We start from the raw sequence: 56198 nt of genomic DNA on the forward strand, positions 1-56198 counted from the left end.
CCCTGCCCCCCGCGCAGCCGGTTGCGGCGGCCGCTGCCGATCAGCACGGTCTCGCGTGCGTAGGCCGTCGCGTGCTCCACACCGCGGACGTCGGCCACGCCGCCCATCGCCAGCGTGCCGGCCCGCAGGGACAGCGAGAGGTAGCCGTCGCGCTCGAGCCGGACCTGGTCGCTGCCGCGGCCGAGGTCGAGCCCGCTGGTGTCCTCGAGGCCGCCGATGACCTGGACGACGTCGTCCCCGCCACCCATGTCGAGGTCCACCAGCGGGATGCTGCCGCGACGCGTGAGGACGGTGACCTCGTCGGGTCCGGGGGTCCCGGTGAGGATGAGGTGGCCGTCCGCCCGGGTCGCCGTCAGCTTCTCGATCGAGGACCACGTGTGGGTCCGGACGTCGTCGCGGGTCGCCCCCGTTGCCAGGTCGATCTGCCAGGTGGCGCGGCCGAGGTCGAGGACCACCGCGTCCCGAGCCGCTCCACCGTCGATCACCCCGCCGAGGGGCATGGTGTCGGGGGCGTCGATGAAGTCGCCGCCGGCGTCGCCGTACACCTCGTCGGGGCCGCCGTGGCTGATGAGCGTGTCGCGACCGCCGCCGCCGTGGAGGACGTCACGGTCGGTCTCACCCCGAGGGCCGGCGGAGACGGTGTCGTGGTCGGAGACCGGGCTGCCGTGGAACTCGTCGGCGCCGGGACCGAGGTTGGCCTCGACCGGCCAGCCGCGCGGCGCGAGCGTCGCGTCCACGACGTCGTCGCCGTCACCGGCGTTGACGGTCAGGCCCCGCGTGACGCGGGCACCCATCCCCTTGCCGGTGACGCAGACGAGGTCGTCGCCGCCGCGGGGGAAGACCGACTGCGAGTTGTTGGTGACGATCACGTCGCGACCGTCGGTGCCCCTGATCGGACTGCCGTCTCCGACGATGGTCGCCCCCTCACCGCGACACGTCTCCCCGGCGGCCGCGGCCGGGGCGGTGGGTACGGCGAGCGAGGCGCCGAGCAGCAGCGCGGCCAGCGACGTGGTGCGTGCGGTGCTCATCGCTCGCAGGACTTGCGGACCTCGGTGCGGCACAGGTCGCGGCCCTTGCTGCCGATGCCGATGTCGCGGCCGGCGTCGCCGAAGATGCGGTCGTTGCCGCTGCTGGCATCGAGCCGGTCCCGGCCGGGACCGCCCCGCAGCAGGTCGTCGCCGCCCCTGGCATCGAGCTTGTCCCTGCCGGGACCGCCGAACAGCCGGTCGTCGTTGTTGGAGGCCCGCAGGAAGTCCTTGCCCGCGCCGCCCTTGAGGCGGACGGGCTCGTCGACGCAGTCGGGCGGGGTGCCCTCGAAGGGGAACCGGTACAGCATGTCGTTGCCTCCGCGCCCGTCGAGCTTCACCGAGCACGGCCCGCCGATGAGGCGGTTGTCCCCGTCGTCGCCGGTGAGGTCGGCCTCGCGGCCTTCGGCGAAGACGTCCTCCACCCCGGTGAGGGAGGACGGTGCTGACCCGTCCAGGGAGAAGACGCCCTCGGACAGGTCGACGACAGCGCGCTCGGTGTGGGTCGTCAGCCTGTCGTGCCCGTCGCCCAGCGCGACGCTGCTGCCGGTCGAGGGTGCGACCGAGAGCTCCAGCAGGTCGTCCCCGGCGGCCAGGTCGACGGCATAGGTCGCCGCGGCGGCGCCGTAGATCGAGACGGCGTCCTCGCCCGAGCCGCCGACGACGGTGAGGCGCGCGCCCGGCTGGACGCTGCGGATGCCGACGCTCTCGAGCCCGGTCCAGCGGGAGTGGGCGACCCCGTCGCGGGTGGCTCCCGTGGCCGTCGAGACCTGCCAGGTCGCGGCGTCGACCTCGAGGCCGGCGTTGTCCCGCCCGCCGCCGCCGTCGATGCGTCCCTCGGCCGTGAGTGGCCCGTGGACGCCGAGGGAGTCATCTCCCTCGCCGCCGACGACCACGTCGGGATTCGGGGTGGTCGTGACCTGGCCTGCCGGGGCGGGCGTCCCGCTGGTGATGGCGTCGATGTCACCCGCCGTGTCGATCACGTCGCGCTCGATGTCGATGCCGCCGGCATAGCCGTCGGCTGCCAGCAGGCCGCCGTAGACGACGTCGTAGGAGGGGCCGCCGAGGAACTCGTCGGCGCCCGCACCGAGGACGGCCTTGAGCCGGGTGCTCCCGGCCCCCGAGGCATCGACCACGTCGTTGCCCGGCCCGGCATCGACGGCGGCGTCGATGTAGGCACCTTCCGACATGGAGGGCGCCGTGACGCAGATCAGGTCGTCACCTGCCCCCGCGTCGACCTTGGCGGCCGCGTTGGTGACGATCACGTCGCGACCGTCGGTGCCGGTGACCGTCTGGTTCTTCGCGCCGACGATGGTCGCGGCCTCGCCGCGACAGGTCTCGCCGACGGCGTTGGCGCCGCCGGTGGGGGCGAGGAGCGTGGCTCCCAGCAGAAGTGCGGTGAGTGTCGTCGTACGACGCATGAGATTCCCCCGGGACAGTGGAGCTGCCTAGCGGAAGTCGATCAGCAGCATGTCGGTGTCAGTGCCGTCCGAAACGATCGGACCTTCCTGTGATGCGCCCGATCCCGGTTCGGTTGCGACCTCGGTCGCCTCGTCGCGCTGGTCGATGACCTTCGCGCGGAAGCACTCGACGACATAGGGCAGTTGCATGCCGTCGTGGCCGCGGCCGTAGTCGTCGTAGAGCGCACGCACCGCGTCGAGCTTGGCCTCGCGCTCCTCCGCGGGCAGCGAGGCGATGTAGGACCGGGACGCGACGATGTCGACGAGGGTGTCGCGGGTGACGTCCTGCCAGAAGGCGAAGGTCTTGGCCTCGACGCCCTCGAAGAGGTCGCTGTCCGCCAGGACCTCCTGCGAGCCCGACGTGTGCATCTGCTCGCCCATCACGTCGAGCAGCTTGCGCACCCAGGGGATCCGCTTGTCGAAGAAGTTCCAGACGAGCGCGACGTGGCCCCCGGGCCTGAGCACCCGCGCCATCTCCGGCACGGCCAGGTCGTGGTCGAACCAGTGGAAGGCCTGGGCCGCGACCACGACGTCGACACTGCGGTCGTTGGCCGGGATCTGCTCGGCGTCGGCGACCTTGGCGCTCACCTCGGGGACCTGCTCCCGCAGCACCGCGAGCATCGCCGGGTCCTTCTCGGTCGCGAAGACGGCGTGGCCCTGGTCGACGAGCTGTCGGGTCAGCTTGCCGGTGCCCGCGCCGAGCTCCAGCACGATCTTGGCGTCGCCGTCGAGCAGCCACGCGACCGCGTCGGCGGGGTAGGAGGGGCGGCCGCGGTCATAGGCCTCGGCCACGGGTCCGAAGGCCCCGGAGAGCCGCTTCATGTCGGGCTGCTCGTCAGTCATCCGGCTCAGGCTACTAGCGTCCTCCTCCATGACCGACCCCGTCGCTTGGCTCGTGGACCTCGAAGGCGTGCCATCGGCGTACGCCGCTGCGCGCGACGGCATCGACGTGATGCTGCGCGACCGCGGACTGCGCCGCACCTCACCCGAGATGACGGCCGAGTCGCTGCTGCGCGGCGCCCACGCCACGGCCGTGCTCGAGGGGTCGGCCTCGTCGCTGGCCGAGATCCGCGCCGGCGACGGCGACGCGATCGCCCAGGACGCGCTGCGGCTCTCGTCCTCCCAGCTGGCGCTGGCCCCGCTGCTCCGGACTGCCCCGCTGCAGGCGATCGCCCGCCTGCACGCGGTCGTCGCGGGCGGCTCGCTGCCGTCCGAGTCGCTGGGACGCCCGCGGGACGCGGCCTCCGCCGACCGCCTGCGCGGGGTCGCCGAGCTGCTGCTGTCCGACACCGCCGCCCCGGCGCTGCTCGTGGCAGCCATCGTGCACGCGGACGTCGCGACCGCCGCGCCCTTCGCCTCGCACAACGGCATCGTCGCCCGCGCGCTCGAGCGGCTGGTGCTCGTGGCGCGCGGCGTCGATGCGAAGTCGCTGGTCGTCCCCGAGGCGGGACACCTGGCCCTGCGCGCGCAGTACGAGTCCAACCTGCGGGCCTACGCCGAGGGCGGGCCGCGGGGCGTGCACGCGTGGGTGATCTACGCCGCCGAGGCGTTCGCCGCGGGTGCTGAGGCGTCCCCGCTGCGCCGTACGGCCGAATAGGCCAGCTCTCGGCCGGGAAATGCGAACGGCATCCGACCACGGGGATCGGATGCCGTCGCTGACACGTGAAGACTCGGCTATCAGGCGTGCATGTTCTAACTGCGGTCCCGGGCAATTCCCGGTGACACGCGACCTCTTCGAGAGGCTAGATCGCCGCGTGGGTACCCGGCTCACGTGCAAACTCTTGAGTTGTTGTCTTCGTTTGTACGCCGTCCGGAGCCCACTCACAAGGGTTGACATCGCGCGCCGATGATGTGTGCCCGCTATTCGTCGACGCGCCGCTTGCGGGCGTTCGCCCACATGACACCGCCCGCGGCGAGGGCGCCCCCGACGGCCAGGGCGGCCAGAGTCTGCCTGGCCGGCGGGAACGGCACCCGGCTGCGCAGCTCGACCGGCTTGTTGAAGACGAGCACCGGCCAGCCGCGCTCGACGGCGATCTTGCGGAGTTCCTTGTCGGGGTTGACCGCGTGGGCGTGGCCGACGGCCTCCAGCATCGTCACGTCGGTGACGGAATCGCTGTAGGCATAGCTGTTCTCGAGGTCGTAGCCGACGACACGAGCCAGCTCCTCGATGGCGCGGGCCTTCTCCTCGGCGTAGGCGTAGTACTCGATCTCGCCGGAGTACTTCCCGTCGACGATCTCCATCCGGGTCGCCACGACCCGGTCGGCGCCGAGCATCTCGCCGATCGGCCCGACGACCTCCGAGCCGCTGGTGGAGACGATCACGACGTCCCGGCCGGCGAGGTGGTGCTCCTCGATCAGGCTGACCGCCTCGTCGTAGACGAGCGGATCGACGATGTTGTGCAGCGTGTCGGCGACGATCTCGCGCACGGTGGCGACGTCCCAGCCCGCGCACATCGCCGACATGAAGCGGCGCATCTTCTCCATCTGGTCGTGGTCGGCGCCGCCGACGAGGTAGACGAACTGGGCGTAGGTGCTGCGCAGCATCGCTCGCCGGCTGATCAGCCCGCCGGCCTGGAAGGGCTTGCTGAAGGCAAGCGTGCTCGACTTCGCGATGATCGTCTTGTCGAGATCGAAGAAAGCCGCGGTGGGACGGGGCATGGCGCCATCGTAGGCGGGCGCGTGGTCGCTCGTGCGCACATCGTGGTCTTCCGTACGCCGCGGCGTCGGCCGTCGACCGGGTCGCGAACCGTCCACAGACGGGGTGCGTGCAGCCCTGTCCACAGGGGCGGTGCCGGTGGTCGGCGCGCTGTCCCCGGTGTGGGTCAGGGTCGAGGACATGCAGCCCCTCGTCCTCACCCGTGACCCGTCGCTCCTCGACGACCTGGCCCGGCTCGCCGCCGGGGCCGGCGTGCGGCTCGACGTGCGCGGCGACCCGGTCGCCGCCCTCGCGTCGTGGTCGGTGGCGCCGCTCGTGGTCGTCGGCGACGACCTGGTGGGTGAGGTGGCGGCCGTCGCGCCACCGCAGCGGGCGGGTGTCGTCATCGTCTCCACGGCGCCCGCGACCGAGGTGTTCCGCCTGGCGCTCGAGCTGGGTGCTGCCTGCGTCGTCGAGCTGCCGGCGGCCGAGGCACACCTGGGCGCGCTGTTCGCGGACGTGGAGGAGGTGCCGGGTCGCGGCCTCGTCCTCGGGGTCGTCGGCGGGTCCGGAGGTGCGGGTGCCTCGACGCTGGCGTGCGCGCTCGGGCAGGTGGGCGGGCGTGACGGCCCCTCGCTGGTGATCGACACCGATCCGGTCGGCCCGGGGCTGGACCGCCTGCTGGGCCTGGACGAGACGGCCGGGGTGCGCTGGCACGACCTGGCCACCTCCGCCGGCCGGCTCGGGTCCCGCTCCCTGCGCGAGGCGGTGCCGCGCCGCGACGGCGTCGGGGTGCTGACCTGGGCAGCGGGGGCGGCGACACCAGCGCCGCTCGCGCGGGTGCGAGACGTGCTGGCCGCGGGGCAGCGCGGTCATGCGCTGGTCGTGCTCGACCTCGCCCGTCAGGCGGGTGCCCTGTCGGCCGAGCTGATGGCGCGGTGCGACCTCGTGCTCGCGGTGACGCCGGCGACGGTCAGCGGGGTGGCGTCGACGATGCGGTTGATCGAGCCGATGGCCGACACTTCGCGGTGGCGGCTGGCGGCCCGGCGAGGTCCCGTTCCGGTGCGTGACCTCGCTGCCGCGACGGGCGTCCCACTGGCCTTCGAGGTGCCCGAGCAACGAGGGCTCGCCGAGGCCGTCGACCTGGGCCTCGGGCCTGTCCGCCATCGCCGCGCGCCCCTGGGCAGGGCGGTCGCCCGCTTCCTCGCCGAGGTCGCGTGATGGCAGACCTGGATGTCGGACTGGTCGACGACGTGCGCGAGCGGCTGGCCGCGACGCCCGGCGACCTGTCGCCGCACCGCGTCGCCGAGGCGATGCGCGCGGCCGGTCGACCGGTCGGTGACGCCACCGTGCTGGCCGTCCACGACGCGCTGCGTCGCGACGTCCTCGGCTCTGGTCCGCTCGAGCCGCTGCTGCGCCGGACCGGCGTCACCGACGTGCTGGTCAACGGGCCCGACCAGGTGTGGATCGACGACGGCGAGGGACTGCGGCTGACGTCGGTGCGCTTCCGTGACGACGCTGCCGTGCGGCGGCTCGCGCAGCGCCTCGCCTCGACCGGGGGCCGCCGGCTCGACGACGCCACCCCCTATGCCGACGTGCGGCTGCCCGACGGCACCCGCTTCCACGCGGTGTTGGCGCCGACGGCTCGCCCCGGCACGACGATCTCGCTGCGCGTCCCCTCGGCGCGGGCCTTCTCGCTGGACGACCTGGCGGCAGCAGGGTCGGTCAGCCCCGAGTGCGGCGAGGTGCTGCGCGCGATCGTCGGGTCCCGGCTGGCCTTCCTGATCAGCGGCGGGACCGGATCGGGCAAGACCACCCTCCTCGCGGCCCTGTTGGGACTGGTGGACCCGACCGAGCGGTTGGTGCTCGTCGAGGACGCCAGCGAGCTGCGCCCCGCCCACCCGCACGTGCTCGGCCTGGAGGCGCGCCCACCCAACATCGAGGGCGCGGGCGAGATCACCATGCACACGCTGGTCCGGCAGGCGCTGCGGATGAGGCCGGACCGGCTCGTGGTGGGGGAGGTGCGCGGTGCCGAGGTGGTGGACATGCTGGCCGCCCTCAACACCGGTCACGCCGGTGGCTGCGGCACCCTGCACGCCAACTCCGCGAGCGACGTGCCGGCCCGGATCGAGGCGCTCGCCGCGGCCGCCGGTCTGCCCCGCGCGGCGGCCCACAGCCAGCTCGCCTCCGCGCTCGATGCGGTCATCCACGTCGCCAGGGCGTCCGACGGGCGGCGCCACGTCAGCCAGGTCGGAGTGCCGGTGCGCACCGAGTCCGGGACGGTGACCATCGCCACGGCGGTCGCCTTCGGTAGCGACGGCCGGACGACCCGCGGGCCGGCGTCGGTGCTGCTGGCCGAGCGGATCGGCTGATGACGGGCCTGGCCGCGGCGCTCGCCGGGATCGCGGCGTGGCTGCTGCTCCCGCCGGCCCCGGCACTCAGCCCGGCGTGGTCGTGGCGACCGGTGCTGCTCGCAGGGGCCGCGCTCGGCGGCTGGGGGCTGGCGAGCGGCGGGGTGCCGATGCGTGCGGCGGTGGTCGCAGGGGCCGGTGCGGTCGCGACCGCAGGCGGTCGGCTGGTCTGGCAGCGCCGCCGGGAGCGACGCGAGCGCGGTGTGGCGGCGGCCGGGGTGCTCGACGCGTGCGAGGTGCTGGCCGCCGAGCTGGCCGCGGGCCGGCCTCCCGGGCACGCGCTGGCCGAGGCCGCCCGCCGCTGGTCAGGCCTCTCGCCGGTCGTCGACGCGTGGTCGCTGGGCTCCGACGTGCCGGCCGCCCTGCGCCGCGTCGCCGGCGTGCCGGGTGCGGGCGACCTCCGCGTGGTCGCCGCGGCCTGGCAGGTCGCCCACCACTCCGGCAACGGCCTGGCCCACGCCGTCTCGCGGGTCGCGACGCGGATCCGCGCCCAGCGCCAGACCCAGCGGGTGGTCACCTCCGAGCTCGCGTCTGCCCGTGCCACCGCGCGGCTGGTCGCGGCCCTGCCCGTCGTCGCGCTCGGGATGGGGTCGGGAGCGGGCGGCGACCCCTGGCAGTTCCTCCTCGACACCCCGGTGGGGTGGGGCTGCCTGGTGGGCGGGCTCACCTTCGCGGTCGCCGGACTGTGGTGGATCGAGGCCATCGCCGACCAGGCAGATCCACGATGAGCGTGCTGGCGGCGGTCGCCGCCGCGATGGCAGCCCTGCTCGCGTTCCCGCCCGGTCCGCGGCTGCGGCCTGCGCGGATCCCGTCGCCGGAGACGGGTGCCCGCCCCGGCCGCTGGCGCCCGGTGCTCTGCCTGTTCGCCGGCGTGGGTGCCGGCCTGTTCGTCGGAGGACCGGTCGGTGTCGCGGTCGCCCCTCTCGCTGCCGCCGGGGCGTGGATCGCGCTCGGACGCGCGGAGCCGGTCGCCGTACGCCGGGAGCGCGAGGTGGCAGCCCGCGAGCTGCCGCACGTCGTCGACCTGTTCGCGTGCGCACTGCGCTCCGGAGCGTCCCCGCAGGGCGCCCTGGCCGCCGTCCTGGGTGCGTCCCCCGGCCCGACCGCGAAGCGCCTGGACGGCTCGCTCGCGCGCCTCCGGATGGGGGTCGACCCGGTGCTCGTCTGGGGTGGGCTGGCGGACGACGACGTCCTCGCTCCACTCGGACGCACCCTCGCCCGGGCGGAGACCAGCGGCAGCTCGGTTGCCGACGCGGTCGAGCGCCTCGCCGACGAGCTCGAGCGGTCGGCGTCGGCCGCGGTCGAGGACCGGGCGCGCGCCGTCGGGGTGAAGGCAGCGGTGCCGCTGGGGCTGTGCCTGCTGCCGGCCTTCCTGCTGATCGGCATCGTGCCGACCGTGGCCGGGCTGCTCACGTCCTTGGCTCCCTGAGCGTTGTCGAGATCACTTTGACAGTGGCGGGGACGACGACGTCAATGTGTGGATCAACCGCATGCCCAGCGGCACCCACGTGATGTGCGGCGTCCCCGACACGGTGACGGCCGTCGGCAACGTCCGAGGGTTCTTCGAGCACGTGCGGGCCACGCTGCACGCCCACCTCCCCGAGTCGCGGTCCGCGGAGGCGCTCGCGGGCGTGTAGTCGCGGCCCGGTCGGGTCCCGACCGTCCCGACCGTCCCGATCGCGGGCCACCTTCCGTGCACAGGCCGGGCGCGGGGCGGGTCGTCCACAGGGGCCGGGGTCGTCGCCGACGCGATGGGGGTGGTCCGTCGCAGAGTCGGGGCGAGGGCCCGCATCGGGCGGGCCAGGACCGAGAGGCATCCCATGACCGACCACGCTCCCACCCTGCGCGCGCTGCCGAGTCGCGCGAGTTCGACCGCCGACGAGCGCGGCATCACCACGGCCGAGTACGCCGTCGGCACGGCCGCCGGTGCCGGCTTCGCCGGCCTGCTCTACAAGCTCCTCAGCGGTGGCTTCGGCGACCAGCTCCTCAAGACCCTGTTCGACCACGTCCTGGGACTCCTGGGGATCAAGTGACCCCACGTCCGCGAGGGCGCGCAGGCGAGCGCGGCGCGGTGACTGCCGAGCTCGCGCTCGGACTGCCGCTGTTGCTGGCTGTCACGGTCGGGCTGGTCTGGCTGCTGGCAGCCGCCTCCGCCCAGGTCCGGGTCGTCGATGCGGCGCGCGAGTCGGCGCGATCCATTGCGCGCGGCGACTCCGAGTCGGCGGCCCGGGCCGTGGCGACGCGGATCGCGCCGACCGGCGCGGCCATCGACGTGGCGCTCGAGGGCGGCCGCGTGTCCGTCACGGCCAGTGCGGAAGTGGATGGCCCCGGCGGACTGTTCGACTTCCTGCCCGGCGTGACGGTCAGCTCGCGTGCCGTCGCCGTGCTGGAGGAGACATGAACGGTCCAGCCCGGTCACGGCCCGGGGACGAGCGCGGAGCGGCGACCGTGCTCGTGCTGGCCGTCAGCGGGTTGCTGATGTTCGTCGGGCTCGGCCTGTCCGGGGTGGCGGCCATCGTCGTCACCCAGCGGTCGGCGCAGGGAGCAGCCGATCTGGCCGCACTGGCCGGGGCGTCGGCCGCGGTCGCGGGTGCGGACGCCTGCGCGGCAGCCGGTCGCATCGCTGCCGCCAACGGGGCCGCGCTCGCGGCGTGCCGGCTGACCGGGAGGGTCGTGACCGTCGCTGTGCGCGTCGACGGGCCACGACTCGTCGATCGCCGCTACGACGTCACGGCCGAGGCCCGCGCGGGGCCTGCGGTGTCGGGGTGAGGGGTCTCAGATCCGCTCGTCGGGGGTGGTGTCGTCCGAGCGCCGCTCGGCCTCCGCGCGGTCGAGCCGCTCGCTGAGCTTGTTCAGCTCCTTGCGCTCCTTGCGCTGGGCGATGCTGCGCTGGGTGCCCCACTTGAGGATCGACAGCCCCAGCAGGATGGCGGCCCCCGAGGCGACGCCGACGAAGAAGCTCTCCAAGGTGTTGACCTCGAAGCCGAGCAGCTCACCGCCCGCTCCGGGCTCGCTGACGAACAGCGCTGCCAGGATCGCGCCCGCGCCGACGATGATGAGGAGGATTCCGAGAATGACCATGGCGGCAGGCTACTCGGCGCGGGCGCCGGCGAGGAGCAGGTCGAGCAGCGCGATGGCGCCGGCCTTGTCGAGCGGGTTGTTCTGGTTGCCACACTTCGGCGACTGGATGCACGACGGACAACCCGACTCGCACTCACAGCTGGCGATGGTCTCGCGCGTGGCCGTGAGCCACTCGAAGGCCGCGTGGAACCCGCGCTCGGCGAAGCCTGCACCACCCGGGTGGCCGTCGTAGACGAACACCGTGAGGCGACCCGTGTCGGGGTGCATCGCGGTGGAGACGCCGCCGATGTCCCACCGGTCGCAGGTGGCGAAGAGTGGCAGCAGCCCGATCGAGCAGTGCTCCGCGGCGTGCGCCGCACCCGGGACGTCGGCCGCGACCAGGTCACTCTCGAGGAGCGCGTCGCCCGGCACCGTCCACCACACGGCGGTCGTCCGCAGCGACCGCTCGGGCAGGTCCAGCGGCTCCTCGCTGATGACCTCGCCGCTCGGTTGCCGTCGCTTGAGGAAGGAGACGACCTGGTGCGTGACGTCGACCTCGCCCATCGACAGGCGGCAGTCGTGCCAGTCGCGGTGCTCACGCTCGGCGACGATCGAGATGTCGGTGACCTCCCGGGCCGACGTCGAGTAGGGCAGGTCGGCGGGGTGCATCACCGCGACGTGCTCCTCGAGGTCGAGCGACTCGACGAGCCAGGTCTCGCCGCGGTGGACATAGACGGCGCCGGGGTGGGCCGTGCCGTGCGAGCTCGACCCGTCGACGGTGCCGACCACGCGCCCGGTCTCCGACTCGATCAGCTGGACCTGGGCGCCTCCGCTCGACCGGATGTCGGCGAGGTCGCTGGCCCGGCGACGGTCGGTCCAGAACCAGCCCTGCGGGCGCTTGCGCAACAGCCCACCCTCGGTGAGCCGGTCGACGACGGCCCGGGCGCCGTCGCCGAACAGGGGCAGGTCGCTGAGTGCCAGCGGGTGTTCCTGGGCCGCGGCGCACAGGTGTGGTCCGAGCACATAGGGGTTGCCGGGATCGAAGACTGTGGCCTCGACAGGCTGGCCGAGCAGCGCCTCGGGATGGTTGACGAGATAGGTGTCCAGCGGGTCCGCGCCGGCCACCAGCACGCCGAGCGCGTCCTGGGCGCCGCGGCCCGCGCGCCCGACCTGCTGCCACAGCGCCGCCCTGGTCCCGGGGAAGCCCGCGATCAGCACGGCGTCGAGCCCACTGATGTCGATGCCCAGCTCGAGGGCGTTCGTGGCAGCCAGCCCGGTCAGGTCACCGCGACGCAGCGCCGCCTCCAGCTCGCGGCGTTCCTCGGGGAGGTAGCCGCCGCGGTAGGACGCCACCCGGGCCGGCAACGACGGGTCGACGTCGGCGAGGAGCTCGGCGGCCGTCGCGGCCACCTGCTCGGCTCCCCGGCGGGAGCGGACGAAGGCCAGCGTGCGGATGTCCTCGGCGACGAGGTCGGCGAGCAGGTCGGCGACCTCGGAGGAGGCCGCGCGCCGCACGGGCGCACCGTTCTCCCCGGCGTAGCTCGTGAACGGTGGCTCCCACAGCAGCAGCGAGACCTGCCCGCGCGGCGAGTGGTCGGCGGTGATGGCGAGCACGTCGTGCCCGGTGAGCCGACCGGCGGCGACCTCCGGGTCGGCGACGGTGGCGGAGGCGAGGATGAAGGTGGGGTGGGCGCCGTACATCGCGCAGATGCGCCGCAGCCGCCGCAGGATGTGGGCGACGTGGGCGCCGAAGACGCCGCGGTAGTGGTGGCACTCGTCGACCACGACGTAGCGCAACGACCCGAGGAAGGCCGCCCAGTGGGCGTGCCGGGGGAGCAGCGAGTGGTGCAGCATGTCGGGGTTGGTCAGGACGTATTCGCCGAAGTCGCGGGTCCAGTCGCGCTGCTCGCGGGTGCTGTCGCCGTCGTGGGTGCAGGCGCGCACGTCGAGGCCCAGGGCGGCGATGTTGGTCAGCTGGTCGTTGGCGAGTGCCTTGGTCGGCGCGAGGTAGAGGACACCCGCCCCGCGCTCGCCGCGTCGGCCCCGCCCCTCGCGGATGGCCGTGAGGGCCGGCAGCTGGTAGGCCATCGACTTGCCCGAGGCGGTGCCGGTGGAGAGCACGACGTGCTGGCCGGAGTGGGCGGCGTCCGCGGCGACGGCCTGGTGCTGCCAGGGGGTCGTCGCACCGGCCCGCTCGAAGGCGGCCCGCACGTCGTCGGCGACCCAGTCCGGCCACGGCGCGAACACGGCCGGCCGGGGCGCCACCACCTCGAGATGACGCAGCCTGCCCTCGCGGCCCGGCACCGCCGTCAGGCGCGCCACGACCTCGTCCACCCGGCGATGCTGGGGTCCGTCGAGGGTGCTCACGTTGCGCAGTGTCGCAAACGGCACCGACACCGGAGCGCCGCGGCTCATCCCCAGGTCATGGGTGGGCCTGCGTGGATGCCGTGAGTCATGGTTTGATGACTCTCGGCAGCATTCGGGGCGTCCTGCTTCGAGTGGAGTTCTTCCGAATCGGAGCAGTCGTGGATCTGACCCTTGCGACCCGCGAGGAAGACGGTCGCGCCATCGTCGCGGTCGGCGGTGAGATCGATGTCTACACCGCGCCCAAGCTGCGCGACCAGATCACCGAGCTCGTCAGTGGCGGCTCCTACCACATCGTGATCGACCTCGAGGCCGTCGAGTTCCTCGACTCCACCGGCCTCGGTGTGCTCGTCGGCGGCCTGAAGAAGGTCCGCGCCCACGACGGCTCGCTCGAGCTGATCTGCTCCCAGGAGCGACTGCTCAAGATCTTCCGCATCACCGGGCTGGCGAAGGTGTTCGTGATCCACGACTCCGTCGACCCGTCCGTCGCTCGCTGACGCTCGCACGTCGCCGTACGGCGGTGCGGTCGTTCCGGCATGCCCGGAACACGCATGTGATGTGTGACACAGCCGTCCGCGTGATCCGGGTCACAGGTGCGTAGACTCCCGCGCGTTCGTACTTAGACGTTCCACTCCCAGGAGGACGCACATGACCGGGATCGATCCCGCTGTCGTGACGCTCACGGGCACCAACCAGCTTCTGGTCATCGTCGTCCTCGCGATCGCGCTCGGCGCGCTCGCGATGGCGGTGGTGTTCCGCAAGCAGGTGTTGGCCGCCGGTGAAGGCACCGACAACATGAAGACCATCGCCCTAGCTGTCCAGGAAGGCGCCAACGCCTACTTGACCCGGCAGTTCCGCACCCTCGGCATCTTCGCGGTGATCGCGTTCTTCGCGTTGCTCGTGCTGCCGGCGGACGACATGACCGTGCGCATCTTCCGCTCCGTGTTCTTCCTGGTCGGCGCCGGCTTCTCGTCCGCGGTCGGTTATCTCGGCATGAACCTCGCCGTCCGCGCCAACCTCCGGGTCGCGGCCGCTGCCGACAGCGTCGGACGCGAGCCCGCCATGACGATCGGTCTGCGCACCGGCGCCATGGTCGGCATGCTCACCGTCGGCCTGGGCCTGCTCGGTGCCAGCCTCGTCGTGCTCGTCTTCCAGGACACGGCCCCCGACGTGCTCGAGGGCTTCGGCTTCGGCGCCGCGCTGCTCGCCATGTTCATGCGAGTCGGCGGTGGCATCTTCACCAAGGCTGCCGACGTCGGTGCGGACCTGGTCGGCAAGGTCGAGCAGGGCATCCCCGAGGACGACCCGCGCAACGCCGCCACCATCGCCGACAACGTCGGCGACAACGTCGGTGACTGTGCCGGCATGGCTGCAGACCTCTTCGAGTCGTACGCCGTGACGCTGGTCGCCGCCCTGATCCTCGGTTCGCAGGCCTTCGGCGACAAGGGTCTCGTGTTCCCGCTGCTGATCCCGGCCATCGGCGCCCTCACCGCGGTGGCGGGTGTCTACCTCACCAGGCCCAAGGCGGGGGAGAACGGCCTGAAGACGATCAACCGTTCGTTCTACCTCTCCTCGGGCATCGCGGCGGTGGCCAGCGTCGTGCTGGCCTACGTCTACCTGCCCAGCAGCTTCGCCGAGTTCACGAACATCTCCGATGCGCTCATCGACGCCGAGGGCGATCCGCGGTTCATCGCTGCGTCCGCCGTCGTCATCGGCATCGTGATGTCCGCAGGGATCCTGGCGCTCACCGGCTACTACACCGGCACGGAGCACCGCCCCGTCAAGGACGTCGGCAAGACCTCGCTCACCGGTGCGGCCACGGTGATCCTCGCGGGTCTCTCGGTCGGCTTCGAGTCCGCCGTCTACACCACGTTGGTCATCGGAGCGGCCGTGTTCGGCGCCTACCTCCTCGGCGGCGCCGCGCTCACCGTGTCGCTGTTCGCGGTGGCGCTCGCCGGCTGTGGCCTGCTGACCACGGTCGGCGTGATCGTGGCGATGGACACCTTCGGTCCGGTCTCCGACAACGCACAGGGCATCGCCGAGATGTCGGGTGACGTCAGCCCGGAGGGCGCGCAGATCCTGACCGAGCTCGACGCGGTCGGCAACACCACCAAGGCGATCACCAAGGGCATCGCGATCGCGACGGCCGTGCTCGCCGCGACCGCCTTGTTCGGCTCCTACGCCACCTCGGTGTTCGATGCCTTGGTCGAGGCCAACCCGGCGCAGGACGAGTTCTTGCAGTTCGACGTCTTCAACCCGGCCGTCCTGGTCGGCGTCCTGCTCGGCGCCTGCGTCGTCTTCCTCTTCTCCGGCCTGGCGATCAACGCTGTCGCACGAGCCGCGGGAGCGGTCGTCTACGAGGTCCGCCGCCAGTTCCGGGAGATCCCCGGGATCATGGAGGGCACCGGTCGCCCGGAGTACGGCAAGGTCGTCGACATCGTCACCAAGGACTCGCTGCGCGAGCTCGTGACGCCCGGCATCCTGGCAGTGCTGGCTCCCATCGCGGTCGGCTTCGGCCTCGGCGCCACCGCGCTGGCGGGCTTCCTCGCCGGCGCGATCGGCACCGGCACCCTGATGGCCGTCTTCCTGGCCAACGCGGGCGGCGCCTGGGACAACGCGAAGAAGCTCGTCGAGGACGGTCACCACGGCGGCAAGGGCTCGCTCGCCCACGAGGCCACCATCATCGGTGACACCGTCGGCGACCCGTTCAAGGACACCGCCGGCCCGGCCATCAACCCGCTGATCAAGGTGATGAACCTCGTCTCGCTGCTCATCGCGAGCGCGGTTGTCTCCATGAGCGTGGGCGATGACCAGAACGACGTGCTGCGGATCATCATCGCCGTCGTCGCGGTCGGCATCATCGCCGCCGCGATCTACGTCTCCAAGCAGCGCGAGGTGTCGATCAGCGACGACGGTGACAACACTGGCTCCTCGTCGATGGCACCGCACGCCACCACCTGATCCACCCCAGCACGACGACGGCCCGCCGGGAGACCGGCGGGCCGTTGCCGTTCCACGGTGGCGCGGCGGTCACCGCAGGCGCCCGCGTACTCAACCTCGTGCACGCTGGAAGACTGTCGTCATGACCGCCGCCCCTGAGCTCACCCTGGCCACCGATCTGCGAGCAGCGCTCGTCGCGGCCGACTTCACCTACGACGCCGTGGCCGAGGTGCTGGGCGACCAGGGCCACCGCGCGCTGAGCCGCAACGAGACCACGCCGGGCGTACGCCGCACGGCGGACGGCTCCGCACTGAGCACGCTCACCCGGCTGTTCCTGCTCCAGACGCCGACCACGCACGCGGAGGCGGAGCGTGCGCTGCCCGGACTCGTGGACCGGCTCTGCAACGCCGGCCTGCTCGAGCAGAGCGTCGGCGAGGTCGCGGCTCGGATGGACGTCCGCCCCTACTCCACCGACGACGTCGACCTGTGGGTCGTCTCCGACCTGACCCCCGGCCTCGACGGCGCGCCGACCCGGGTCGGCGCCGACCACGTGCTCGGCATCTCCAGTGCCTCGACGAGCCTGGCCCAGCTGACGGTCCGCGACGAGGTCGGCCGCGCGCTGGACCTCGGGACCGGGTGCGGGGTGCAGGCCCTCCACCTCGCGACCCATGCGGCGAGCGTCGTCGCGACCGACGTCAACCAGCGCGCGCTGTGGATGACCCGCTTCAACGCGGTGCTCAACGGCGTTGAGGTCGACGTGCGCGACGGCTCCTTCTTCGAGCCGGTGGCCGACGAGAGGTTCGACCTGATCGCCACCAACCCGCCGTTCGTGATCAGCCCCGCGACCGGCGAGCGGCTCGTCTACCGTGACTCCGGGCTGCCCGGAGACCGCGTCGTCGAGGACATCGTCCGCGCGGCGCCGGCCCACCTCACCGAGCGCGGCCTGTGCCAGATCCTGGCGAACTGGTCGATCCTGCGCGGCACCGAGTGGGACGAGCGCCTCGCCTCCTGGCTGCGCGACGACTGCGACGCGCTGGTCATCCAGCGCGAGGTCATCGACCCGAGCGAGTACGTCGAGCTGTGGCTCAAGGACGAAGGCGTGCACGGCACCCCCGACTACCCGCGCCGCTACGACACCTGGCTGTCGTGGTTCGACGAGCAGGGCATCGAGGGCGTCGGTTTCGGCTGGATCAACCTCCAGGCAGGCGGCAGCGGACAGCACCGGCTCGAGGAGTGGCGCTACGACGTCGAGCAGCCGATCGGGCCGGCGATCGCCGACCACTTCACCGCGACCCGGAGCCAGATCGACGTGACCACGCACCTCGTCGCCCGGCCCGACGTGCTGCAGGAGACGCAGGGCCCGCCCGGCGCCGAGGACCCGGCCACCATCGTCGTCCGCCAGCAGCGCGGCTTCCGGCGAGCCCGCCAGGTCGACACCGTGGAGGCTGCCCTGATCGGCGCCAGCGACGGCGACCTGTCGGTGGCACAGATCCTCGATGCCGTTGCCGAGCTCACCGACCAGGACGGCGAGGAGCTGCGCGCGACCTACCTGCCGGTCGTGCGCGAGCTGGTCGACGAAGGCTTCCTGACCACGCCGTGACCCGGGTCGCCGCGCGCGGTCACGACGCCTCGTCGAGCTCGCCCGGCTCGGCGATCCGCGCGCTCGCCAGGGCCTGCTCGCGCAAGCGGAGGAGGGTACGGCGAGTGCGGGCCGTGAGCAGGTCGGGCCGGCCGAGCGCCTCGAGCTCGGGCGTGATCGGCCGTCGCCAGCCCGAAGATGCGGTCGCGGTCGGCCAGGTGACGCGCAGGGCCGCCTGCACGGACTTGCCGTAGGCACTGGGATAGGCCGTCAGCCCGAAGTGGTCCCGCAGCTGCGACTGGGTGCAGATCGCATGGCCGCTGCCGGGGAACCAGCCGTTGGCCTTGCCGACCGCCCACACGATCCCGGCGGCGACGTGGGAGGCGGTCGGCGCCAAGGAGACCGCCTCGCGGTCGACCTCCCACAGCGTCACCAGGGCGCGCCGGCACGCGTTGCCCCACTCCTCCACGTGCAGGAGCACGTTGGCACAACCGTCGAGAAGCTCCGCGACGGCCAGCAAGCGCTGCTGGTCGGACGCGCGCTCCGCGGTGGGCACGTCGGTGTCGTCGTCACCGAGGGGCTCGCCGCCCAGCGCCAGGAGGGAGTCGCGGCCGCCGGCCTGTTCGTCCAGCCACTCCAGCAGCCGGACGTGGACGGGGACCGCGGGTGACGGCGCGGGCTCCACCGGCTGCCGCTCGCGAGCCAGCGACCGCGCGAACTCGGCGTACGGGCCATCGGCTGCTTGTTCCGACCAGGTCTCGGCCAGACGGCCGCCGACGAAGACGAGGTGCGTGACGACGTCGCTCTGTGGGTGGACGGAGGGGTAGGACGGGGTGGACCAGGGGTCGTCATAGTGGTCGTGCACGGGTGCTCCTTCGGGTGGTTGTGGTGACGTGTCACGCTGGCACCACCGACCGACAATCGAGCTCGGTTATCCACAGACCCGGCCCCGGCCGCCCGTTGCACCGTCCATCCACAGGGACGCGCAGGAGTGGACGTCTCGATTTCACGCGCTACGGTTGCGGCGCAATCGGGTCGGCACTGGGGACGGACACCGGGATCTTGCGTCGCGGACTCACTGGGAGTCGCCCGACGATTCATTGGCAGGGAGCAGGAGAAACACGTGGCACACAAGCTGGTCATCGTCGAGTCGCCCAAGAAGGCGCAGATGATCGGCGGCTACCTCGGCAGCGGGTATGTCGTCGAGTCGTCCATCGGTCACATCCGCGACCTGCCCAACAACGCCGCTGACACGCCGGCCAAGATCAAGGACAAGCCGTGGGGCCGGCTCGCCGTCGACGTCGACAACGGCTTCGAGCCCTACTACGTCGTGCCGCGCGACAAGAAGAGCCACATCGCGAAGCTGAAGAAGCTGCTCAAGGACGCCGACGAGCTCTATCTCGCCACCGATGAGGACCGCGAGGGTGAGGCCATTGCCTGGCACCTCCTCGACGAGCTCGCCCCCAAGGGCATCCCGGTCAAGCGGATGGTCTTCCACGAGATCACCAAGTCGGCCATCCTCGCGGCGGCCGACAGCCCGCGTGAGCTCGACATGGACCTCGTCGAGGCCCAGGAGACGCGCCGCATCCTCGACCGCCTCTACGGCTACGAGGTCTCACCCGTCCTGTGGCGCAAGGTCATGTCCGGCCTGTCCGCGGGTCGCGTGCAGTCCGTGGCCACCCGGCTCGTGGTCGACAAGGAGCGCGAGCGGATGAAGTTCCGCGTCGCGTCCTACTGGGACCTCGAGGGCACCTTCGACGCCGGCAGCTCCCACGACCAGCGGATGTTCCCGGCCAAGCTCCACTCCCTCGACGGCGCCCGCGTCGCCCGCGGCAGCGACTTCGGCCAGGACGGCGTCCTGAAGAAGGACGGCATCGTCCACCTCGACCGCGCCCGCGCCGAGGCCCTGGCTGCCGCGCTCGAGGACACGACGTACGACGTCCGGTCGGTCGAGTCCAAGCCCTACCGCCGCTCGCCCTATGCGCCCTTCCGCACCACCACGCTCCAGCAGGAGGCCGGCCGCAAGCTCGGCATGAGCTCCAGCGTCACGATGTCGGTCGCGCAGCGCCTCTACGAGGGCGGCTACATCACCTACATGCGAACCGACTCCACGACGCTGTCGGGCACGGCCATCAACGCCGCCCGGGAGCAGGTTCTCGAGCTGTACGGCGCCGAGTACGTCCCCGACGCCCCGCGCACCTACGCCTCCAAGGTCAAGAACGCGCAGGAGGCCCACGAGGCGATCCGCCCGGCCGGCGACTCCTTCCGCACGCCCGCGCAGAGCGGCCTCACCGGCGACCAGTTCCGGCTCTACGAGCTGATCTGGATGCGCACGGTCGCGTCGCAGATGAAGGACGCCACCGGCCAGTCCGTCTCGATCCGCATCGGCGGGACCTCCTCGACGGGTGAGGACGCAGTCTTCTCCGCGAGCGGTCGCGTCATCACCTTCCACGGCTTCCTCAAGGCCTACGTCGAGGGCACCGATGACTCGTCGCAGCGCGACGACCAGGAGACCCGCCTGCCCAACCTGACCCAGGGCGAGGCCGTCTCGGCCGCGTCGGTCCAGGCCGCCGGGCACGAGACGAAGCCGCCGGCGCGCTACACCGAGCCGACGCTGATCAAGGAGCTCGAAGAGCGCGAGATCGGGCGCCCGTCGACGTACGCCTCAATCATGGGCACCATCGTCAACCGCGGCTACGTCTACAAGAAGGGCTCGGCGCTCGTGCCGGCCTGGCTGGCGTTCTCCGTCGTGCGACTGCTGGAGAACCACTTCCCGCGGCAGATCTCCTACGAGTTCACCGCCCGCATGGAAGACGTCCTCGACGACATTGCCGGCGGTCGCCGCGACCGCAAGACCGAGCTGGCCGAGTTCTACTTCGGCGGCGGCGAGATCGAGGGCCTGCACACGCTGGTCAACGAGCTCGGCGACATCGACGCCAAGGAGCTCGCGACCTTCCCGATCGGCGAGGGCATCGACCTGCGCGTCGGTCGCTACGGCCCGTACGTCGAGGGCCCCGGCCCCGAAGGCGACGAGGGCGCGCTCGTGCGGGCCAACGTGCCGGACGACCTGCCGCCCGACGAGCTGACGCTGGTCAAGGCGCGCGAGCTGCTCGCCAACCCGGCCGGCGAGGAGGCCGTGCTCGGCATCCACCCGGAGACCGGGCTGGAGGTCGTCGCCAAGAACGGCCGCTTCGGCCCCTACGTCACCGAGGTCCTGCCCGAGGACGCGCCCAAGTCGGCCAAGGCGCGCACCGGCTCGCTGTTCAAGTCGATGTCGCTCGACACCGTGTCGCTCGAGGAGGCCGTCAAGCTGCTCGAGCTGCCGCGCGTCGTCGGCGCAGGCGAGGACGGCGAGGAGATCACCGCGCAGAACGGGCGCTACGGCCCCTACCTCAAGCGCGGCACCGACTCCCGCTCGCTGACCAGCGAGGACCAGATCTTCGACATCACCCTCGACCAGGCGCTCGCGATCTACGCCCAGCCCAAGCAGCGCGGTCGCGGTGCCGCGGTCGCTCCGCTCAAGGAGCTCGGCAACGACCCGGTCTCGGGTCAGCCGGTGGTCGTCAAGGCCGGCCGCTTCGGGGAGTACGTCACCGACGGCGAGTACAACGCCACCCTGCGCAAGGACGACACCGTCGAGTCGATCACCCTCGAGCGCGCGGCCGAGCTGCTCCAGGAACGGCGCGACAAGGGCCCGGCGAAGAAGGCGGCCAAGAAGGGCGCCAAGAAGGCGCCGGCCAAGAAGGCCGTGAAGAAGACCGCCGCGAAGAAGACGACGGTCAAGAAGGCCACGACCAAGAAGGCTCCCGCCGCGAAGAAGACGGCGACCAAGAAGACGCCGGCGAAGAAGGCCTGATCGACCCCGCGATGAACTTCTACTCCTACGGGTGGAAGTTCATCGTCGCCCGAGCGTGGCCGGTCGGTTTCCGGCCTGAACTTCCACTCGCTCGGGTGGAAGTTCAGGGGCGGACAACCCGACCGGCCGGCTCAGCGGGAGGCCGCGCCGCCACCGAGCAGCAACGCGAGCAGGAAGGCCCAGCCGCCGGTGAGCCACACCCGCGCGGGCGGGCGGGGCCGGAACAGGCCGGTGGCTCCGCCGAGCAGGAAGTACGCCGGCACCCCGACGAGGGGCGCGAGCAGCACCAGCCAGGCCCAGGCCCACCGCGTCGCCCGCCAGGGGCGCGGACCGGAGATCAGGGCGAGGGTGGCTACGAGGAGCACGAGGTGGGCCAGCGCGTGCCACCCGCTGGCATTCCAGCCGGAGATCGTCATGGACGCCAGCAGCCGCTCACCCCGGGTGACGCGGAGGTCCGGGTCCAGCGCCGTCAGGTGGTCCGCGACGGAGCCGACCACGACGGGCAGGGCTGTGCCACCCTTGCGGGCCTCGGCTGCGGAGCGCTCGTCCGAGGCATGGGTCAGCGTCGCCGTACGACGGACGAGGCCGTCCCGCCAGCGGATGTCGACGGTCTCGTAGCCGGTCGTGCCGGCGCCGAAGTCCGATCTCGACTCCTGCACCTCGGAGATCTCGCCTGCGCGGATGCCGGCCTCGAGGTCGGCGTAGGAGGACTCCCGCTCGGCGGAGGTCAGCAGGGACGCGAACAGGCAGACCCAGCCGAGCGCGAGGGACCAGGCGACGATCCGCACCTGGCGGGTCGCGTGCTCGATCGGTGAGCCAAGGTCACCTGTCGGCTGCTCCTCGATGATCGGCATGCTTCCCCCTTGCCGCGCGTGGACGAAGCCTAGGGCTCCCGCCCCTAGCGGTGTGGCGGAGCGGTGGGCGAGCGTGTGATCGTCGAGACCGTGAGCGACCAACCCGCACCCGAGCACCGCCGTCCCGAAGGTGTCTCCGACGCCACGATCGAGGCCCTGGGCAAGCTGTCCGCTGCCGTCGACCACGTCGAGCACGCCCGTGGCCACCTCTATGCGTTCCACCGCCTCATCGGCAGTGCGGAGCGGACATTGGAGGAGGCGACCGACCTGCTCCGCGACGCGGGCCACGACGCCATCGCCGCCGACCTCGACCGCAAGGTGCTGGGGCGCAACCCGCTACCAGGGATGTGGACCTTCCAGATGGTCGAGGCCTTTGACGACGGCTACTACGCCGAGGCGACCGGGCTCCAGCAGCGTGCGATCGACGAGCTGGTGGAGGGCCGGAGGCACATCTTCGAGGCGGAGATGAAGGAGCTGCGCCGTACGCGTGGGATCGAGGGCCACGAGGCGACGCCGGACGATGCGGACGGCCAGATCTGACGGAGCGCACTGGGCGTCGGTGCTCGCCCGTAGGGTGTGCGCGTGAGCGAGAAGGTCTATGCAGACAGCGGGCTGTTCGTCTGCTTCGAGGGCGGCGAGGGTGCGGGCAAGTCGACCCAGTCGCGCCTGCTCGCCGACTGGCTCGAGGGGGCCGGTCACACCGTGCTCCTGACCTTCGAGCCCGGTGACACCGAGGTCGGCAAGGCCCTGCGCCAGATCGTCCTCGACCCCGCGACGGGGGAGCTCTCGCACCGCACCGAGGTCCTGTTGTACGCCGCCGACAAGGCCGAGCACGTCGACACGGTCGTCCTCCCGGCGCTGGCGCGGGGCGAGGTGGTCATCACCGACCGCTACGTCGACTCCGCGCTGGCCTACCAAGGCGCCGGCCGCGACCTGGTCGTCGCCGAGGTCGAGCGCGTCAACCGCTGGGCGACGGGCGACCTGCGACCCCACCTGACCGTGGTCCTCGACCTCGAGCCCCAGACCGGCCTGGGCCGGTTCGAGGAGCGCGATCGGATCGAGGGCCAGTCCCTGGAGTTCCACCAGCGCGTGCGCCAGGGCTTCCTCGGCCTCGCCGACGCCGACCCCGACCACTACCTCGTCCTCGACGCCCGGGCTCCGATCGACGAGATCGCCGGATCCATCCGCACGCGGGTCGAGGCGATGCTGCCGTGAGCGACACCCGGGAGGCCCGCCCGGTCTGGGACGACCTTGTCGGCCAGCAGCCCGTCATCGAGAGCCTGCAGCGCGCTGCGACCGGTGACGGGATGACCCACGCGTGGCTGTTCACCGGCCCGCCCGGCTCCGGCCGGTCCAACGCCGCGGTCGCCTTCGCCGCCGCCCTCCAGTGCGAGAGCGGCAGCGGCTGCGGACACTGCAAGTCGTGCCACACGGTGATGACCGGCTCCCACGCCGACGTGCGCATCGTCCGCACCGAGAAGCTCTCCATCGGCGTCGACGAGGTGCGCGACCTCGTGCGCCGCGCCGGCCTGGCCCCGTCCGGTGACCGCTGGCAGGTCATGGTCGTCGAGGACTCCGACCGGCTGACCGAGCAGGCCTGCAACGCCCTGCTCAAGGCGATCGAGGAGCCGACCGCCCGCACCGTGTGGCTGCTGTGCGCGCCGACCGTCGAGGACGTCCTGCCCACGATCCGCTCGCGCTGCCGCCTCGTCACGCTGACCACCCCGCCGGCCGACGACGTCGCCGACTTCCTCGTGCGCACCCTCGGGATCGGGCCCGAGCTGGCGGCCAGCGCCGCCCGCGCCAGCCAGGGCCACATCGGCCGCGCCCGGGCGCTGGCCCGCGACGAGGAGACCCGGCTGCGGCGCCGCCAGGTCGTGCAGATCCCGGCCCGGCTGACCTCGATCGGCGCCTGCATGCAGGCCGCGACCAACGTCGCCGAGATCGCCAAGGACGAGGCCGAGGCGATCACCACCGAGCTCGATGCGCGCGAGAAGAAGGACCTCGACGCGGCGTACGGCGTCGTGGAGCGCGGCAGGCGACCGCGCGAATATTCCCCGGCGCTGGGTGCGCTGGAGAAGGACCAGAAGACGCGGGCCAAGCGGCGCATCCTCGATGTCGCCGACCGCTGCCTGATGGACCTGACGTCGGTCTATCGCGACGCGATCGCGCTCGCCGTGGGTGCGCCGGGCGCGCTCGTCAACGAGGAGATGCGTGCCGAGATCGAGCAGCTGACGCGGGTGACCACGCCCGAGCAGCTGCTGCGGATGATCGATGCGATCTTCACCGCGCGTGAGCAGATGCTGGAGTTCAACGTGCCGCCGCTCCTGGCGCTCGAGTCGATGATGGTGGCGCTGCGGCTGCCGGGGGGAACTGGTCGATGAAGAAGCTCGTGGTGGTGCTGCTGGTCTTCGCGCTGGTCGTGACGACGTTCTATGCCTTCGCGTCCGCGTTCATCCGCTCGGACGACGGCGGGCCCCGGTCCGACCGGCCGGGATCGCGGTCCTCGTCGCCGGCCGCCGAGCCCGACGAGGCGTCCGCGCCCTCGCCGGAGCTGCGCGACTTCTATGGTCAGGCGCTCGACTGGGAGTCCTGCGAGTCCGACGTCGAGTGCGCCACGCTCGAGGTGCCGCTCGACTACGCCGAGCCGACCGGCGAGACGATCGAGATCGCGCTGCTCAAGGTGCCGGCGCGTGGCGACAGCCAGGGTGCGCTCGTGGTCAATCCCGGCGGGCCGGGTGCGCCCGGCACCGACTACGCCGCTGCCGCCAACCGGGTGTTCCGCGAACCCCTGCTGCGTGCCTTCGACATCGTCGGCTTCGACCCCCGGGGCACCGGCGAGTCGGCCCCGGTCGACTGCCTCACCGACGACCAGCTCGACACCTATCTCTCCTCCGACCCGAGCCCTGACGACGCGGCGGAGGAGCAGGAGTTCGCCTCCCTGATCCGCGGGTTCGGTCGCGGTTGCGCCGAGCTCAGCGGCGACGCGGTCAACCACGTCTCGACCATCGAGGCCGCCCGCGACATGGACGTCCTGCGCGCCGCGCTCGGCGAGGAGACCCTGACCTACCTCGGCGCCTCCTACGGCACCAAGCTCGGCGCGACCTATGCCGAGCTCTTCCCCGACCGGGTCGGACGGCTCGTGCTCGACGGTGCCGTGGACGTCTCGCTCGACAACCGCCAGCTCGGCCTCGAGCAGGCGGCCGGCTTCGAGACCGCGCTGCGCGCCTACATCCAGAACTGCGTCGACACGACGGACAGCTGCTTCCTCGGTGAGTCGGTGGACGCGGGGCTGGCCACGATCAGCGGCCTGCTCGCCGACGTCGAGGCCTCGCCCCTGCCCACCGGCGACGACCGAGAGCTCCAGATCGGCAACGCCTTCTACGGCATCGTCACCCCGCTCTACAACCGCGACTACTGGTTCCTGCTCAGCGCCGCGCTCCGCTCGGCGCTCGACGGCAGCGGCACCGCGCTGATGGAGCTGGCCGACCTCTATGCCTCGCGCGGCCCGGAGGGCTACACCGACAACTCCTCCGAGGCGATCTTCGCGATCAACTGCCTCGACGACCCGTCCTCGGTCCCCTTCCGCAAGGTCGCGGCCGAGCTGCCGGCCTACGAGGAGGCCTCGCCGACGTTCGGCTCGATCTTCGCGTGGTCGCTGACGTCGTGCCGCGCGTCGAAGGCCAGGACCACCGAGGCACCGATCGAGATCCGCGGCGAGGGCGCCGCGCCGATCCTCGTGGTCGGCACCACCCGCGACCCCGCCACGCCGATGAAGTGGGCCGAGGCGCTGGCCGAGCAGCTCGACTCGGGGGTCCTGCTCCGCCGCGACGGTGACGGCCACACGGCCTACAACTCCGGCAACGAGTGCATCGACACTGCGATCGAGTCCTACCTCCTCGACGGGGACGTGCCGAAGGACCAGACCGACTGCTGAGGCGCCGTGTGGTTGTCTGGTGGCTCACTGCAATGGAGGGGGATTCCAATGCTCAAGAAATTCGTCCTGCCGCTCGCCGGCGCACTCGCTGCCGCCGTGCTCGCCGCCCCGGCGCCCACGTCGGCACACCAGGGCGCCGATGCCGGTGACGTGAGGATCGCGCCCGGGCGATTCGACACCGTGCGCATCGGCGACAGCCTCGAGTCGGCCGCGGAGTCGGGCTACTTCGCGCTCGACGTGAAGACCGCCGCCTGCGGCACGCGCGACATCTGGCCGACGAGGCCGTGGCGCACGTCGATCGACGTCTATCCCGGCTTCGTGGAGGGCACCGAGGGCACGGTCGGCACGATCGGCGTCTTCGGCGACGGCATCAGCACCAAGGAGGGCATCGAGGTCGGCAGCACCCTGGCCGACCTGAGGACGGCGTACGGCGACCGCCTGCTCGGGCCCCGCACCAACGACTACGACCAGTGGGGCTTCTTCATCCGCACCCAGCGCCGCTGGCTCGGCTTCTCGATGGATGCGAGTGCCGACGACGGACGGCCGACGGCCGACGCCGAGGTCGCGTTCATCGAGCTCACGAAGGGACGCCGTCCGGGCCTGCTCCGCGACGGGTGCTGACCTGATTTTCACGCTGGCGGCGCGGGCGTTATCCTTCTCGAGTTGCCCGGCTGGTCTCGACCGCGCCGGGCAGCACGCCGCCTTAGCTCAGTCGGTAGAGCATCTCACTCGTAATGAGAAGGTCGTCAGTTCGATTCTGACAGGCGGCTCCACCGCAAGGCCCCTGCTCCGCAGCGATGCGGACCGGGGGCCTTCGCGCTTTCCGTCGAGGGTGCCCCGGCCCGCCTCCTCAGGCGCCGTTCAGCAGCCGCTCAGGGTCGGTGGGTACGGTCGGTCCGGATGACTTCTTCACAGCGACTCCGCCCTGCCCTCGGCCTCTCCCTGGCCGCCGCCATGCTCGCCCTCGCCGCCTGCGGCGGCGGTGACGACGCCTCCGACAGTGCTGCGACGTCGGAGGAGTCGACGTCGCAGGAGGAGTCCGCGGGGGCCGATGACTCGACCGCCTCGGGCGACATTCCCGACGTGGTGGCCGAGGTGAACGGCGAGGAGGTGACGAAGGACGAGTTCGTCCCCGTCTTCGAGGCCCAGCTCCAGCAGGCCACCGCCCAGGCGCAGAGCACCGGCCAGGCGCCGGACGAGGACGCCATCAAGCAGCAGACGGCCGACCAGCTCGTGGACAACGAGCTCCTGGCCCAGGAGGCGGAATCCCGCGGCATCAGCGTCAGTGAGCAGGACGTCGAGGACGAGCTCGCCACGCTGGCGAAGGAGAACCAGCTCGCCTCGACCGACGAGCTCATCGCCGCGCTCGAGAAGCAGGGCACCACCGAGGAGCAGGCCCGCGTCCAGCTCGAGACGCAGATGGTGATCGAGCAGCTCGTCGCCGACGAGGCCGGATCGGTCGAGCCGACCGAGCAGGACCTCCGCAAGATCTATGCCGATGCCAAGAAGCAGCAGGCGCAGATGGGCAAGCAGGGACAGAAGATCCCGCCCTACGCCCAGGTCAAGTCGCAGATCGCCGAGCAGGCGAAGTCGGAGAAGCTCTCCGAGGTCGCCCAGTCGCTGGTCGAGACCCTGCGCGAGGACGCGGACATCCAGGTCAACCTCTGACCGACGGCCGCCCCGTCGCGGCGGTACGTTCCTCCCGTGAACCCCGGGCCGCGATCGTCGACCGGCACCGACACGGTGCTCGGCAAGGTGGTCGCGGTGCTCGGGGCCTTCACGATGGACGACCGCGGCGTGACCCTGGCCGAGCTCGGGCGCAGGACCGGCCTCGCGAAGGGCACGTTGCACCGTGTGTGCGGTGACCTGGTCGCCTCCGGCCTGCTGGAGCGACGTGATGACCTCTACCGGTTGGGCCGGCTGATGTTCGAGCTCGGCATGCGCGCGTCGGTGGAGCGCGACCTGCTCGAGGTGGCCACCCCGTTCCTCGAGGAGCTCCGGGCTGAGGTGAACGAGACGGTCCACCTCGGCGTACGCGACGGCATCGACGTCGTCTACATCGCCAAGCTCGGCGGTCGCCGCCAGGCCGCCGTACCATCGCGCACCGGCGGGCGGCTCGGGCTCTACTGCACCGCCGTCGGCAAGGCGCTGCTCGCGCACGCGCCCAAGGACGTGCTCGAGTCCGTGGTGGCTGCGGGCCTGGCCCGGCACACCGCGCGGACCGTCACCGCGCCCGGCATCCTGGCCCGCCAGCTCGCCCAGGTGCGGACGACCGGCGTCGCCTACGAGTTCGAGGAGTCCCGCCTCGGACTCGTCTGCGTCGGCGCGCCGGTCTTCGACCTCGACGGGGAGGCCGTCGCCGCCGTCAGCGTCGCCGGCCCGGTGACCCGCTTCAACCCGCAGGCCAACGCCGATCGGGTGCGCGTCACCGCCCGCGGCATCTCGGCCACCCTCGCCCGCCGCTGAAAGTCGTGTTCCGCTGACCGGAACCCGGCGCGAGGTTCCACGGGCGTGCGACGGCACAGTGTGCACGTGACCACGACCAACGTGCAGCCTGCGACCGAGCGGCTCGCCCTCGCTCAGCAGACCCTGACTCCCTGTCCACCCGTCCGCGACCTGATCGGCGCCGATGCCGACGCGGCGTACGCCGTGCAGCGCGCCGGCATCGCGAAGAGGGTCGCCGCCGGGGCGACGATCGTCGGGCGCAAGGTCGGCCTGACGTCAGCGGCCGTGCAGGCCCAGATCGGCGTCGACCAGCCGGACTTCGGGGTGCTCCTCGACGACATGGGCTTCCCCGACGGCGCCAGCGTCTCCACCCACGGGTTGCTGCAGGGCAAGGTGGAGGCCGAGGTGGCGTTCGTGCTCGGTGCCGACCTGGCCGACGGCGATCTCGACGACGCCCAGGTCCGGGCCGCGATCGCGCACGTCGTGCCCGCCATCGAGATCGTCGACAGCCGCATCGCAGCCTGGGACATCACCTTCGCCGACACCGTCGCCGACAACGGCTCGAGCGCGCTCTACGTGCTGGGCAGTGCCTCGAAGACGCTCGACGAGGTCGAGCCCGTCGACGTCGAGATGAGCATGACCCGCAACGGCGAGGTCGTCTCCACCGGCAACGGCGCCGCCTGCCTCGGCGACCCTCTGAACGCGCTGGCCTGGCTGGCGCGCACCGCCCGCGACTTCGGTGAGCCGCTCCGAGCCGGGCAGGTCATCCTCTCCGGCGCCCTCGGCCCGATGGTGCCCGTCACCGCCGGTGACACGTTCGAGGCGCAGATCTCCGGACTCGGCTCCGTGTCCGTCACGTTCCACGAAGGGAACCAAGCATGAAGACCAAGGTGGCCGTGATCGGCTCCGGCAACATCGGCACCGACCTGATGATCAAGGTGCTCCGCCTCTCCGAGACGCTCGAGATGGGCGCCATGGTCGGCATCGACCCCGACTCCGACGGCCTGGCCCGCGCGGCCCGCTTCGGCGTACCCATCACCTCCGACGGCGTCGACGGGCTGATCGCGATGGCCGGCTTCGACGAGATCGAGATCGTCTTCGACGCCACCTCGGCGAAGGCGCACGTCGCGAACGCGGCCAAGCTGGCGCCGTACGGGAAGAAGCTGGTCGATCTGACGCCGGCCGCCATCGGCCCGATGGTCATCCCCGCGGTCAACCTGGCGGACCACGTGGACGCCGACAACGTCAACATGGTCACCTGCGGCGGCCAGGCCACGATCCCGATCGTCGCGGCCATCGCGCAGGTCGTGCCGGTGCCCTATGCCGAGATCGTCGCGTCGATCTCCTCGAGGAGCGCCGGGCCCGGCACCCGCGCCAACATCGACGAGTTCACCGAGACGACCAGCCACGCCATCGAGGCCGTCGGTGGCGCCGGGCGCGGCAAGGCGATCATCATCCTCAACCCGGCCGAGCCGCCGCTGATCATGCGCGACACGGTGCTGGCGCTGGTGAACGCGCCCGACGAGGCGACCCACGACGAGATCCGCGCGTCGGTCGAGCGGATGGTCGGGCAGGTGTCGGAGTACGTCCCCGGCTACCGCCTCAAGCAGCTGGTGCAGGTCGTGCCGGTCCCCGCCGACCAGCCCGTGCACACGCTCACCGAGCAGCCGGTCACGCACCAGGTGAGCGTCTTCCTCGAGGTCGAGGGCGCCGCGCACTACCTCCCGGCGTACGCCGGCAACCTGGACATCATGACCAGTGCGGCCCTTCGTATGGCCGAGGCGATGGCCGCAACCAAGAAGAAGGTGTCGGCATGAAGCTCTTCATCCAGGACGTCACGCTGCGTGACGGCATGCACGCCATCCGGCACCGCATCCAGCCCGGCCGGGTGGGCGAGATCGTCGCCGCCCTCGACGCGGCCGGCGTCGGCGGCATCGAGGTCACCCACGGCGACGGCCTCTCCGGCGGCTCGCTCAACTACGGCCCGGGCTCGCACACCGACTGGGCGTGGATCGAGGCTGCCGCCGAGAACATCACCAACGCGCGGCTCACCACCCTGTTGCTGCCCGGCATCGGCACCATCGAGGACCTCAAGCGGGCGCACGCCATGGGCGTCCGGTCGGTCCGGGTCGCCACCCACTGCACCGAGGCCGACGTCTCCGCGCAGCACATCGCGACCGCGCGCGAGCTGGGCATGGACGTCTCAGGCTTCTTGATGATGAGCCACATGGCCGACGCGGCGACGCTGGCCGGACAGGCGAAGCTGATGGAGTCCTACGGCGCGCACTGCGTCTACGTCACCGACTCGGGCGGTCGCCTGATGATGGACGGGGTACGCGAGCGGATGCGCGCCTACCGCGACGTGCTCGACCCGGCGACCGAGATCGGCATCCACGCGCACGAGAACCTCTCGCTCTCGGTGGCCAACTCGATGGTCGCCGTCGAGGAGGGCGTGACCCGCGTCGACGCCTCGCTCACGGGCCTCGGAGCCGGCGCGGGCAACTGCCCGATCGAGCCCTTCATCGCCGTCGCCGACCTGAACGGCTGGGACCACGGCTGTGACCTGTTCGCGCTGCAGGACGCGGCCGAGGACTTGGTCCGCCCGCTGCAGGACCGCCCGGTCCGGGTCGACCGGGAGACGCTCACGCTCGGGTATGCCGGTGTCTACGGCTCGTTCCTGAGGCACACCGAGACCGCGGCCGAGCGCTACGGCGTCGACTCGCGCGAGCTGCTGCTCGAGGTCGGCCGCCGCGGGCTCGTCGGCGGCCAGGAGGACATGATCGTGGACATCGCGCTCAACCTCGTCGCCGCTCGTCAGGAGGAGCCAGCGCCCGCCTCGTGACACCCCGCCTCCGGGCCCGGCATGGACAAATGACCCGCGATCGACCGAGCAGCGCTAGATTCGGTCTGCTGGGGATCGACTGAGTTGCCATCCGGGGAGAGCACGATGACGGAGTCGTACGAGCAGGGACGCGAGCGGGTGCGTTTCGACGTGTTGCCCGACGGCACGGTCGAGGGCGATGACAGGGCCGCGGGCAACCTCGCCGCTGCCCTGCGCTACGCCTGCCGGATGGGCAGCCAGATCGGTGAGCTCCTGGACCTCGGCGGCCTCGAGCGCCTCAGCACCATGAGCACCCTCGCCGTCGTGGCACGAGCCTCGGGCGTCGCTCCGGACCTGAGCATCATGGCCGAGGTCGAGGTCCACCCGACCCCGCTGCCCGAGATCGTCCCGGTGCCCGGACTGGGCCCCCAGGAAGCGATCCGGCAGGGGCTGCGCCGGGCGACCATCGACTTCTCGAGCGACTGGTCCGCGCTCATGACCGACGAGGGCAAGCTCGTCGGGTCGATGCACGACGAGCTGGCCGGCACGATCTCCGCCGACGTGGTGGCGGAGGTCGGCCTCCGCGTCCTGGCCGTCCTCGGTGCCCTCGACGAGACGCTGCGCGAGACCGCCGTCCGCCTCGACTTCGTCCGCGGTTCCGTGCTGGTCGTCGCCATCGGCGCGCACGCGCTCTTCACCCACGCCGACAAGTTCGCCCCCCACGACGTGGTGCGGACCGTCGGCGCTGTCCAGAGCATGCTCGACGGCGTCGAGCTGGCCCGAGAGGCGCCGATCACCTCCTCCCTGCGGGTCTGACTCCGGGCCGATGATCGGGACACCTGGCGGCACGCCGGACAGGCCGGCGACCTTCTTCGCCTCGGCCGAGGAGTTCCGCGCGTGGCTCGAGGCCAACCACGAGACCGCCACCGAGCTGTGGATGGGGCTGCGGAAGAAGCACGTCCCCGACCGTGGGCTCACGTGGGCGGACGCCGTCCCCGAAGCGCTCTGCTTCGGCTGGATCGACAGCGTCGCGCAGCGCATCGACGAGGACGCCGTGCGGCAGCGTTGGACACCGCGCAAGTCGAGCAGCATCTGGAGCGCCATCAACATCGCCCACGTCGAGCGCCTCGTCGCCGAGGGCCGGATGCGGCCGGCCGGCCTGGCGGCGTACGAGAAGAGGAAGCCCGAACGCAGCGGCATCCATGCCTACGAGGCGGGCGGTCTGCTGTCCGACGAGCAGCGTGAGCGCCTGCTCGCCGACCCGGCGGCCGCGGCGTTCTGGGAGATCGCGACGCCGTCCTACCGCAAGATCGCGGAGAACTGGGTCGTCAGCGCCAAGCGCGAGGAGACGCGGGAGAGCAGGCTGGTGCAGCTGATCGAGGACTGCGCCGCCGGCCGGTTGATCAAGCCGCAGCGCTACGGCGACGAACCGAAGTGGGTCGCGAGAGCGGCGGAGGCGGCGCGGCAGGCGTGAGCCGCGGCAGTGCATCATGTCTGCGTGTTCGTACGCCGCGTGCTTCCCCTCGCCTTCCTGCTGAGCCTCGTCCCGGGCCTGACCTCGGTGCCGGCGTTCGCCGATCCCGACTTCACGCTGACCGCCCACCGTGGCGCGCCCACGCGCACGCTCGGCGAGAACACGCTGGCCGCGTTCGGGCGCGCACTGGCCGACGGGGCCACGGCGATCGAGACCGACCTGCGGCGCACGAAGGACGACAAGCTCGTCGTGCTCCACGACAGCGGTGTCGGCCGGACGACCAACTGCAGCGGCCCGATCGGGTCCTGGACGCTGCGCGACCTGGTCAAGAAGTGCCGGGAGGACACGACGCGCCAGCCGATCCTCACGGCGCGCGAGCTGCTCACGTGGGCAGACCAGAGCGGTGCCTCGCTGATGATCGAGCTCAAGGGCAGCAACTGGTCGATCCGCCAGATCCGCGAGGTCGTCAACCTGCTCAAGGACTCGACGGTCTTCGAGCAGGTCGCGATCTCGTCGCTGCGCCTGACCGTCCTCGAGCGCGTGCACCGGCTCTCGCCGCGGCTCGACACCCAGCTCATCGTCAGCGGCTGGGCGAAGGTGAAGGCCTCGATCGGTCGTGTCGAGGGCTACAACGCGCCCGCCGCCAGCCTGACGAAGTCGCGCGTCAAGCGGCTGCGCCGCAAGGGCATCGTGGTCGTCGGCGGCTATGCGGACTCGCCCGCGCAGTGGCGCGAGCTGGCGAAGCTCGGGGTGGACGGAGTCGTCACGCCGTCGGTGCGTCGCTACCAGCGGTGGGCCGGCTGAGCCAGCCGGTTCAGTCGAGCGCCCCGAGACCTGTGGGGTCGGGCGGCAGCTCTCCCGAGGCCGGCACTTCCTCGTCCGGGTCGAGGTGGGCGATGGTCTCCGGGTCGATCTCGTTGTCCGCGGGCGCTTCCGGGTCGTTGGGGTCCAGCTCCAGGACGTCCCGGTCGAGGTCGTCCGGATCGAGGTCGTCGATGCCTTCGTCGTAGGTGCTCATGGTTCCCTCCTGGTTGGTCATGACGCGGTGGGCAGGCTTCGGCAGGCTCGCTCGCACCGGCGGCAGACCTCTGCGCACAACCGGCACTGCTCGTGGGTGAGGGCGCGCTTCTCGCACTCGGACGCACACGCCGCGCAGGCGTCGGCCGCAGCCTCCAGCATCGGCTGGATCGCGTCGTCGTCGCCCATGGCGTGCCGCGAGAGCACCGAGGCGGCCGCTCCGCAGATGTCGGCGCAGTCGAGTGCCAGCCGGATGCAGGTGCTCAGGTCGTCGTCGGTCTCCTCGCGCAGGCAGGCGTCGGCCGTCGCGGAGCAGATCGCTGCGCACTTCACGCTCAGGGACAGGCAGGCTGCCCGGCTGTCCGCCTCGGCGGTCCGGGACCGGGCGCGCTCGGCACGCCGTTGGGCCAGTGCGTCGGGCATCTTTCCTCCTGGGTGGTGCGCGGGTGCGTGTCGGAGCGGTACCCACTTGCCGCGGTTCTGCCCCTACCCAGATAGTGAAACGTGTTCTAGTTTTGGCGCATGACAGAGAAGCCACTGCGCGTCGTCGTCTGGTCCACCGGCACCGTCGGGCGGCACGCGATCGCCGGCATCGACCGCCACCCCGCGCTCGAGCTCGTCGGCGTCTGGGTGAGCAGTGCCGAGAAGGACGGCCAGGACGCAGGCCGGCTGGCCGGGCTCGACCGGGACCTCGGCGTGCTCGCCAGCACCGACCGCGAGGGCGTGCTCGCGCTGAGGCCCGACTGCATCGTGCACTGCGCGATGACCGACGACCGGACCTTCGAGGCGATCGAGGACCTGAGCGAGTTCGTCGAGGCGGGCATCAACGTCGTGAGCTCCGGGCCGGTGCTGCTGCAGTTCCCCTTCGGCATCCTCCCGCCCGAGATGATCGAGCGGATCGAGCGCGCGCCGGCCAGCCTGCACGTCAACGGCATCGACCCGGGCTGGGCCAACGACGTGCTGCCGCTCCAGCTGACCAGCCTGAGCCAGCGTATCGACGAGGTGCGGGTGCTGGAGATCGCCGACTACTCCACCTACTACCAGCCCGTCGTCATGCGCGACATCTTCGGCTTCGGCGACGCGGTCGACGCGGACAAGCTGCTGTGGCAGCCGGGCGTGCTGAGCATGGCGTGGGGAGCAGTGGTCCGCCAGATCGCCGAGGGCCTCGACCTGCTGCTCGACGAGCCGCTCGTCGAGAAGGTCGACCGCCGCCCGGCCGAGCGCGACGTGAGTACGGCGAGCGTCGACGTCAAGGAGGGCACCATGGGCGCCGTCCGGTTCGAGCTGATCGGCACGGTCGACGGGGTGCCGCGCGTGGTGCTCGAGCACATCACCCGCACGGCCGAGGACCAGGTGCCGGAGTGGCCGACGCCGGCCGAGGGCGGTGGCTGCTACCGCGTCGTCGTGACGGGCGAGCCGCACCTGAAGATCGAGTTCAGCCACCACGGCGAGCACGGCGACCACAACGTCTCCGGGATGATCGTCACCGCGCAGCGGCTCGTGAACTCCGTGCCCGCGGTCGTCGCCGCGAAGCCGGGCCTCGTCACGGCGCTCGACCTGCCGCTCGTGACCGGGCGCGGACTGGTGGTCTCGTGACGAGCCTTCGGCCCTCCTCGACCTCCGGCGACTCCATCCTCGACCGCTTCACCCTCACCGACCACGTCGCGATCGTCACCGGCGCGGGCCGTGGGCTCGGTGCGGCGACCGCGGTCGCGCTCGCCCAGGCCGGCGCGGACGTCGTGATCTCGGCGAGGAGCAAGGACCAGCTCGAGGCCGTCGCGAGCCAGGTCCGCAAAGCCGGCCGGCGTGCCCTCGCCGTACCCGCCGATCTCTCGGACACCGACGCGGTGGCGGCCCTCGCGCAGGCGGCCGTCGACGAGTTCGGTCGCCTCGACACGGTCGTCAACAACGTCGGCGGAGCGATGCCGCGCGAGTTCGTCAGGACCAACGTGGTGGCGCTCGAGGACGCCTTCCACTTCAACGTGAGCACCGCGCATGCGCTGACCCGCGCGGCCCTGCCCCACCTGCTGGTGGGCGACGGCGAGAAGTCGGTCGTCACGATCTCCTCGCTGCTCGGCCGCGCCGCCGGCCGGGGCTACGTCGCCTACGGCACCGCCAAGGCCGCGCTTGCGCACTGGACCCGACTCACCGCGGCCGACCTGTCGCCGCGGATCCGGGTCAACGGCGTCTTCGTCGGCTCGATCATGACCAGTGCACTGGACATGGTCGCGGAGCTGCCCGAGCTCCGGGAGCAGATGGAGACGCGTACGCCGCTGGGTCGCATCGGCGAGGCCGACGACATCGCCGCCGCGGTGCTCTATCTCGCGTCGCCGGCGAGTGCCTATGTCACGGGCAAGATGCTGGAGGTCGACGGCGGGATCCAGGAGCCCAACCTCGACCTCGGACTGCCCGATCTAGAGTGACGCGGTGACGTCGACCAGCACCGCCACAGCGATCTCGCCCGACTCCGGCACCCACTGGACCGAGCCCGGGACGTGGCCGGTCGCGCCCGGCGTCCACCGGATCCCGCTGCCGCTGCCGATGGACGGGCTCCGCGCGATCAACGTCTATGCGATCGAGACCGACGACGGCCTCACCCTGATCGACGGCGGCTGGGCGATCGAGGTCTCGCGTACCCTGCTCGAGAAGTCGCTGCGCGACATCGGCCGCGACGTCCGCGAGATCACCCGGTTCCTGGTCACCCACGTCCACCGCGACCACTACACGCAGGCGGTGACGGTCCGTCGCGAGTTCGGTTCGCACGTCTCGCTCGGCCTCGGCGACAAGCCGACCCTCGACCTCATCCACGCCGTCGACCGCGACGCCGAGGACCCGCACATCGCGATGTTCCTCGCGGCCGGCGCGCCGGCGATCGCCCGGGAGTGGGGGGAGTTCACCCGTGACTCGACCCCCGACCTGACCATGTGGGACTACCCCGACACCTGGCTGGAGTCCGACCTCCAGCTCAGCGTCGGCGACCGCACCATCGACGCGGTGCACACGCCCGGGCACACGCAGGGCCACTACGTCTTCGCCGACCGGCCCGCCGGTCTCCTCTTCGCCGGTGACCACGTGCTGCCGACGATCACCCCGTCGATCGGCTTCGAGCCGGCGCTGGCCGAGCAGCCGCTCGGTGACTTCATGGCCTCCCTGACCAAGGTGCGCGGGCTGCCCGACCTGACGCTCCTGCCGGCCCACGGCCCGGTCGCTCCGAGCTCCCACGCCCGCGTCGACGAGCTCCTCGCGCACCACGAGGTGCGGCTCGACCTGTGCGTCGCCGCGATCGGCGACGGGTCGCGATCGGCGTACGACGTCGCGAGCGTGCTGCCGTGGACCCGGCACGAGCACAAGCTGGCGGACCTCGACGTCTTCAACGCGGCGCTCGCGACGCTCGAGACGCGCGCCCACCTCGAGCTGCTCGTCGCGCGCGGATCGCTCACGCGCGGCGACGACGACGGGGTCGTGCTCTACGGCGCCTGACGCACCATCGGCCGGTGCGCCACCCCGTCCTCGACGAACTCCGGCCCGCTGACCTCGAAGCCGTAGGTGGCGTACCACTCCGTCAGCCCGGTCTGCGCGTCCAGCCGGATCTCGCGGTCGCCGATCGCGGCGAGTGCCGCGGCCATCAGCTCGCGCGCCAGCCCACGGCCACGGGCGGCCGGCGTGACGGCGACGCGTCCGATCCGCGCGTGCGTTCCGTCGTCGAGCACCCGCAGGCAGGCGACCAGCTCGGCCCCGTCGTGGGCCAGCACGTGGCGGGTGGCCGGCTCGAGGTCGCGACCGTCGAGATCGGGGTACGGCGACTGCTGCTCGACGACGAACACCTGCTGCCGCAGTCGCCACAACGCGTAGGCGGCGCGGGAGTCGAGCTCGTCGAAGGTGTGGACGCTGATCGTCACGAGACGAACTCGACGACCTGCCGCAGGGCCCGGCGGGCCTCGGGGATGAACGGCAGGATGCTGTAGACGTGGATGAGGTCGGGCTCCTCGATGCTGGTGAGGTCCCAGCCGGCGTCGGCAGCCCGCTTCGCCAGCAGCCGGCAGCCGGGCGAGAGCAGGTCGCGGGTGCCGTAGAGCTGCAGCGCCGGCGGCAGGTCGTGGAGGTCGGCCAGCGCCGGTGACACCTCCGGACGAGCCAGGTCGCTCGCGGAACCGGCCCACCAGTCGGCGTACACGACGACCTTGGAGTGGAAGAGCCACGGGTCGACGGCATCGACCTCCAGGGTCTCGGGCGTGCTGGTCGTCAGGTCGACCCAAGGTGCGTGCAGGACGAGATGGGTCGCCGGGGTGAGCCCGCGGTCCCGCATCGAGATCGCCATCGCGAGCGCGAGGCCGCCGCCGGCCGAGTCGCCGGCGAGCACGATCCCGCCCGGCTCGTCGGCGAAGCGAGCGGCCTGCGCGACGAGCGCGTCGTGGCTGTCGCGCCAAGTGTGCTCGGGGGCGAGGGGATAGTCGGGCATGACGACCCGCGCCCCGATCCGGCCGGCGAGGCGGGTGGCGTGGCGGAGGTGGGCGGCGTCGATGCCGGCGACGAAGCCGCCGCCGTGGACGTAGAAGAGCGTGCGCGTGGGCTCGGTGTGCCGCGGTGTGATGACGTGGGAGGGGAAGCCGATGTCCTCGGTGACGACGCTGAAGCGCCGCTCGAACTGCCGCACGGCCTTCGTCGGCAGATCCGCGGGGGTGCGCTGGTGCCAGGCCTCGATCCGGGCGCGCTCGGCGGGCTCGGAGTCGAGCTCGCGTGCCTTGCGGACCCGCGGGACGGCGGTGGCGACGATCTGGTGGCGGAGGCTCGGCATGGGCGCAATCTATCCACGGACCAGGAGTGGGGTCGCCCGCGCTGCGGCGTACGCTTGCGGTCGAAGACAGGGGAGCACACCAGTGCTGAGAGTGCAGGACCGTCTGCAGACCCTCCGAACCTGATCCGGTTAACACCGGCGATAGGGAGTCCACGCATGCTGCGTCGCCTTGCCAGCTTGTCCATCACGTCCGTGCTCGTGCTCGCCGCCGCTGGGTGCAGCACCCTGGGCGGGGACGACAACGAGCCGACGGCCACCGAGCCCGGCTCGACCGCGCCCGAGGGTGAGGTCGGCGGCGAGGTCGTGCTCGTGACCCACGAGTCCTTCACCCTGCCCAAGAAGCTGGTCAAGGCCTTCGAGGCCGAGTCCGGCATCGACCTCGTCACCCGCGCCGCCGGCGACGCCGGCACGCTCAGCGCGAAGCTGTCGCTGACCAAGGACAACCCGACCGGCGACCTCGCCTTCGGCATCGACAACACCTTCGCCTCGCGGCCGCTCGGCGAGGGCGTCTTCGCGACCTACGAGCCGACCCTGCCGGAGGGTGCCTCGGACTACACACTGGACGAGGGCGCCGACAAGCTCACCCCGATCGACGTCGGCCACGTGTGCGTCAACATCGACAAGACGTGGTTCGAGAAGCAGAGCATCGAGCCGCCCTCGACCCTGGCCGACCTGATCGACCCGACCTACTCGGACCTGATGGTCGCGCCGGGCGCGTCGACCAGCAGCCCCGGCATGGCCTTCCTGCTCGCCACGATCGCGGAGTACGGCGACGCCGAGGGCGGCTGGCAGGGCTACTGGTCAAGCCTGATGGACAACGGGCTCAAGGTCGTCGACGGCTGGGAGGACGCCTACTACGGCGACTTCACCCAGGGTGGCGGCAAGGGCGAGCGCCCGATCGTCGTCTCCTACGACTCCTCGCCGGCGTTCACCGTCAGCGACGGGGAGACCACCACCGAGGCCCTGCTCGACACCTGCTTCCGCCAGGTCGAGTACGCAGGCGTCCTCGAGGGCGCGGCCAACCCGGCCGGTGCCGAGGCCGTCATCGACTGGCTGCTCTCCGACGAGGTGCAGGCCGCGTTGCCGACCTCGATGTACGTCTACCCCGTGAGCGACAGCGTCGAGGTGCCGACCGACTGGGCGACGTACGCCGTGCAGCCGCCGTCGCCGCTGTCGGTGCCGCCGGCCGACATCGCGACCAACCGTGAGCAGTGGCTCTCGGAGTGGACGGACGTTGTCACCAGGTAGGACCTCCCGGTGAGGCGCTGGCTGACCCTCGCGCTGCTCGCGACCGGGCCGGTGCTGGTCGTCGGCGTGTTCTTCGTGCTGCCGGTGAGCGGCATGGTGGCGCGCGGGTTCTGGCCCGACGGGGCCTTCGACCCTCGCGGCGTCCTCGACGTCCTGGCTCGGCCCCGGGTGCGGCGGGTCGCGTGGTTCACGGTGTGGTCCGCGGGGTCGGCGACGGCGATCGCGGTGCTTCTCGGCCTGCCGGTGGCCTTCGTGCTGCACCGCCTCGCGCTGCCGGGTCGCCGGCTGGTCCGGGCAACGCTGCTGGTGCCCTTCGTGCTGCCGACCGTCGTGGTCGGCGTGGCCTTCCGGCTGCTCCTCGGCGAGGCCGGGCCGCTCGGCTTCCTCGGCCTCGACGGGACACCGGTCGCGATCATCGCCGGCCTCGTCTTCTTCAACATCGCGGTCGTGGTCCGGGCGGTCGGGGCCGCCTGGGAGTCGCTCGACACCAGGCCCGCCGAGGCGGCCGCAGCCCTCGGTGCCTCGCCGGCGCAGGTGTGGTGGACGGTGACGCTGCCGGCGCTGCGCCCGGCGATCGTCAGCGCCGCGAGTGTCGTCTTCCTCTTCTGCGCGACCGCCTTCGGCATCGTGCTCACCCTGGGCGGGGTGCGCTACGCGACCATCGAGACGGAGATCTATCTCCTCACCACCACCCTGTTCGACCTGCAGGCCGCCGCCGCGCTGTCCGTGCTCCAGCTCGTCGTCGTGGTCGCGCTGCTCGGCGTCGCTGCGCGACTGCGGGCCACGCCCGATGCCACGGCCCACCGCTCCACCGCCCGCCCCCGGGCGATCCGCACCGGTGACGCGCCCGCGATCGCGGTGACGGTGCTCGTGCTCATCATGGTGGCCGCGCCGATCGCGACGCTGGTGCTGGGCTCGTTGCGCACCGACGACGGCTGGTCGATCGCCAACTACCGCGCGCTGACCAGCGTCGGCTCCAACGACGCGCTCCTCGTGCCTGTCACCGACGCGCTGCTCACGTCGGTGCGCACGGCCGTCGATGCGACGTGGATGGCCCTGGCGATGGGGCTGGCCGTCGCCGTGCTCGTGACCCGTCGCTCGCAGAGCCGGGCGGAGCGACGCGCTCGCGGCATCCTCGACGGCTTCTTCATGCTGCCGCTCGGCGTCAGCGCCGTGACGCTCGGCTTCGGCTTCCTGATCACCCTCGACCAGCCGCCGCTCGACCTGCGCGACTCGCCGCTGCTCGTGCCGATCGCGCAGGCGCTGGTGGCGCTGCCGCTGGTGGTCCGCACCCTGGTGCCCGTCCTGGGCGCGATCGACGACCGGCAGCGGCAGGCTGCGGCTTCCCTCGGCGCCTCGCCGTGGCGGGCGCTGCTCGCCGTCGACCTGCCCGTGGTGTGGAAGCCCCTGCTCGCCGCGAGCGGCTTCGCCTTCGCCGCGTCGCTGGGGGAGTTCGGCGCGACCTCCTTCCTGGCCCGCGACGAGCACCCGACCGTGCCGGTCGTGATCTTCCGGCTCATCGGCCACCCGGGGGAGATGAACTACGGCATGGCGCTCGCCGCGTCGGTCGTGCTCGCGACCGCCACGGCCGTGGTGATGCTGGCCGTCGAGCGCCTCCGAGTGCCGAGCGTGGGAGCCTTCTGACGATGCTCACCCTCACGGACGTCTCGGTCGCCTACGACGGCGTCGTCGCGGTCGACGACGTCTCGCTCGAGGTCCCCGACGGGTCGATCCTCGCCGTGCTCGGCCCCTCCGGCTGCGGCAAGTCGACCCTGCTGCGCGCCATCGCCGGTCTCGAGCCCCTCACCGCGGGCACGATCGCCTTCGACGGCGTCGGGGTGGACCGGCTGCCGACGCACAAGCGCGGCTTCGCGCTGATGTTCCAGGACGGCCAGCTCTTCGCCCACATGACGGTGGCCCGCAACGTCGGCTACGCCCTGCGCCTGCGGGGCCGCCCTTCTGAGGAACGCGTCGCCGAGCTGCTCGCCCTGGTCGGGCTGGAGGGCTACGCCGACCGCCTCCCGGCCACCTTGTCCGGTGGTGAGCGCCAGCGGGTCGCGCTGGCCCGGGCCCTGGCCGTCGAGCCCCGCCTGCTGCTCCTCGACGAGCCGCTGTCCGCCCTCGACACCGGCCTGCGCGAACGGCTCGCCGTCGACCTGCGCGAGATCCTGCACACCGCCGGCACCACCGCCTTGATGGTCACCCACGACCACGAGGAGGCCTTCCACGTCGCCGACCGGCTCGCGGTGATGCGCGCCGGGCGAGTCGTCCAGTCCGGCCCGATCGGGGACGTGTGGGCCGCGCCGGTGGACACCGAGACTGCGCTGTTCCTCGGCTATGCGCGCGTGCTCACCGGCTCGGCCGTGGCCACCGTGCTGGCCGCGGTCCCCGGGCACCCCGGAGGCGCTCCGGCTGCCGACGCTGTCGCGGGCGTCGCCGTACGCCGATCGGCGCTCGTCGCCGACGAGGCCGGCCGGCTCCGCGGCACCGTCGAGTCCGCGCGCGCCACCCCGGAGCTGGTGCGGCTGGTGGTCGACGTCGGTGACGTTGGTCTCGTCGACGCCGTTGCGCCCCGCGACAGCCACTGGGGACCGGGCGAAACCGTGCGGTTGCGGGTCGATCCGACCCGGGTCGCGCCGATCCGCGGAATCTGACCTGTCGCAGGGCCCTGCCTAGACTGCCCTTCGTGTATCGCCCGGCCTATGCCCTGCTCGTTGGAGTCGCGACGGTCACGGGACTGCTCGCGGTCGTCGCCGCCTTCAGCCTGGACCGGCGCCTCGTTGACCCCGAAGGGTTCCTCGGGCCGTCGTGGCTGAGGCTGCCGCTGCTCGTCTTCGGCGCGTTCCTGCTCGACATGCTGCCGCGGACCCTGTGGGTCTCGCGGCTGAACCCGAAGCTGATGCCGGACATCGTCAAGAACCGGGTCCGCGACCACTGGACCCGCGAGCGGATGATCCTCGTCGTCATGGGCCTGGTGTGCTTCTACATCACCTATGTCAGCTATCGGAACCTCAAGTCGTTCCTCCCCTTCATCATGGGCGACGCGAAGTACGACCGCGAGCTCCACCTCATGGACCGCGCGCTCTTCCTCGGCCACGAGCCCGCGACCGTCCTGCACACCATCTTCGGCACCGGCCCGTCCGCCCACGTGCTCTCGTCGGTCTACCTCTGGTTCCTGCCGCTCGTCCCGCTCGCGCTGGCTGCCTGGCTCGTGTGGTCGCGCAACATCACCTTCGGCTACTGGTTCGCCACCTCCCAGTGCCTCGCGTGGTCGCTCGGAACTGCTTCCTACTACGCGCTGCCGACCCTGGGCCCGGGCTTCCAGTACTCCTGGCTCTACCGCGACCTGCCCGACACCGGCTCGGGTGCGCTGATGGACTCGCTGTTCTATGCCCGCAAGGGCGTCGTCCGCGACGGCATCGAGGGCGCCGTGCAATCGGTGGCGGGCTTCGCCAGCCTGCACGTCGCGATCACCCTGCTCGTCGCGCTGATGGTGCAGTACACCCTGCGCAACCGGCTCGTGCACTGGATCTTCTGGATCAACTTCGTGATCACGGTGGTCGCCACGCTCTACTTCGGCTGGCACTACGTCGCCGACGACATCGCGGGCGTCGCGATCGCTCTCGTCTCCTTCTGGCTCGGCGGCCTCGCCAGCGGGCAGAAGTTCGACCGCGGGGGATTCGCCTCGCACCCGACGTCGACCACCTCCAAGGTCCCCGTCGACGTCGACTGACGTTCGCCCGGGCGTGGCCAGTCATCGCACCCGCCCCGATGAAGATCCACTCGTGCGAGTGGATCTTCGGGCGCCGTACCGCGCGCTCACGCTCGACCCCCGATGAACTTCCACTCGCGCGAGTGGAAATCCATCCGCGAGGCTCCTGCGAGCACGCCCACAGGTAGCCACCTGTCGAGAACTACATTGTTGTAGTTCGCAAGTCGACACGCCGACGACTTGCATGTTTTTTGTGAAAGTTGTTCCCTTTGGGGCTGGTGAGCACTAACGTGCCGCAAGTGTCATGGGTGAAAGGGAAGTCACCCATGGCCGTCTACTGCCAAGGGGATACACCGTGCGAGCCCTGTCTGCGCCCACAAAGAGCCGAACGCCGATCCGCTGGATCACCGCGTCGGCGCTGAGCCTGACCCTGCTCGCGTCGGGGGTGGCCGTCTCGGCCCACGCCGCGGACGAGGACGTGCCCTCGCAGGAGGACGTCGCCAGCGCCGAGGCCAGTGCCGACGCCGCCGCCCGCGACGTCGCCGCCGTCCGCGCCGACCTTGCGCTGGCCAACGAGCGCCTGCGCACCTCGGCCGTCTCGGCCTCCGTGGCCGCCGAGGCCTTCAACGGAGCGCGTTGGGCCGCCGACCAGGCCCGCGCGTCTGCCGCCTCGGCCAACGAGGCAGCGGCCGTCGCCCGCGCGGACGTCGAGCAGAGCCGCCAGGCGTACGCCGATGCGCTGGTCGACAGCTACCAGTACAACCCCGAGCTCCAGGGCTTCGCGGCCATGGTCGAGGCCGACGGCATCCAGAGCGTCCTCGACACGACCGCCACGATGCAGGTCACCGAGCGCGTGCTGGACAGCAAGTTCGACGCCTTCGAGGCGTCCTCCACGCTGGCCGCCGTCGCCGACCGCCAGGCGGAGGACGCGCTCGCCCAGGCCGAGCAGCTCGAGAACGACGCTGCCGCCGCCCGCAACGATGCCGCCGCCGCCCAGGAGCAGGCCGGTGCCGAGGCAGAGTCCATCGCCCGGACCAAGACCGACCTGATCGGGGAGTTCGCCGAGCTCCAGGGCATCAGCTATGCCCTCGCCGAGAAGCGCCAGTCCGCGCTCGAGCAGAAGGCGGCCGAGGCTGCCGCCCAGGCTGCACAGCAGGCGGCCGACGCAGCCGCGGCCCAGGCCGCCGAGGACGCCGCTGCCCAGGCAGCAGCCCAGGCAGCAGCCGAGAAGGACGCCCAGGAGGCGGCCGCCAAGGCGAAGCAGGACGCGGAGGAGGCTGCGGCCTCCGCCACCCCGACGCCGACGCCGACGCCGACGAAGGCCCCGACGAAGGCGCCGACGCAGACGGCCACGCCGACTCCCACCCCCACGCCGACCTCGACGCCGACGCCGACCAAGGCGCCGACGCAGACGGCCACCCCGACCCCGACTCCCACGCCGACGCCCACCCCGACCCCGACGACCCCACCGGCCCCCTCCGGGAACGCATCGGCCGCGATCTCCTTCGCCACGGCCCAGATCGGTGATCCGTACAAGTGGGGCGCCTCGGGTCCGGACGCCTGGGACTGCTCGGGCCTGACGGCCGGCGCCTGGGCTGCCGGCGGCAAGTCGCTGCCGCACTACTCGGTCGCGCAGTACACCGGCTCCACGCCGATCACCGCGGCCGCGCTCGTGCCCGGCGACCTGCTCTTCTGGGGCTCGAGCTCGAGGTCGTCCTCGATCTACCACGTTGCCCTCTACATCGGTAACGGCCAGATGATCCACGCCCCGCGCACGGGTCGACCGGTCGTGCAGGAGTCGATGTACTCCTGGACCGCGCCGAACTTCTTCGCCCGCCCCTGACGCGCCCGCCCCCGGATGGCCGTCAGGTGAGCGGTGAGCCAGCCACATTTTCTTGATCTGGAATGTGGGTGGCTCACCCCCGTCTCGGCGAGTCGCCACGGACACGCCCGACTCCGGTGGAGAGGCCACATTCCGCGTCGACGGAATGTGGGTCACTCACCGCTCGAGGGGGGAGGCGGATGCCCGTACGGCGCAGCGCCAGCCTCAGGAGGTGAGCGGTGCGACCTTCGTGGCGAAGCGGGCCGCGAGCTCGCCCGGGTCGAGGGTCCCGGCGAGGATGCGGGTCGTCGGCCACTCGGAGGTGTCGAGGCCCGAGACCTTGTCGAAGACGGCCAGGTCGGCGGCGTACAGCTCAGCAAGCGCCGCGAGGTCGTCAGCAGTCGGGGCGGTCCCGCTGACCAGCTCGGCGCCGGCGTAGCGGTTGCGCAACGGCGGGTGCTCCTCGAAACGCGGTAGCCCGAGGTGGTCGGTCGCGCGGTCGACCGAGGGGTTGAACGACGCGAGCATCTGGCGGAACTCCAGCAGCAGCCACTGCTCGCGCGGGAAGACCGAGAAGCCGTGCTCGAGCTGGGCGCCGTAGTAGCCGCGGGCGATGCCGGACATGTGCTTGTAGCGCATCGGCTTGACGTCGGTCGGCACCGTCATGGGCAGCGTCGTCGGGCGGAACTCGGTGAGGAAGCCGGGCCAGTCGGGCCAGTCGGGGTTGCGGGTGCGCAGCATCGTCCAGTGCGAGAACAACCGCTCCAGCGGGTCGCGGAACACTGCGATCAGCGGGAGGTCGGGGTTGTAGGCGCGCATCCGCTCGAGCGCGTTGGGCCAGAACAGGTAGACCGGCGTCGAGTCGCCGACCATCGTGTGGATCCGCGCGCGCCGCGGCGCGGTGTAGTCGCGCTCGTAGTCGGGCTGCGACCAGTCGTACTCCTCGTTGTTGAAGAAGTGCGCTTCCTTGCGCGGCGGCCGGCACACGAGGCGGTGCTGGCTGATGGTCCCGGACAGCGTCGAGGTCCCGCTCTTCTGCACGCCGACGATGGAGAAGTTGTAGGCCATGCGTCCGAAGTCGGTCTCGGGCTCGGGACGGTTCACGCGCGCGACGCTACCTTGTGGGACATGACCACGAGCGACGCTGTCGAGAACGTGACCGACGAGGCAAGCAAGTCCGAGGGCCAGGCCCAGGAGGCGGACGGCGGCTACGTGCAGCCCGTCGTCGACGTCGCGGCGCTGACCACTCTCCTGGACGGGGAGTACGCCGAGGTGCGGGCGCTCGTCCGGGGCAACCTGGCCGAGCACCAGCAGATCCTGGTGGACGCCGAGGAGATGAGCCGGGCCGACTTCCGCGACCGTGTGCGCGACGTCGTCGTGGAGATGGCCGGCACCGGCCAGACCGGGATGGGCTTCCCGCCGGAGTACGGCGGTGGCGGTGATGTCGGCGCCTCGGTGGCGGCCTTCGAGACCCTCGCCTTCGGCGACCTCAGTGTGCTCGTCAAGGTCGGCGTGCAGTTCGGCCTCTTCGGCGGCGCGATCCTCCAGCTCGGCACCAAGGCACACCACGACGCCTACCTTGCCGACCTCATCACCGGCCGTCTGATGGGCTGCTTCGCGATGACCGAGACGGGACACGGGTCCAACGTCCAGGCGCTCGGCACCACCGCGACGTACGACGTGGAGACCCAGGAGTTCGTCCTCACCACGCCCGACGACGCCAGTCGCAAGGACTACATCGGCAACGCTGCCGCGCATGCCGAGCTCGCGGTCGTCTTCGCGCAGCTCGAGGTCGGCGGCGAAGGGCGAGGCGTGCACGCGTTCGTCGTGCCGGTGCGCGAGGACGGCAAGGTCGTGGCCGGCGTCCGGATCGAGGACTGCGGCCACAAGATGGGGCTCAACGGCGTCGACAACGGGCGCATCTGGTTCGACGGGGTGCGGATCCCACGCACCAGCCTGCTCAACCAGTTCGCCGACGTGACCGAGGCGGGCGACTACGTCAGCCCGATCGAGAACCCCAACAAGCGCTTCTTCACGATGCTCGGCACCCTCGTCCAGGGGCGCGTCTGCGTCGGCGGCGCCGGCATCAACGCGGCGAAGGTCGCCCTCACGATCGCGACCCGCTACGGCGTCCGGCGTCGCCAGTTCGAGGCCAGCGACCCCGACACCGAGCAGCTGATCCTCGACTACGGCATGCACCAGCGGCGGCTGTTCCCCCTGATCGCGCGCACCTACGCACTCCACTTCGCGCAGGAGTACGTCGCCGGCGCCCTGCACGACGTGTTCATGGGCGTCACCGGGGACGAGCAGTCGCGGCGCAAGCTCGAGTCGCGGGCGGCCGGCACCAAGGCCCTCGGCACCTGGCACGCGACCCGGACGATCCAGGAGTGCCGCGAGGCGTGCGGTGGCGCCGGTTACCTCAGCCAGAACCGCTTCACCGCGCTGAAGGCCGACACGGACGTCTTCACCACTTTCGAGGGCGACAACCACGTCCTGCTGCAGCTGGTCGCGAAGGGCCTGCTCACCGACTACTCCAGCGAGTTCTCCGACATGGACCAGTTCGGCATGGTCAAGTTCGTCGCCGGGCTCGCGGTGGAGACCGTGATCGAGAAGACCAGCGCCCACAAGCTCTTCCAGCGGTTGAAGGACGCGCTCCCCGGTGGCGACGAGTGGGACCAGGAAGCCGGCCTGCTCGACCCCAACTACCAGCGCCAGATGCTGCGCTTCCGCGAGGAGCACATGCTCGGCGGCGTGGCGCGCCGGCTCAAGCGCGGCATCGACAACGGGATGAACCCGGGCGAGGTCTTCTCCCGTGTCCAGGACCACGTCATCGCCGCGGCGCGGGCCCACGTCGAGCGGATGGTGCTCGACTCCTTCATCGAGAAGACCCGGGCGCTGCCCGAGGGCGACCTGAAGGTCGCGCTCAACCTGCTCTGCGACCTGCACGCGCTCACCACCATCGAGGCCGACCGGGCGTGGTTCATGGAGCACGGCCGACTCTCCAGCGCCCGCTCCAAGCAGATCAGCCGTGAGGTCAACGACCTGTGCCGCAAGATCCGGCCGCTGGCCGTCGACCTCGTCGACGCCTTCGGGGTGCCGGAGGAGATGCTGCGCTCGGAGGAGATCCTGACGTGAACAAACCGGTCTATCTCGTCCTCGGCGCCGGGCCCGGCCTGGGCCTGGCCACGGCGCGCCGATTCGCCGACACCGGCCACACCGTCGTGCTCGTCGGGCAGACCGACGACCAGATGGAGCCGCTCGCCGCCGGGCTCCGCGAGCAGGGTGCGATCGCGGAGGGGCTGGGTGCCGACCTCACAGATCCGGCGGCGGTGACCGCGCTCGTCGCGGGCGTCGTCGAGCGGCACGGCCGGATCGACGTGCTCCACTTCAACCCCAGCGCGTGGCGCGAGGCCGACGTCCTGCACCTCACGCCCGACCAGCTCTTCGAGGACCTCGCGCTCGGGGTCGCGCCGTTGCTCCCCGCCGTCCAGGCGGCAGTCGAGGCGATGCCGGCGGGCGCGCGGCTGCTCGTGACCGGCAGCATGGCCGCCGACCAGCCGAACCCGGCGGCCCCCAGCCTGGGCGTCCAGAAGGCCGCGGTCCGCAATCTCGTGACCAGCCTCGACGCGACCCTCTCCGGCCGCGGCATCCGCGCCGTCGCCGTACAGGTCAATGGATCGCTGGCGAAGGAGGGCCCGTTCGCACCGCCCGCCGTGTCCGCCGCCCTGCACGCGGCGACGATCCGCTCCGACGACGAGTGGACCGCACACGTGGGGTACGACGGATGACCTTCGGAGGGCTGCCGACCCGGTGGGAGCCCGCCGGCGAGAGCCGCGGTCTGGCCGTGATCGCGCCGGGGCGCGCCTACCCGCCGTCGGCGCCGCTGCTGGAGTTCGCCCGGCAAGCCCTGGTCCAGCACGGGTTCACCGTGCAGCAGATCTGGTGGGACACGACCGATCGCGCCGAAGGTGAGGACCCGGAGCACTGGGTGCGCCGGCACGTGGAGGAGGCCCTCGCCCACGAGGACGCCGACCAGGTCGTCATCGTCGGGAAGTCGCTCGGCACCCGCGCCGCGTCGTACGCCGCGGAGCGGGCCCTTGACGCCATCTGGCTGACACCCCTGCTTGTCGAGCCAGCCCTCGCCGAGGCGATCGCCGCCAACGCCGGGCGCCAGCTCCTCGTCGGCGGGTTGGCCGACGAGCTCTGGGACGCGACCGTCGCCCGCGAGCTCGCGGACGCCGGTTGTGACGTGCTGGAGGTGGCCGACGCCGATCACGGCATGGGCACTGCCGACGCCGTGCGCTCGGCCCAGATCCACGTCGAGGTCGCACGCGCAGTCGATTCGTTCCTTGCGGGCATGCCATGAGGCTCCCGCTCGTCGGTGCGTGGGACGAGGACCCGCTGTGGGCGAAGTTCTACCCGCTGATGGTCGAGCGCCCCGCGCTCGGAAAGCCCCTGTGGCGGCTCGGCCTCGGCAGTGACATCTCGCGGTTGTACGCCGCCGCGCGGGAGATCGGTGAGCTGCCCGACGGCTCGCGGGTGCTCGACGTCCCGGTCGGCGGCGGGGTCGCGCTGCGCGGGCTGCGACCCGGCGCCCGGCTCGACTACGTCGCGGCCGACATCTCACAGGCGATGCTCGACCGTGCGCTGGACGTGGCGCGCAAGCGCGGAGTCGAAGGCCAGGTCACGACCGCCATCGCCGACGTGGGCGCACTGCCTTTCGAGGACGACTCCTTCGACCTCGTCGTGTCGCTGACCGGCCTGCACGTCTTCCCCGACCCGCAGCGGGCGATCCAGGAGATGGTGCGCGTGCTCAAGCCGGGCGCCGCGATCAGCGGCAGCTCGTTGTTCACCGACGACTTCAGCGGCCTGGAGCGGCGCTACGAGCTCGTGCACGCCGTCGGCCGGCGCGCCCACGTGCTCGGCCCGATGTGCAGCTCCGACGACGCGCGCCGCTGGCTGGAGGAGGCCGGCGCGGGCGCCGTACGACTCGAGATGAGTGGTGCGATGGGATATTTCCGAGCGATCAAGGGCCAGCTGTCACAGACCTGACGCGGTCGGTGTCTCCATGTCGTAGGAGACACCACCGACCAAGGAGATCACCATGACCAGCACGTTCCGGATCCCGAAGGCCACCATCGACGGAGCGTACGGCGCGGTGATGCGCCGCGTCGCCCGCCGGATGTGGGGCCAGGTCCCCGACAACGCCTACGTCCTGTGGCACAACAGGAAGGTGATGAACGGCGTCTTCGGCTTCGAGCGCAAGGTCGCCAAGTGGGACGCCCTCGACGCGCACCTCAAGACCTACGCCGTGATGGCCAGCGCCGGCGTCATCGGCTGCTCGTGGTGCCTGGACTTCGGCTACTTCATGGCCCGCGAGGACGGTCTCGACCTCGCCAAGGTGCGGGAGGTGCCGCGCTGGCGCGAGTCGGAGGTCTTCACCGAGCTGGAGCGCGACGTGATGGCCTACGCGGAGGCGATGACGGCCACCCCGCCGGCCGTCACCGACGACATGGTCGCGAGCCTCGACGAGCGGCTCGGCCACGCCGCGGTCGTCGAGCTGACGATGATGGTCGCGATCGAGAACGAGCGCTCGCGCTTCAACTCCGCGATGGGCCTGGCGAGCCAGGGCTACAGCGACGTGTGCGAGCTGCCCCTCGCCGTACCCTCCGAGGTGTGAGTGTGAGCCGGACCGACGCCTTCGTGGCGCACCGCAACCTGCTGTTCACCGTCGCCTACGAGATGCTCGGATCGGCGGCCGACTCCGAGGACGTGCTCCAGGAGGTCTGGTTGCGGTGGGCCGACGTCACCGACGAGGTGCACGACGAGCGCGCCTACCTCGTGCGGATCACGACGCGGCTCTCGCTCAACAAGCTGCGCGGCAACGCGCGGCGCCGTGAGGAGTACGTCGGTCCGTGGCTGCCTGAGCCGCTGCTGACCGCCCCCGACGTCGCCGAGGACGTCGCGCTCGCCGACAGCGTCTCGACCGCGATGATGCTGGTGCTGGAGACGCTGCCCCCGGTCGAGCGGGCGGTGTTCGTGCTGCGCGAGGTCTTCGACGTGTCCTATGCCGAGATCGCGGCGGCGGTCGACAAGTCGGAGGCGGCGGTGCGCCAGATCGCCCACCGGGCCAGGTCGCACGTCGAGGCGAGGCGCCCGCGCGAGGTGGTCGCGCCGCAGGCGCACGGTGCCGTGCTGGAGCGCTTCATCGACGCCGTCAACGGCGGCGACCTCCAGGCGCTGATGGATGCGATGGCCCCCGACATCGTGCTGATCACCGACGGCGGCGGCTTCAAGCGGGCGGCGCTGCGGCCGATCCTCGGGGCCGAGAAGGTGCTGCGCTTCCTGGCCGGCGTCTACGAGGCCTCGACCTCCGCCGAGATCGTCTCGGTCAACGGCGGGCCTGCCCTGCGGCTCGAGCTCGACGGCGAGCTGGAGGCGGTGGCGACGTTCACCTTCGAGAACGGGTTGGTGACCGGCGCCTACATCGTCCGCAACCCGCACAAGCTCAAGGGCCTCGACGCCCAGAAGCGCCAGCTGACCCGCTGAAATGCACGAACCCGCCCGGAGAGCTCCGGGCGGGTTCGAGGCGGTGGTTCAGTGGCCGGCGTGCTTGGCCCGCTCGAAGGAGGCGTGCACCTCGGCCTCGGCCTCCTCGCGGCCGACCCAGTTGGCGCCCTCGACGGACTTGCCGGGCTCGAGGTCCTTGTAGACCTCGAAGAAGTGCTGGATCTCGAGACGGTCGAACTCCGACACGTCGTTGATGTCCTTGAGGTGCGACATGCGCGGGTCGTGCGTCGGGACGCAGAGCACCTTGTCGTCGCCGCCGGCCTCGTCGGTCATGCGGAACATGCCGATGGCGCGGGCCTTGATGTGGCAGCCGGGGAAGGTCGGCACCTGGAGGATGACGAGCGCGTCGAGCGGGTCGCCGTCGAGACCGAGCGTGTTCTCGATGTAGCCGTAGTCCTCGGGGTAGGCCGTCGAGGTGAAGAGCATCCGGTCGAGGTAGATCTTGCCGCTCTCGTGGTCGATCTCGTACTTGTTGCGAGAGCCCTTGGGGATCTCGATCACCACGTCAAACTCGAGCACAGTGCCTCCACGTCGTCGATGCCCCGGCGACTCCGGAGCTGGTCCGTCCGGGCACTCCAGGGTGGACCCGGGCCCGGCTCGAGGGTCAGTGTCGCGCACAATGACGCAAAAGGGCCAAAGGAACGGGGGCAAATCGAGTGGGACGTGACGCACGCCACCCTGCCGGTCCGGGCGCTGCGGCGCACTGGCTGCCCACCCTGCTCGTCCTCGCACTGCTCGGCGGAGCGGTTGCCGCCTACCGCTTCGATCTCGGTCCCCGCTACCTCGGTTGGTACGGCGACGACGTGACCCAGGACCCGGCAGCGGTCGCGCCGCCGGCCGGCTTGGAGTTCCCGGCCTGGCCCGCGCCTGCCCCGGTCGCCGCGCCCGCGCAGCCGCAGACCCTCGTCGACCCGGCCGCCGTCGAGGCCGCCGTGGCCGAGGGGCTGCGGGACAAGGACCTCGGCAAGCACGTCGTGGCGGCGGTCGGCGACCTGGGCGGCGACGGTGCCGTGTGGACCCGCGACGACGACCAGTTCCTGCCGGCGTCGATCACCAAGCTGCTGACCAGCGCTGCCGCGTTGTCGGCCCTCGGACCCGACACCCGGTTCACCACGCGCGTCGTGGCCGGCCGTTCCCGGCGCCAGGTCGTGCTCGTCGGCGGCGGCGACCCCTATCTCGCGAGCAAGCCGGTGGCGCCCGAGGAGGCCGCGTCGGTCTACCCCGCCCGCGCCGACGTCCTCACCCTGGCCCGCGCGACGGCCCGCGCGCTCAAGGGCCGCAAGCGGGTGCGGGTCGTCTACGACGACTCGCTGTTCACCGGCCCCACCGACAACCCGAAGTGGCGCGCCGACTACGTCCCCGACGACATCGTCACGCCGATCACGGCCCTGTGGGTCGACCGGGGCGCGTCCCCGACGGGATACGGCCGCAGCGACGACCCCTCGCTCACCGCCGCCGCGACCTTCGCCAGGGCGCTGGCCGCCCAGGGCGTGAAGGTGCTCGGCGCCCCGACCCGCGGCGTCGCGTCACCGGGCGCGGCCACGCTGGCCAGCGTCGAGAGCGCCCGGGTCGACCAGGTCGTCGAGCGCCTGCTCGACGTCAGCGACAACGAGGCGGCCGAGGTGCTGGCCCACCACGTCGGGCTCGCGGTCACCGGTGACGGCTCCTTCACCGGTGGTGCGGCCGGGGTGCTCAGCACCCTGCAGTCCCTCGGCGTCGAGACCGGCTCCGACGTCGTCCACGACGGCTCGGGGCTCTCCCGCTTCAACCGGCTCTCGCCGACGACCATGCTGCAGGTCCTCCAGATCGCCGCCCGCGCCGACCACCCCGAGCTCCGCACCCTGATCACTGGGCTGCCGGTGGCCGGCTTCACCGGCTCGCTCGCGGGCCGGTTCGCCTCCGCGGACGCAGTCGCGCTCGGCGACGTACGCGCCAAGACGGGCACGCTCAGCGGCGTCAGCTCGCTCGCCGGGCTCGCCACCGGGCGCGACGGGACGCAGATGGTGTTCGTGCTCGCCGTGGACAAGACCGGGAAGGCGCGCGAGGTCGACGTCGAGGCTGCCCTGGATGCGCTCGCCGCGGACCTCGCCGCCTGTGTGTGCGGCGCGGGCTAGGGTCGCGGCATGAGTGGACTGGTCGACTGGGACTTCGCGGTGAACCTCGGCGCCAAGGTGGCGGGGGACGGGCCCGAGGTGTCCCCCGACGACGCGGCCGCCGCCGTCGCGGAGCTGCGCGCGGGAGCCGACCGCTCCACCGGCCTGGTGCGCGAGTTCACCGGCCTCGTCGCGGCCGAGCACACCGCGCCCGTGCTGGTCGTCGACCGGCGCGGCTGGGTGCAGGCCAACGCCGACGGCTTCGCCAAGATCATCGAGCCGATGGTCGCCAAGCTGTCGGCGAAGAAGGGCGCCCCGTCCGGGCTCTCGCTGGCGATCGGCTCCCGCGTCACCGGCGCCGAGGTCGGCCTGCTGCTCGGCTTCCTCGGCACCAAGGTGCTGGGGCAGTTCGACCCCTTCCACGACCCGTCCGGCCGGCTGCTGCTCGTCGCGCCCAACATCGTGCACGTCGAGCGCGAGCTCAGCGCCGACCCGAGCGACTTCCGCCTGTGGGTCTGCCTGCACGAGGAGACCCACCGCGTGCAGTTCACGGCCGTGCCGTGGATGCGTGACCACCTCCACTCCGAGATGATGGCGCTGACCGACAGCGTCGAGCCGACCCGACTCGCCGAGGACGCCGTCCGTCGCGTCTCCGAGGCCGTCCGGGGTGGTGGCGGCAGCCTGATCGACATGATGAGCACGCCCGAGCAGCGCGCGATCCTCGATCGGATCACCGGTGTCATGTCGCTGCTCGAGGGCCACGCCGACGTCGTGATGGACGGCGTCGGACCCACCGTCATCCCCTCGGTCGACGCGATCCGCGCGTCCTTCAACGAGCGCCGCAAGGGCATCGGCACCCTCGACCGCATCCTGCGCCGGCTGCTCGGCCTCGACGCCAAGATGGCGCAGTACCGCGACGGCGCCACCTTCGTGAACCACATTGTCGACAAGGTCGGCATGGAGCAGTTCAACGCCGTCTGGGTCGGCCCCGAGAACCTCCCGTCCAAGTCCGAGATCGGCGACCCCGACGCCTGGATCACCCGCGTCTTGTGACCCTCCACCCGTCTCTCGCGGTCGTACGCCGAGGTGTGCGCGCCGTGCTCGACCCGCTCGACCCCGGCGCGACCGTGGTGGTGGCCTGCAGCGGCGGAGCCGACTCGCTGGCGCTGCTCTCCGCTTCTCTCTTCGAGGGGCACAAGAGGTCGCTGCGGGTCGTCGGGGTGACCGTCGACCACCGGCTCCAGCCGGGCTCGGACGCCCAGGCCCAGCGCGTCGTCGAGCAGATGGCCGCGATGGGTGCCGACGAGACTCTGACCGCGACCGTCACGGTCTCCGCGACCGGGATCGGTCCCGAGGGTGCCGCCCGGCAGGCGCGCTACGCCGTGCTCGAGGAGGTCGCCGCCCGGCTCTCCGCCGCAGTCGTGCTCCTCGGCCACACCCTCGACGACCAGGCCGAGACGGTGCTGCTCGGCCTGACCCGCGGCTCGGGCGGTCGTTCCCTGGCCGGCATGCGGCGCGGGTTCGACGTCTTCGCACGCCCGCTCCTCGACGTACGCCGCGACGACACCGTCACCGCCTGCCAGGTCGAGGGCCTCACGGTGTGGGAGGACCCCCACAACTCGGACCCGGCGTTCACGCGGGTGCGCGTCCGCCGCACGATCCTGCCGCTCCTCGAGGACGAGCTCGGGCCGGGCGTGGCCCGCACCCTCGCCCGGACCGCCGACCAGCTCCGCGACGACATGGCGCTGCTCGACTCACTGGCTGACTCCGTCCTGGCGCAGGTGGCCGGTCCGCACGGACTTACGATCCCGCTGCTGTCCGCCCAGCCGCCGGCGCTGCGCCGCCGGGTCATCCGCTCCGCCGCCCTCGCTGCCGGAGCCCCGCCCGCCGAGCTTTTCCACGAGCACGTCCTCGCCGTCGACGCCCTCCTGACCGACTGGCGGGGGCAGAAGTGGATCGACCTCCCGGGCCACCTGCGCGCCGTACGCCGTGACGCCCTGCTCGTCCTCGAGCCGGCTCCGAGAGCGCCGTCCTGATTGGGCGCACCTGAATCTCCACGCACCTGCGTGGACTTTCAGTG

Annotated in this window: 57 protein-coding genes, 1 tRNA gene and 1 riboswitch; of the genes, 44 read left to right on the plus strand and 14 right to left on the minus strand. The window is 71.7% G+C overall.

The genetic code is table 11. The annotated features are described in order from the left end of the window. From CF8_RS01190 to CF8_RS01200, 3 genes are all read right to left on the minus strand, one after another. A partial coding sequence (locus CF8_RS01190; protein WP_198016926.1) for a hypothetical protein occupies positions 1-1028 on the minus strand: 1028 nt, incomplete at its 3' end. Then, positions 1025-2446, minus strand: a complete 1422-nt coding sequence (locus tag CF8_RS01195) for a calcium-binding protein (protein ID WP_010831314.1) — start codon at positions 2444-2446, stop codon at positions 1025-1027. The genes CF8_RS01195 and CF8_RS01190, both read right to left, overlap by 4 nt. 27 nt (positions 2447-2473) lie before the next feature. Next, positions 2474-3328: a class I SAM-dependent methyltransferase gene (locus CF8_RS01200; protein WP_010831315.1), complete on the minus strand. Its 855-nt coding sequence runs from the start codon at positions 3326-3328 to the stop codon at positions 2474-2476. A 28-nt stretch (positions 3329-3356) separates the two neighbouring features. Between CF8_RS01200 and CF8_RS01205 the strand changes: the two genes are divergently transcribed. After that, positions 3357-4082: a hypothetical protein gene (locus tag CF8_RS01205; RefSeq protein WP_036489957.1), complete on the plus strand. Its 726-nt coding sequence runs from the start codon at positions 3357-3359 to the stop codon at positions 4080-4082. 263 nt (positions 4083-4345) lie between these two features. Here the strand turns inward: CF8_RS01205 and CF8_RS01210 are convergent, their stop codons facing one another. Next, a complete protein-coding gene (locus CF8_RS01210; RefSeq protein ID WP_010831317.1) occupies positions 4346-5143 on the minus strand; it encodes an HAD family hydrolase in 798 nt (265 codons plus the stop codon). Positions 5144-5321: 178 nt separating this feature from the next. Between CF8_RS01210 and ssd the strand changes: the two genes are divergently transcribed. The 8 genes from ssd to CF8_RS01245 all read left to right on the plus strand — a co-directional run bounded on the left by ssd (position 5322) and on the right by CF8_RS01245 (position 10300). Then, complete coding sequence (ssd, locus tag CF8_RS01215; RefSeq protein ID WP_036491855.1) at positions 5322-6341, plus strand: septum site-determining protein Ssd; 1020 nt, start codon at positions 5322-5324, stop codon at positions 6339-6341. Next, positions 6341-7492: a TadA family conjugal transfer-associated ATPase gene (locus tag CF8_RS01220; protein ID WP_010831319.1), complete on the plus strand. Its 1152-nt coding sequence runs from the start codon at positions 6341-6343 to the stop codon at positions 7490-7492. The genes ssd and CF8_RS01220 overlap by 1 nt, the downstream gene beginning before the upstream one ends. Beyond that, the gene (locus CF8_RS01225) at positions 7492-8259 is read left to right on the plus strand and encodes a type II secretion system F family protein (protein ID WP_010831320.1); all 768 of its coding nucleotides are present in this window, start codon (positions 7492-7494) and stop codon (positions 8257-8259) included. The genes CF8_RS01220 and CF8_RS01225 overlap by 1 nt, the downstream gene beginning before the upstream one ends. Next, positions 8256-8960: a type II secretion system F family protein gene (locus CF8_RS01230; protein ID WP_010831321.1), complete on the plus strand. Its 705-nt coding sequence runs from the start codon at positions 8256-8258 to the stop codon at positions 8958-8960. Before CF8_RS01225 ends, CF8_RS01230 begins: the two co-directional genes overlap by 4 nt. A 61-nt stretch (positions 8961-9021) precedes the next feature. After that, positions 9022-9168 (plus strand): hypothetical protein, encoded by a 147-nt coding sequence (locus CF8_RS21800; RefSeq protein WP_156887121.1) that lies wholly within the window; start codon positions 9022-9024, stop codon positions 9166-9168. Between the two features lie 183 nt (positions 9169-9351). Further along, positions 9352-9564, plus strand: a complete 213-nt coding sequence (locus CF8_RS01235) for a DUF4244 domain-containing protein (RefSeq protein ID WP_051204084.1) — start codon at positions 9352-9354, stop codon at positions 9562-9564. Positions 9565-9602: 38 nt separating this feature from the next. After that, the gene (locus CF8_RS01240) at positions 9603-9932 is read left to right on the plus strand and encodes a TadE family type IV pilus minor pilin (protein WP_232211556.1); all 330 of its coding nucleotides are present in this window, start codon (positions 9603-9605) and stop codon (positions 9930-9932) included. Then, a complete protein-coding gene (locus CF8_RS01245; protein WP_010831323.1) occupies positions 9929-10300 on the plus strand; it encodes an Rv3654c family TadE-like protein in 372 nt (123 codons plus the stop codon). Before CF8_RS01240 ends, CF8_RS01245 begins: the two co-directional genes overlap by 4 nt. Before the next feature lie 6 nt (positions 10301-10306). Here the strand turns inward: CF8_RS01245 and CF8_RS01250 are convergent, their stop codons facing one another. After that, positions 10307-10612, minus strand: a complete 306-nt coding sequence (locus CF8_RS01250) for a hypothetical protein (RefSeq protein ID WP_010831324.1) — start codon at positions 10610-10612, stop codon at positions 10307-10309. Between the two features lie 9 nt (positions 10613-10621). Further along, positions 10622-12958 carry a DEAD/DEAH box helicase gene (locus CF8_RS01255; protein ID WP_036491860.1) on the minus strand — a complete coding sequence of 779 codons (2337 nt, stop codon included), beginning with the start codon at positions 12956-12958 and terminating at the stop codon, positions 10622-10624. A gap of 158 nt (positions 12959-13116) precedes the next feature. On the opposite strand from CF8_RS01255, the gene CF8_RS01260 reads away from it, so the two are divergent. The 3 genes from CF8_RS01260 to CF8_RS01270 all read left to right on the plus strand — a co-directional run bounded on the left by CF8_RS01260 (position 13117) and on the right by CF8_RS01270 (position 17495). Next, positions 13117-13452: an STAS domain-containing protein gene (locus tag CF8_RS01260; protein ID WP_036491863.1), complete on the plus strand. Its 336-nt coding sequence runs from the start codon at positions 13117-13119 to the stop codon at positions 13450-13452. A gap of 151 nt (positions 13453-13603) precedes the next feature. Next, complete coding sequence (locus CF8_RS01265) at positions 13604-15916, plus strand: sodium-translocating pyrophosphatase (protein WP_010831327.1); 2313 nt, start codon at positions 13604-13606, stop codon at positions 15914-15916. A 121-nt stretch (positions 15917-16037) separates the two neighbouring features. Continuing rightward, positions 16038-17495, plus strand: coding sequence for a DUF7059 domain-containing protein (locus tag CF8_RS01270; protein ID WP_010831328.1), 1458 nt, complete (start codon positions 16038-16040; stop codon positions 17493-17495). A gap of 19 nt (positions 17496-17514) precedes the next feature. On the opposite strand, the gene CF8_RS01275 is transcribed toward CF8_RS01270, so the two are convergent. Then, entirely contained in the window at positions 17515-18339 is an 825-nt protein-coding gene (locus CF8_RS01275) for a hypothetical protein (protein ID WP_010831329.1), read from the minus strand. 258 nt (positions 18340-18597) lie between these two features. On the opposite strand from CF8_RS01275, the gene topA reads away from it, so the two are divergent. Next, positions 18598-21330 (plus strand): type I DNA topoisomerase, encoded by a 2733-nt coding sequence (gene topA, locus CF8_RS01280; RefSeq protein WP_010831330.1) that lies wholly within the window; start codon positions 18598-18600, stop codon positions 21328-21330. 131 nt (positions 21331-21461) lie between these two features. On the opposite strand, the gene CF8_RS01285 is transcribed toward topA, so the two are convergent. Beyond that, complete coding sequence (locus CF8_RS01285) at positions 21462-22184, minus strand: PLD nuclease N-terminal domain-containing protein (protein WP_010831331.1); 723 nt, start codon at positions 22182-22184, stop codon at positions 21462-21464. A gap of 90 nt (positions 22185-22274) precedes the next feature. Here CF8_RS01285 and CF8_RS01290 point away from each other — a divergent pair, with 90 nt between their 5' ends. The 14 genes from CF8_RS01290 (at position 22275) to CF8_RS01355 (ending at position 33665) form a co-directional block, all read left to right on the plus strand. Next, a complete protein-coding gene (locus tag CF8_RS01290; RefSeq protein WP_107704711.1) occupies positions 22275-22724 on the plus strand; it encodes a hypothetical protein in 450 nt (149 codons plus the stop codon). Positions 22725-22766: 42 nt separating this feature from the next. Continuing rightward, entirely contained in the window at positions 22767-23399 is a 633-nt protein-coding gene (tmk, locus tag CF8_RS01295; protein WP_010831333.1) for a dTMP kinase, read from the plus strand. Then, the gene (locus CF8_RS01300) at positions 23396-24568 is read left to right on the plus strand and encodes a DNA polymerase III subunit delta' (RefSeq protein ID WP_010831334.1); all 1173 of its coding nucleotides are present in this window, start codon (positions 23396-23398) and stop codon (positions 24566-24568) included. The genes tmk and CF8_RS01300 overlap by 4 nt, the downstream gene beginning before the upstream one ends. Further along, entirely contained in the window at positions 24565-26121 is a 1557-nt protein-coding gene (locus CF8_RS01305; RefSeq protein ID WP_010831335.1) for an alpha/beta hydrolase, read from the plus strand. The genes CF8_RS01300 and CF8_RS01305 overlap by 4 nt, the downstream gene beginning before the upstream one ends. A gap of 48 nt (positions 26122-26169) precedes the next feature. Further along, on the plus strand, positions 26170-26742 hold the full coding sequence (locus CF8_RS01310) for a hypothetical protein (protein WP_010831336.1): 573 nt from the start codon (positions 26170-26172) through the stop codon (positions 26740-26742). A 76-nt stretch (positions 26743-26818) separates the two neighbouring features. Then, positions 26819-26894, plus strand: a tRNA-Thr gene (locus tag CF8_RS01315). A 127-nt stretch (positions 26895-27021) separates the two neighbouring features. Beyond that, positions 27022-27789: a SurA N-terminal domain-containing protein gene (locus CF8_RS01320; RefSeq protein WP_010831337.1), complete on the plus strand. Its 768-nt coding sequence runs from the start codon at positions 27022-27024 to the stop codon at positions 27787-27789. Positions 27790-27825: 36 nt separating this feature from the next. Then, a complete protein-coding gene (locus CF8_RS01325; protein ID WP_010831338.1) occupies positions 27826-28587 on the plus strand; it encodes an IclR family transcriptional regulator in 762 nt (253 codons plus the stop codon). A gap of 66 nt (positions 28588-28653) precedes the next feature. Next, on the plus strand, positions 28654-29448 hold the full coding sequence (locus CF8_RS01330) for a 2-keto-4-pentenoate hydratase (protein ID WP_036489960.1): 795 nt from the start codon (positions 28654-28656) through the stop codon (positions 29446-29448). Next, the gene (locus CF8_RS01335; RefSeq protein WP_010831340.1) at positions 29445-30383 is read left to right on the plus strand and encodes an acetaldehyde dehydrogenase (acetylating); all 939 of its coding nucleotides are present in this window, start codon (positions 29445-29447) and stop codon (positions 30381-30383) included. The genes CF8_RS01330 and CF8_RS01335 overlap by 4 nt, the downstream gene beginning before the upstream one ends. After that, the gene (gene dmpG, locus CF8_RS01340; RefSeq protein WP_010831341.1) at positions 30380-31408 is read left to right on the plus strand and encodes a 4-hydroxy-2-oxovalerate aldolase; all 1029 of its coding nucleotides are present in this window, start codon (positions 30380-30382) and stop codon (positions 31406-31408) included. The genes CF8_RS01335 and dmpG overlap by 4 nt, the downstream gene beginning before the upstream one ends. A gap of 105 nt (positions 31409-31513) precedes the next feature. Further along, complete coding sequence (locus CF8_RS01345; protein ID WP_010831342.1) at positions 31514-32203, plus strand: hypothetical protein; 690 nt, start codon at positions 31514-31516, stop codon at positions 32201-32203. Between the two features lie 10 nt (positions 32204-32213). Next, the gene (locus tag CF8_RS01350) at positions 32214-32861 is read left to right on the plus strand and encodes a YdeI/OmpD-associated family protein (RefSeq protein ID WP_010831343.1); all 648 of its coding nucleotides are present in this window, start codon (positions 32214-32216) and stop codon (positions 32859-32861) included. 24 nt (positions 32862-32885) lie between these two features. Next, positions 32886-33665 (plus strand): glycerophosphodiester phosphodiesterase, encoded by a 780-nt coding sequence (locus CF8_RS01355; RefSeq protein ID WP_010831344.1) that lies wholly within the window; start codon positions 32886-32888, stop codon positions 33663-33665. A 10-nt stretch (positions 33666-33675) separates the two neighbouring features. Here the strand turns inward: CF8_RS01355 and CF8_RS01360 are convergent, their stop codons facing one another. Beyond that, entirely contained in the window at positions 33676-33879 is a 204-nt protein-coding gene (locus CF8_RS01360) for a hypothetical protein (protein WP_156887122.1), read from the minus strand. Between the two features lie 17 nt (positions 33880-33896). Further along, the gene (locus CF8_RS01365; RefSeq protein WP_010831345.1) at positions 33897-34301 is read right to left on the minus strand and encodes a four-helix bundle copper-binding protein; all 405 of its coding nucleotides are present in this window, start codon (positions 34299-34301) and stop codon (positions 33897-33899) included. Positions 34302-34400: 99 nt separating this feature from the next. Here CF8_RS01365 and CF8_RS01370 point away from each other — a divergent pair, with 99 nt between their 5' ends. From CF8_RS01370 to CF8_RS01380, 3 genes are read left to right on the plus strand one after another with little or no spacing between them, the layout of a single operon-like run. Next, positions 34401-35474 (plus strand): NAD(P)H-dependent amine dehydrogenase family protein, encoded by a 1074-nt coding sequence (locus CF8_RS01370; RefSeq protein WP_010831346.1) that lies wholly within the window; start codon positions 34401-34403, stop codon positions 35472-35474. Next, positions 35471-36301 (plus strand): SDR family oxidoreductase, encoded by an 831-nt coding sequence (locus CF8_RS01375; RefSeq protein WP_010831347.1) that lies wholly within the window; start codon positions 35471-35473, stop codon positions 36299-36301. The genes CF8_RS01370 and CF8_RS01375 overlap by 4 nt, the downstream gene beginning before the upstream one ends. 4 nt (positions 36302-36305) lie before the next feature. Then, positions 36306-37358: an MBL fold metallo-hydrolase gene (locus tag CF8_RS01380; RefSeq protein WP_198016927.1), complete on the plus strand. Its 1053-nt coding sequence runs from the start codon at positions 36306-36308 to the stop codon at positions 37356-37358. On the opposite strand, the gene CF8_RS01385 is transcribed toward CF8_RS01380, so the two are convergent. Together CF8_RS01385 and CF8_RS01390 are read right to left on the minus strand one after the other, a co-directional pair. Continuing rightward, positions 37346-37777, minus strand: coding sequence for a GNAT family N-acetyltransferase (locus CF8_RS01385; RefSeq protein ID WP_010831349.1), 432 nt, complete (start codon positions 37775-37777; stop codon positions 37346-37348). The two genes, CF8_RS01380 and CF8_RS01385, sit on opposite strands and share 13 nt — an antisense overlap. Next, on the minus strand, positions 37774-38673 hold the full coding sequence (locus CF8_RS01390; RefSeq protein ID WP_010831350.1) for an alpha/beta hydrolase: 900 nt from the start codon (positions 38671-38673) through the stop codon (positions 37774-37776). The genes CF8_RS01385 and CF8_RS01390 overlap by 4 nt, the downstream gene beginning before the upstream one ends. Before the next feature lie 58 nt (positions 38674-38731). Beyond that, a riboswitch (TPP riboswitch) is annotated at positions 38732-38838 on the plus strand. A gap of 12 nt (positions 38839-38850) precedes the next feature. Here CF8_RS01390 and CF8_RS01395 point away from each other — a divergent pair. The 5 genes from CF8_RS01395 (at position 38851) to CF8_RS01415 (ending at position 45476) form a co-directional block, all read left to right on the plus strand. Continuing rightward, on the plus strand, positions 38851-39921 hold the full coding sequence (locus CF8_RS01395; RefSeq protein ID WP_232211557.1) for a thiamine ABC transporter substrate-binding protein: 1071 nt from the start codon (positions 38851-38853) through the stop codon (positions 39919-39921). Between the two features lie 9 nt (positions 39922-39930). Beyond that, positions 39931-41565: an ABC transporter permease gene (locus CF8_RS01400; RefSeq protein WP_010831352.1), complete on the plus strand. Its 1635-nt coding sequence runs from the start codon at positions 39931-39933 to the stop codon at positions 41563-41565. 2 nt (positions 41566-41567) lie between these two features. Continuing rightward, on the plus strand, positions 41568-42575 hold the full coding sequence (locus CF8_RS01405) for an ABC transporter ATP-binding protein (RefSeq protein ID WP_010831353.1): 1008 nt from the start codon (positions 41568-41570) through the stop codon (positions 42573-42575). A 32-nt stretch (positions 42576-42607) separates the two neighbouring features. Further along, entirely contained in the window at positions 42608-43654 is a 1047-nt protein-coding gene (locus CF8_RS01410; protein WP_010831354.1) for a phosphatase PAP2 family protein, read from the plus strand. Positions 43655-43988: 334 nt separating this feature from the next. After that, positions 43989-45476, plus strand: a complete 1488-nt coding sequence (locus tag CF8_RS01415) for a C40 family peptidase (protein WP_010831355.1) — start codon at positions 43989-43991, stop codon at positions 45474-45476. Between the two features lie 204 nt (positions 45477-45680). Here the strand turns inward: CF8_RS01415 and CF8_RS01420 are convergent, their stop codons facing one another. Continuing rightward, on the minus strand, positions 45681-46559 hold the full coding sequence (locus tag CF8_RS01420) for a sulfotransferase domain-containing protein (RefSeq protein WP_010831356.1): 879 nt from the start codon (positions 46557-46559) through the stop codon (positions 45681-45683). A gap of 24 nt (positions 46560-46583) precedes the next feature. Here CF8_RS01420 and CF8_RS01425 point away from each other — a divergent pair, with 24 nt between their 5' ends. The 6 genes from CF8_RS01425 to CF8_RS01450 are packed head-to-tail and all read left to right on the plus strand — an operon-like array spanning position 46584 to position 52004. Next, complete coding sequence (locus tag CF8_RS01425; protein ID WP_010831357.1) at positions 46584-48590, plus strand: acyl-CoA dehydrogenase family protein; 2007 nt, start codon at positions 46584-46586, stop codon at positions 48588-48590. After that, a complete protein-coding gene (locus CF8_RS01430) occupies positions 48587-49243 on the plus strand; it encodes an SDR family oxidoreductase (RefSeq protein WP_010831358.1) in 657 nt (218 codons plus the stop codon). Before CF8_RS01425 ends, CF8_RS01430 begins: the two co-directional genes overlap by 4 nt. Beyond that, positions 49240-49821, plus strand: coding sequence for an alpha/beta hydrolase (locus CF8_RS01435; RefSeq protein ID WP_010831359.1), 582 nt, complete (start codon positions 49240-49242; stop codon positions 49819-49821). Before CF8_RS01430 ends, CF8_RS01435 begins: the two co-directional genes overlap by 4 nt. Then, complete coding sequence (locus CF8_RS01440; protein ID WP_010831360.1) at positions 49818-50507, plus strand: class I SAM-dependent methyltransferase; 690 nt, start codon at positions 49818-49820, stop codon at positions 50505-50507. The genes CF8_RS01435 and CF8_RS01440 overlap by 4 nt, the downstream gene beginning before the upstream one ends. Before the next feature lie 52 nt (positions 50508-50559). Next, complete coding sequence (locus tag CF8_RS01445) at positions 50560-51135, plus strand: carboxymuconolactone decarboxylase family protein (protein WP_010831361.1); 576 nt, start codon at positions 50560-50562, stop codon at positions 51133-51135. Further along, positions 51132-52004 (plus strand): RNA polymerase sigma-70 factor, encoded by an 873-nt coding sequence (locus CF8_RS01450; RefSeq protein WP_036489965.1) that lies wholly within the window; start codon positions 51132-51134, stop codon positions 52002-52004. The genes CF8_RS01445 and CF8_RS01450 overlap by 4 nt, the downstream gene beginning before the upstream one ends. Before the next feature lie 48 nt (positions 52005-52052). On the opposite strand, the gene CF8_RS01455 is transcribed toward CF8_RS01450, so the two are convergent. After that, on the minus strand, positions 52053-52544 hold the full coding sequence (locus CF8_RS01455) for an inorganic diphosphatase (protein WP_036489966.1): 492 nt from the start codon (positions 52542-52544) through the stop codon (positions 52053-52055). A gap of 137 nt (positions 52545-52681) precedes the next feature. On the opposite strand from CF8_RS01455, the gene dacB reads away from it, so the two are divergent. Genes dacB through tilS form a run of 3 tightly spaced genes read left to right on the plus strand, consistent with a single transcriptional unit; the run spans position 52682 to position 56154 of the window. Continuing rightward, the gene (dacB, locus tag CF8_RS01460) at positions 52682-54139 is read left to right on the plus strand and encodes a D-alanyl-D-alanine carboxypeptidase/D-alanyl-D-alanine endopeptidase (protein ID WP_010831364.1); all 1458 of its coding nucleotides are present in this window, start codon (positions 52682-52684) and stop codon (positions 54137-54139) included. A 9-nt stretch (positions 54140-54148) separates the two neighbouring features. After that, positions 54149-55171 carry a zinc-dependent metalloprotease gene (locus tag CF8_RS01465; RefSeq protein WP_010831365.1) on the plus strand — a complete coding sequence of 341 codons (1023 nt, stop codon included), beginning with the start codon at positions 54149-54151 and terminating at the stop codon, positions 55169-55171. After that, positions 55168-56154 carry a tRNA lysidine(34) synthetase TilS gene (gene tilS / locus CF8_RS01470; RefSeq protein WP_010831366.1) on the plus strand — a complete coding sequence of 329 codons (987 nt, stop codon included), beginning with the start codon at positions 55168-55170 and terminating at the stop codon, positions 56152-56154. Before CF8_RS01465 ends, tilS begins: the two co-directional genes overlap by 4 nt. The last annotated feature ends 44 nt before the right edge of the window (positions 56155-56198 follow it).

This window comes from Nocardioides sp. CF8 (genome assembly GCF_000389985.1).
GTDB lineage: Bacteria > Actinomycetota > Actinomycetes > Propionibacteriales > Nocardioidaceae > Nocardioides > Nocardioides allogilvus.

Excerpts from the sequence above, each read along its gene's own strand:
- CF8_RS01195 (WP_010831314.1), bottom strand. The coding sequence starts at position 2,446 with ATGCGTCGTACGACGACACTCACCGCACTTCTGCTGGGAGCCACGCTC.
- CF8_RS01200 (WP_010831315.1), bottom strand. The coding sequence starts at position 3,328 with ATGACTGACGAGCAGCCCGACATGAAGCGGCTCTCCGGGGCCTTCGGA.
- CF8_RS01205 (WP_036489957.1), top strand. The coding sequence starts at position 3,357 with ATGACCGACCCCGTCGCTTGGCTCGTGGACCTCGAAGGCGTGCCATCG.
- CF8_RS01210 (WP_010831317.1), bottom strand. The coding sequence starts at position 5,143 with ATGCCCCGTCCCACCGCGGCTTTCTTCGATCTCGACAAGACGATCATC.
- ssd (WP_036491855.1), top strand. The coding sequence starts at position 5,322 with ATGCAGCCCCTCGTCCTCACCCGTGACCCGTCGCTCCTCGACGACCTG.
- CF8_RS01220 (WP_010831319.1), top strand. The coding sequence starts at position 6,341 with ATGGCAGACCTGGATGTCGGACTGGTCGACGACGTGCGCGAGCGGCTG.
- CF8_RS01225 (WP_010831320.1), top strand. The coding sequence starts at position 7,492 with ATGACGGGCCTGGCCGCGGCGCTCGCCGGGATCGCGGCGTGGCTGCTG.
- CF8_RS01230 (WP_010831321.1), top strand. The coding sequence starts at position 8,256 with ATGAGCGTGCTGGCGGCGGTCGCCGCCGCGATGGCAGCCCTGCTCGCG.
- CF8_RS21800 (WP_156887121.1), top strand. The coding sequence starts at position 9,022 with ATGCCCAGCGGCACCCACGTGATGTGCGGCGTCCCCGACACGGTGACG.
- CF8_RS01235 (WP_051204084.1), top strand. The coding sequence starts at position 9,352 with ATGACCGACCACGCTCCCACCCTGCGCGCGCTGCCGAGTCGCGCGAGT.
- CF8_RS01245 (WP_010831323.1), top strand. The coding sequence starts at position 9,929 with ATGAACGGTCCAGCCCGGTCACGGCCCGGGGACGAGCGCGGAGCGGCG.
- CF8_RS01250 (WP_010831324.1), bottom strand. The coding sequence starts at position 10,612 with ATGGTCATTCTCGGAATCCTCCTCATCATCGTCGGCGCGGGCGCGATC.
- CF8_RS01265 (WP_010831327.1), top strand. The coding sequence starts at position 13,604 with ATGACCGGGATCGATCCCGCTGTCGTGACGCTCACGGGCACCAACCAG.
- CF8_RS01270 (WP_010831328.1), top strand. The coding sequence starts at position 16,038 with ATGACCGCCGCCCCTGAGCTCACCCTGGCCACCGATCTGCGAGCAGCG.
- CF8_RS01285 (WP_010831331.1), bottom strand. The coding sequence starts at position 22,184 with ATGCCGATCATCGAGGAGCAGCCGACAGGTGACCTTGGCTCACCGATC.
- CF8_RS01305 (WP_010831335.1), top strand. The coding sequence starts at position 24,565 with ATGAAGAAGCTCGTGGTGGTGCTGCTGGTCTTCGCGCTGGTCGTGACG.
- CF8_RS01310 (WP_010831336.1), top strand. The coding sequence starts at position 26,170 with ATGCTCAAGAAATTCGTCCTGCCGCTCGCCGGCGCACTCGCTGCCGCC.
- CF8_RS01320 (WP_010831337.1), top strand. The coding sequence starts at position 27,022 with ATGACTTCTTCACAGCGACTCCGCCCTGCCCTCGGCCTCTCCCTGGCC.
- CF8_RS01335 (WP_010831340.1), top strand. The coding sequence starts at position 29,445 with ATGAAGACCAAGGTGGCCGTGATCGGCTCCGGCAACATCGGCACCGAC.
- dmpG (WP_010831341.1), top strand. The coding sequence starts at position 30,380 with ATGAAGCTCTTCATCCAGGACGTCACGCTGCGTGACGGCATGCACGCC.
- CF8_RS01345 (WP_010831342.1), top strand. The coding sequence starts at position 31,514 with ATGACGGAGTCGTACGAGCAGGGACGCGAGCGGGTGCGTTTCGACGTG.
- CF8_RS01350 (WP_010831343.1), top strand. The coding sequence starts at position 32,214 with ATGATCGGGACACCTGGCGGCACGCCGGACAGGCCGGCGACCTTCTTC.
- CF8_RS01360 (WP_156887122.1), bottom strand. The coding sequence starts at position 33,879 with ATGAGCACCTACGACGAAGGCATCGACGACCTCGATCCGGACGACCTC.
- CF8_RS01365 (WP_010831345.1), bottom strand. The coding sequence starts at position 34,301 with ATGCCCGACGCACTGGCCCAACGGCGTGCCGAGCGCGCCCGGTCCCGG.
- CF8_RS01370 (WP_010831346.1), top strand. The coding sequence starts at position 34,401 with ATGACAGAGAAGCCACTGCGCGTCGTCGTCTGGTCCACCGGCACCGTC.
- CF8_RS01390 (WP_010831350.1), bottom strand. The coding sequence starts at position 38,673 with ATGCCGAGCCTCCGCCACCAGATCGTCGCCACCGCCGTCCCGCGGGTC.
- CF8_RS01405 (WP_010831353.1), top strand. The coding sequence starts at position 41,568 with ATGCTCACCCTCACGGACGTCTCGGTCGCCTACGACGGCGTCGTCGCG.
- CF8_RS01425 (WP_010831357.1), top strand. The coding sequence starts at position 46,584 with ATGACCACGAGCGACGCTGTCGAGAACGTGACCGACGAGGCAAGCAAG.
- CF8_RS01435 (WP_010831359.1), top strand. The coding sequence starts at position 49,240 with ATGACCTTCGGAGGGCTGCCGACCCGGTGGGAGCCCGCCGGCGAGAGC.
- CF8_RS01440 (WP_010831360.1), top strand. The coding sequence starts at position 49,818 with ATGAGGCTCCCGCTCGTCGGTGCGTGGGACGAGGACCCGCTGTGGGCG.
- CF8_RS01445 (WP_010831361.1), top strand. The coding sequence starts at position 50,560 with ATGACCAGCACGTTCCGGATCCCGAAGGCCACCATCGACGGAGCGTAC.
- CF8_RS01465 (WP_010831365.1), top strand. The coding sequence starts at position 54,149 with ATGAGTGGACTGGTCGACTGGGACTTCGCGGTGAACCTCGGCGCCAAG.